At 54.1% G+C, this 57,671-nt stretch carries 63 protein-coding genes and 1 tRNA gene (1 of these 64 running past the window's edge); 10 read left to right on the forward strand and 54 right to left on the reverse strand.

The window, feature by feature from the left end; all coding sequences use genetic code 11:
• Positions 1-2 precede the first annotated feature (2 nt).
• Entirely contained in the window at positions 3-1,730 is a 1,728-nt protein-coding gene (locus C4318_04990) for a hypothetical protein (GenBank protein ID MER3454498.1), read from the reverse strand.
• A 280-nt stretch (positions 1,731-2,010) separates the two neighbouring features.
• On the opposite strand from C4318_04990, the gene C4318_04995 reads away from it, so the two are divergent.
• Positions 2,011-3,009, forward strand: a complete 999-nt coding sequence (locus tag C4318_04995; protein MER3454499.1) for a hypothetical protein — start codon at positions 2,011-2,013, stop codon at positions 3,007-3,009.
• A gap of 98 nt (positions 3,010-3,107) precedes the next feature.
• On the opposite strand, the gene C4318_05000 is transcribed toward C4318_04995, so the two are convergent.
• Positions 3,108-4,589 carry a betaine-aldehyde dehydrogenase gene (locus C4318_05000; GenBank protein MER3454500.1) on the reverse strand — a complete coding sequence of 494 codons (1,482 nt, stop codon included), beginning with the start codon at positions 4,587-4,589 and terminating at the stop codon, positions 3,108-3,110.
• Positions 4,590-4,709: 120 nt separating this feature from the next.
• Complete coding sequence (gene phoU, locus C4318_05005) at positions 4,710-5,420, reverse strand: phosphate transport system regulatory protein PhoU (GenBank protein MER3454501.1); 711 nt, start codon at positions 5,418-5,420, stop codon at positions 4,710-4,712.
• 221 nt (positions 5,421-5,641) lie between these two features.
• Between phoU and C4318_05010 the strand changes: the two genes are divergently transcribed.
• A complete protein-coding gene (locus tag C4318_05010; protein ID MER3454502.1) occupies positions 5,642-6,652 on the forward strand; it encodes a hypothetical protein in 1,011 nt (336 codons plus the stop codon).
• Here C4318_05010 and glmM read toward each other — a convergent pair.
• The 3 genes from glmM to C4318_05025 form a co-directional block, all read right to left on the reverse strand.
• Positions 6,618-8,009, reverse strand: a complete 1,392-nt coding sequence (gene glmM / locus C4318_05015; protein MER3454503.1) for a phosphoglucosamine mutase — start codon at positions 8,007-8,009, stop codon at positions 6,618-6,620. The two genes, C4318_05010 and glmM, sit on opposite strands and share 35 nt — an antisense overlap.
• 100 nt (positions 8,010-8,109) lie before the next feature.
• Positions 8,110-8,598, reverse strand: a complete 489-nt coding sequence (locus tag C4318_05020) for a 30S ribosomal protein S9 (protein MER3454504.1) — start codon at positions 8,596-8,598, stop codon at positions 8,110-8,112.
• Between the two features lie 130 nt (positions 8,599-8,728).
• Complete coding sequence (locus C4318_05025) at positions 8,729-9,163, reverse strand: 50S ribosomal protein L13 (GenBank protein ID MER3454505.1); 435 nt, start codon at positions 9,161-9,163, stop codon at positions 8,729-8,731.
• 199 nt (positions 9,164-9,362) lie between these two features.
• On the opposite strand from C4318_05025, the gene C4318_05030 reads away from it, so the two are divergent.
• The gene (locus C4318_05030; protein ID MER3454506.1) at positions 9,363-11,102 is read left to right on the forward strand and encodes a hypothetical protein; all 1,740 of its coding nucleotides are present in this window, start codon (positions 9,363-9,365) and stop codon (positions 11,100-11,102) included.
• A gap of 152 nt (positions 11,103-11,254) precedes the next feature.
• On the opposite strand, the gene msrB is transcribed toward C4318_05030, so the two are convergent.
• The 41 genes from msrB to C4318_05235 form a co-directional block, all read right to left on the reverse strand.
• On the reverse strand, positions 11,255-11,683 hold the full coding sequence (msrB, locus tag C4318_05035) for a peptide-methionine (R)-S-oxide reductase (protein ID MER3454507.1): 429 nt from the start codon (positions 11,681-11,683) through the stop codon (positions 11,255-11,257).
• A gap of 72 nt (positions 11,684-11,755) precedes the next feature.
• Complete coding sequence (locus C4318_05040) at positions 11,756-12,637, reverse strand: hypothetical protein (GenBank protein ID MER3454508.1); 882 nt, start codon at positions 12,635-12,637, stop codon at positions 11,756-11,758.
• Positions 12,638-12,644: 7 nt separating this feature from the next.
• The gene (locus C4318_05045) at positions 12,645-13,022 is read right to left on the reverse strand and encodes a 50S ribosomal protein L17 (protein MER3454509.1); all 378 of its coding nucleotides are present in this window, start codon (positions 13,020-13,022) and stop codon (positions 12,645-12,647) included.
• Positions 13,015-14,124, reverse strand: a complete 1,110-nt coding sequence (locus C4318_05050; GenBank protein MER3454510.1) for a DNA-directed RNA polymerase subunit alpha — start codon at positions 14,122-14,124, stop codon at positions 13,015-13,017. The genes C4318_05045 and C4318_05050 overlap by 8 nt, the downstream gene beginning before the upstream one ends.
• Positions 14,125-14,331: 207 nt before the next feature.
• The gene (locus tag C4318_05055; GenBank protein MER3454511.1) at positions 14,332-14,958 is read right to left on the reverse strand and encodes a 30S ribosomal protein S4; all 627 of its coding nucleotides are present in this window, start codon (positions 14,956-14,958) and stop codon (positions 14,332-14,334) included.
• Between the two features lie 127 nt (positions 14,959-15,085).
• Positions 15,086-15,484: a 30S ribosomal protein S11 gene (locus C4318_05060; protein MER3454512.1), complete on the reverse strand. Its 399-nt coding sequence runs from the start codon at positions 15,482-15,484 to the stop codon at positions 15,086-15,088.
• Positions 15,484-15,867, reverse strand: a complete 384-nt coding sequence (locus C4318_05065; protein MER3454513.1) for a 30S ribosomal protein S13 — start codon at positions 15,865-15,867, stop codon at positions 15,484-15,486. Before C4318_05065 ends, C4318_05060 begins: the two co-directional genes overlap by 1 nt.
• On the reverse strand, positions 15,867-15,980 hold the full coding sequence (locus tag C4318_05070; GenBank protein ID MER3454514.1) for a 50S ribosomal protein L36: 114 nt from the start codon (positions 15,978-15,980) through the stop codon (positions 15,867-15,869). Before C4318_05070 ends, C4318_05065 begins: the two co-directional genes overlap by 1 nt.
• Positions 15,981-16,136: 156 nt before the next feature.
• Entirely contained in the window at positions 16,137-16,358 is a 222-nt protein-coding gene (locus tag C4318_05075) for a translation initiation factor IF-1 (protein ID MER3454515.1), read from the reverse strand.
• Between the two features lie 75 nt (positions 16,359-16,433).
• A complete protein-coding gene (gene map, locus C4318_05080) occupies positions 16,434-17,195 on the reverse strand; it encodes a type I methionyl aminopeptidase (GenBank protein ID MER3454516.1) in 762 nt (253 codons plus the stop codon).
• A 195-nt stretch (positions 17,196-17,390) separates the two neighbouring features.
• The gene (locus C4318_05085; GenBank protein MER3454517.1) at positions 17,391-18,074 is read right to left on the reverse strand and encodes an adenylate kinase; all 684 of its coding nucleotides are present in this window, start codon (positions 18,072-18,074) and stop codon (positions 17,391-17,393) included.
• Positions 18,075-18,079: 5 nt separating this feature from the next.
• Positions 18,080-19,381: a preprotein translocase subunit SecY gene (locus C4318_05090; protein ID MER3454518.1), complete on the reverse strand. Its 1,302-nt coding sequence runs from the start codon at positions 19,379-19,381 to the stop codon at positions 18,080-18,082.
• A gap of 72 nt (positions 19,382-19,453) precedes the next feature.
• A complete protein-coding gene (locus tag C4318_05095; GenBank protein MER3454519.1) occupies positions 19,454-19,927 on the reverse strand; it encodes a 50S ribosomal protein L15 in 474 nt (157 codons plus the stop codon).
• A complete protein-coding gene (rpmD, locus tag C4318_05100; protein ID MER3454520.1) occupies positions 19,894-20,085 on the reverse strand; it encodes a 50S ribosomal protein L30 in 192 nt (63 codons plus the stop codon). The genes C4318_05095 and rpmD overlap by 34 nt, the downstream gene beginning before the upstream one ends.
• A 16-nt stretch (positions 20,086-20,101) precedes the next feature.
• Positions 20,102-20,731: a 30S ribosomal protein S5 gene (gene rpsE, locus C4318_05105; GenBank protein MER3454521.1), complete on the reverse strand. Its 630-nt coding sequence runs from the start codon at positions 20,729-20,731 to the stop codon at positions 20,102-20,104.
• Between the two features lie 26 nt (positions 20,732-20,757).
• On the reverse strand, positions 20,758-21,123 hold the full coding sequence (locus C4318_05110; protein ID MER3454522.1) for a 50S ribosomal protein L18: 366 nt from the start codon (positions 21,121-21,123) through the stop codon (positions 20,758-20,760).
• A gap of 39 nt (positions 21,124-21,162) precedes the next feature.
• Positions 21,163-21,699, reverse strand: coding sequence for a 50S ribosomal protein L6 (locus C4318_05115; protein ID MER3454523.1), 537 nt, complete (start codon positions 21,697-21,699; stop codon positions 21,163-21,165).
• Positions 21,700-21,737: 38 nt separating this feature from the next.
• The gene (locus tag C4318_05120) at positions 21,738-22,136 is read right to left on the reverse strand and encodes a 30S ribosomal protein S8 (protein MER3454524.1); all 399 of its coding nucleotides are present in this window, start codon (positions 22,134-22,136) and stop codon (positions 21,738-21,740) included.
• 36 nt (positions 22,137-22,172) lie between these two features.
• Entirely contained in the window at positions 22,173-22,358 is a 186-nt protein-coding gene (locus C4318_05125) for a type Z 30S ribosomal protein S14 (protein MER3454525.1), read from the reverse strand.
• 1 nt (position 22,359) lies between these two features.
• The gene (locus C4318_05130) at positions 22,360-22,932 is read right to left on the reverse strand and encodes a 50S ribosomal protein L5 (protein ID MER3454526.1); all 573 of its coding nucleotides are present in this window, start codon (positions 22,930-22,932) and stop codon (positions 22,360-22,362) included.
• Positions 22,929-23,249 carry a 50S ribosomal protein L24 gene (locus C4318_05135; GenBank protein MER3454527.1) on the reverse strand — a complete coding sequence of 107 codons (321 nt, stop codon included), beginning with the start codon at positions 23,247-23,249 and terminating at the stop codon, positions 22,929-22,931. Before C4318_05135 ends, C4318_05130 begins: the two co-directional genes overlap by 4 nt.
• Positions 23,250-23,298: 49 nt before the next feature.
• On the reverse strand, positions 23,299-23,667 hold the full coding sequence (locus C4318_05140; protein MER3454528.1) for a 50S ribosomal protein L14: 369 nt from the start codon (positions 23,665-23,667) through the stop codon (positions 23,299-23,301).
• Between the two features lie 15 nt (positions 23,668-23,682).
• Entirely contained in the window at positions 23,683-23,961 is a 279-nt protein-coding gene (locus C4318_05145) for a 30S ribosomal protein S17 (protein MER3454529.1), read from the reverse strand.
• Positions 23,958-24,341, reverse strand: a complete 384-nt coding sequence (locus C4318_05150) for a 50S ribosomal protein L29 (GenBank protein MER3454530.1) — start codon at positions 24,339-24,341, stop codon at positions 23,958-23,960. Before C4318_05150 ends, C4318_05145 begins: the two co-directional genes overlap by 4 nt.
• A 6-nt stretch (positions 24,342-24,347) precedes the next feature.
• Positions 24,348-24,758 carry a 50S ribosomal protein L16 gene (locus C4318_05155; GenBank protein ID MER3454531.1) on the reverse strand — a complete coding sequence of 137 codons (411 nt, stop codon included), beginning with the start codon at positions 24,756-24,758 and terminating at the stop codon, positions 24,348-24,350.
• 151 nt (positions 24,759-24,909) lie between these two features.
• Entirely contained in the window at positions 24,910-25,941 is a 1,032-nt protein-coding gene (locus C4318_05160) for a 30S ribosomal protein S3 (protein ID MER3454532.1), read from the reverse strand.
• A 5-nt stretch (positions 25,942-25,946) separates the two neighbouring features.
• Positions 25,947-26,318: a 50S ribosomal protein L22 gene (locus tag C4318_05165; protein MER3454533.1), complete on the reverse strand. Its 372-nt coding sequence runs from the start codon at positions 26,316-26,318 to the stop codon at positions 25,947-25,949.
• Between the two features lie 93 nt (positions 26,319-26,411).
• A complete protein-coding gene (locus C4318_05170; protein ID MER3454534.1) occupies positions 26,412-26,690 on the reverse strand; it encodes a 30S ribosomal protein S19 in 279 nt (92 codons plus the stop codon).
• Between the two features lie 87 nt (positions 26,691-26,777).
• Entirely contained in the window at positions 26,778-27,614 is an 837-nt protein-coding gene (locus tag C4318_05175; protein ID MER3454535.1) for a 50S ribosomal protein L2, read from the reverse strand.
• Between the two features lie 10 nt (positions 27,615-27,624).
• Complete coding sequence (locus C4318_05180; protein ID MER3454536.1) at positions 27,625-27,927, reverse strand: 50S ribosomal protein L23; 303 nt, start codon at positions 27,925-27,927, stop codon at positions 27,625-27,627.
• A complete protein-coding gene (locus C4318_05185) occupies positions 27,908-28,627 on the reverse strand; it encodes a 50S ribosomal protein L4 (protein ID MER3454537.1) in 720 nt (239 codons plus the stop codon). Before C4318_05185 ends, C4318_05180 begins: the two co-directional genes overlap by 20 nt.
• Positions 28,628-28,652: 25 nt before the next feature.
• On the reverse strand, positions 28,653-29,315 hold the full coding sequence (locus C4318_05190) for a 50S ribosomal protein L3 (GenBank protein ID MER3454538.1): 663 nt from the start codon (positions 29,313-29,315) through the stop codon (positions 28,653-28,655).
• Between the two features lie 16 nt (positions 29,316-29,331).
• The gene (locus tag C4318_05195) at positions 29,332-29,622 is read right to left on the reverse strand and encodes a 30S ribosomal protein S10 (protein ID MER3454539.1); all 291 of its coding nucleotides are present in this window, start codon (positions 29,620-29,622) and stop codon (positions 29,332-29,334) included.
• 172 nt (positions 29,623-29,794) lie between these two features.
• Positions 29,795-30,982: an elongation factor Tu gene (tuf, locus tag C4318_05200; protein MER3454540.1), complete on the reverse strand. Its 1,188-nt coding sequence runs from the start codon at positions 30,980-30,982 to the stop codon at positions 29,795-29,797.
• Between the two features lie 66 nt (positions 30,983-31,048).
• Positions 31,049-33,223 carry an elongation factor G gene (gene fusA / locus C4318_05205; protein ID MER3454541.1) on the reverse strand — a complete coding sequence of 725 codons (2,175 nt, stop codon included), beginning with the start codon at positions 33,221-33,223 and terminating at the stop codon, positions 31,049-31,051.
• A gap of 274 nt (positions 33,224-33,497) precedes the next feature.
• Positions 33,498-33,968: a 30S ribosomal protein S7 gene (locus tag C4318_05210; GenBank protein ID MER3454542.1), complete on the reverse strand. Its 471-nt coding sequence runs from the start codon at positions 33,966-33,968 to the stop codon at positions 33,498-33,500.
• Positions 33,969-34,017: 49 nt separating this feature from the next.
• The gene (locus C4318_05215) at positions 34,018-34,392 is read right to left on the reverse strand and encodes a 30S ribosomal protein S12 (protein ID MER3454543.1); all 375 of its coding nucleotides are present in this window, start codon (positions 34,390-34,392) and stop codon (positions 34,018-34,020) included.
• Positions 34,393-34,573: 181 nt separating this feature from the next.
• Positions 34,574-38,512: a DNA-directed RNA polymerase subunit beta' gene (locus tag C4318_05220; GenBank protein MER3454544.1), complete on the reverse strand. Its 3,939-nt coding sequence runs from the start codon at positions 38,510-38,512 to the stop codon at positions 34,574-34,576.
• Complete coding sequence (locus tag C4318_05225; GenBank protein ID MER3454545.1) at positions 38,509-41,952, reverse strand: DNA-directed RNA polymerase subunit beta; 3,444 nt, start codon at positions 41,950-41,952, stop codon at positions 38,509-38,511. The genes C4318_05220 and C4318_05225 overlap by 4 nt, the downstream gene beginning before the upstream one ends.
• A 176-nt stretch (positions 41,953-42,128) precedes the next feature.
• The gene (locus C4318_05230; protein MER3454546.1) at positions 42,129-42,524 is read right to left on the reverse strand and encodes a 50S ribosomal protein L7/L12; all 396 of its coding nucleotides are present in this window, start codon (positions 42,522-42,524) and stop codon (positions 42,129-42,131) included.
• Positions 42,525-42,633: 109 nt separating this feature from the next.
• Entirely contained in the window at positions 42,634-43,167 is a 534-nt protein-coding gene (locus tag C4318_05235) for a 50S ribosomal protein L10 (GenBank protein MER3454547.1), read from the reverse strand.
• A 529-nt stretch (positions 43,168-43,696) separates the two neighbouring features.
• Here C4318_05235 and acs point away from each other — a divergent pair.
• Together acs and C4318_05245 are read left to right on the forward strand one after the other, a co-directional pair.
• A complete protein-coding gene (gene acs / locus C4318_05240) occupies positions 43,697-45,679 on the forward strand; it encodes an acetate--CoA ligase (protein ID MER3454548.1) in 1,983 nt (660 codons plus the stop codon).
• Positions 45,676-47,475 (forward strand): hypothetical protein, encoded by a 1,800-nt coding sequence (locus C4318_05245; protein MER3454549.1) that lies wholly within the window; start codon positions 45,676-45,678, stop codon positions 47,473-47,475. The genes acs and C4318_05245 overlap by 4 nt, the downstream gene beginning before the upstream one ends.
• 119 nt (positions 47,476-47,594) lie before the next feature.
• Here C4318_05245 and C4318_05250 read toward each other — a convergent pair whose 3' ends face one another.
• The 5 genes from C4318_05250 to C4318_05270 form a co-directional block, all read right to left on the reverse strand.
• Positions 47,595-48,290, reverse strand: a complete 696-nt coding sequence (locus C4318_05250; protein MER3454550.1) for a 50S ribosomal protein L1 — start codon at positions 48,288-48,290, stop codon at positions 47,595-47,597.
• A 60-nt stretch (positions 48,291-48,350) separates the two neighbouring features.
• Entirely contained in the window at positions 48,351-48,782 is a 432-nt protein-coding gene (gene rplK / locus C4318_05255) for a 50S ribosomal protein L11 (GenBank protein MER3454551.1), read from the reverse strand.
• 73 nt (positions 48,783-48,855) lie between these two features.
• Complete coding sequence (locus tag C4318_05260; protein MER3454552.1) at positions 48,856-49,662, reverse strand: transcription termination/antitermination protein NusG; 807 nt, start codon at positions 49,660-49,662, stop codon at positions 48,856-48,858.
• A gap of 144 nt (positions 49,663-49,806) precedes the next feature.
• Entirely contained in the window at positions 49,807-50,124 is a 318-nt protein-coding gene (gene secE, locus C4318_05265; protein MER3454553.1) for a preprotein translocase subunit SecE, read from the reverse strand.
• A gap of 71 nt (positions 50,125-50,195) precedes the next feature.
• Positions 50,196-50,272: transfer RNA gene (locus tag C4318_05270), tRNA-Trp, on the reverse strand.
• Between the two features lie 207 nt (positions 50,273-50,479).
• Between C4318_05270 and C4318_05275 the strand changes: the two genes are divergently transcribed.
• Genes C4318_05275 through C4318_05290 form a run of 4 tightly spaced genes read left to right on the forward strand, consistent with a single transcriptional unit; the run spans position 50,480 to position 54,848 of the window.
• Entirely contained in the window at positions 50,480-51,568 is a 1,089-nt protein-coding gene (locus C4318_05275; protein ID MER3454554.1) for a glucosyl-3-phosphoglycerate synthase, read from the forward strand.
• Entirely contained in the window at positions 51,565-52,443 is an 879-nt protein-coding gene (locus tag C4318_05280; protein MER3454555.1) for a hypothetical protein, read from the forward strand. The genes C4318_05275 and C4318_05280 overlap by 4 nt, the downstream gene beginning before the upstream one ends.
• Positions 52,444-52,500: 57 nt before the next feature.
• A complete protein-coding gene (locus C4318_05285; GenBank protein ID MER3454556.1) occupies positions 52,501-53,418 on the forward strand; it encodes a diacylglycerol kinase in 918 nt (305 codons plus the stop codon).
• A 41-nt stretch (positions 53,419-53,459) separates the two neighbouring features.
• On the forward strand, positions 53,460-54,848 hold the full coding sequence (locus C4318_05290; GenBank protein ID MER3454557.1) for a hypothetical protein: 1,389 nt from the start codon (positions 53,460-53,462) through the stop codon (positions 54,846-54,848).
• Between the two features lie 54 nt (positions 54,849-54,902).
• Here the strand turns inward: C4318_05290 and C4318_05295 are convergent, their stop codons facing one another.
• On the reverse strand, positions 54,903-55,721 hold the full coding sequence (locus C4318_05295; GenBank protein ID MER3454558.1) for a hypothetical protein: 819 nt from the start codon (positions 55,719-55,721) through the stop codon (positions 54,903-54,905).
• Between the two features lie 375 nt (positions 55,722-56,096).
• On the opposite strand from C4318_05295, the gene C4318_05300 reads away from it, so the two are divergent.
• Positions 56,097-56,414, forward strand: coding sequence for a WhiB family transcriptional regulator (locus tag C4318_05300; GenBank protein MER3454559.1), 318 nt, complete (start codon positions 56,097-56,099; stop codon positions 56,412-56,414).
• A gap of 74 nt (positions 56,415-56,488) precedes the next feature.
• On the opposite strand, the gene C4318_05305 is transcribed toward C4318_05300, so the two are convergent.
• On the reverse strand, positions 56,489-57,671 hold the 3' portion of the coding sequence (locus C4318_05305) for an ATPase (protein ID MER3454560.1). It continues 332 nt past the right edge of the window; the window shows 1,183 of its 1,515 coding nt (coding positions 333-1,515); its start codon lies beyond the right edge, outside the window; it ends in the stop codon at positions 56,489-56,491.

Raw genomic sequence — 57,671 nt, forward strand, 5'->3', positions numbered from 1 at the left:
AGCTATGAACGGCTCAATTCTAAAGGCGGAAAAATCCATCGACGGACCCAGCCAAGCCTCAAAAACGCCTCAAGTTCCAAATAAGAAAGCGCCACGCGCACAAGATTTACACCTTCTTCGTAAAAAATTGCCCGGGGTTGCCAAATTGGAAAGAACTTTTTATTAAAGCAATACAAAGACTCAATTTGAAAATAAGGATTTAGCAGCTTTACAATTGCCCGCTGTATGTTCTGCCAAAATGTAAGCGGGACCTCTCCCGAGAGTAACCTAGAAAATACAGCGAAGTTTAGACTCAAATACTTAAGTCCCCTAGCCTGAAGTGCAATACATGTTTGGGCAACGAGAAACTCACTCAAGCCATTGGGAGTATTAGGATCACGGCTTATTTGATCTAGCGAGTATCCAGACTCCTTGCCATAAAATGGGACGAGCTTCATAAAACCTTTTAGTGCGCCAGATGAATCGCGAGACATCGCTACTAAGCAATCACTGTCGTTTTCATCAAAATGCCGATTCAAACACATAGAAAACCCGCGATTCGGAGCTTTTCCTCTCCAGCGGTTAGCAACGGAATCCATTTCGGCTTTTAGGTTTTCTGTGATATAAGGAGCGTCGAGCAGTTCGAAAGTGTATCCCCGCTTTTGAAGCCGGTGACACGACTGACGTACTTTACGAATTGGCCTTCCCTCGAGTGTAAAGGCTTCCAAATCGATCAATGCTTCGTCTCCTAGATAGAATGACTTGAGGCCTAAGGACGAGTACAGAGCCTCGTTAGACTCTCTTCCGGCAAGAACAGCGATTTTCCATCCCATCCGGTGGGCTCGCTCCATAAACTGCCGTAGCAGAGATTCAAGCTCCCTCGGGTCTCCGATTGGATCTCCTGATATGCACGCGACCCCGTTTATATACCGGTAGGCAACAAAGGATTCACCCGACTCAGAAAAGAAGTAGCTTTTGTCGGATCGAAGTGAAAAGTATGAGAGAGAATCACTTCCCCATCGTTCAACGATCTGGCGAGCAATTTCTCCCTCTCGATCACCCCAGTTCACTCCCTCCACCACCGGACGGAACACAAGATACGCTAAGACGGCAAAGCCAACCAGTCCCAGTCCGCTTAAGGAGAAGTAGAAAAACTCGTTCGCACTTGTACGCCCGATTACCAACGGACCCCGCGATCCAACTAAGCCTTCTGCGGTCGACAAAAGCATATTGCCCACCGTGAGCCTGCCCTCTAATGAGTGACGATAGCCGAATAGCGCACTCATCGAATATGCAGTGACTCCTGTCAGATACGTGGAAAGAAACCGTGCTGCTTGCCGCAGGGAGGGAGGGTCTGGTAGAGCAAAAAACTCATGCCGGTACGCCAAAAGCATCCCTATGAGGACCAGCTTCGCAAAAACCGATGTGAGTTCAAATCCTCGCACGGTGCTAGCTACCAGTCCTGCACTTGCCACGCCCAGAGTCAACTGCCACGCCCGGTGCTTCCTGAGCTGGAGTTGCCGAGCTAACACAAGCAACGCAATCCCCGCTTGAAGGGAAAGTAGTCGGGCAGGAAGTTCAACACTCAGGGGAACCACCCACTCAATCAGTTGCATCCGAGGAACTAGGGAGGGCTTTACGGCCATTAGGATACTGACGAGACCTGAAAGCCTACAGAGTACTGCAGCCAACCGAGGGATATTCAGAGCTCGTGAAGGCCTGTTTGAGTAATGGATGCGAGCTTCAGTCATTGCGATCAGAATTCATAGTAATGGATCAAAAACCCCCCTAACGCGACCGCCCGTCCAGGCGGACTGTTTTGGCCTTTTAGCTTAGGCGCTTCCCTAGGGTAAACTATGGGCCCCCATCGCTTGCACAACCTAACAGTCACAACCCGGCGAGACGTTTGTGGCGGGCCCAAAACACGTTGTGCTGGCCCGCTACAGGCATCGGTTGAGTTTGTCTGGAGAAAACAGCGGCTGGATAATCCCGGGTGTGCTCGAATGTATCCACATGTTCGGGGAGGCGTAAGTGAAGAATTTTTCGGTAACCTTCAAACCAAGCATTGTCTGTAGGCTCGTCGCGGCAGCGACGACGATCGTGTTGCTTGTAGCACCTCAATCCTACGCGCAACAGCGTCCTTTCGAGCCAATGTTCGAAGTGTCGTCAGCTCTCCGAACGGCCAATGAGCCAACCCAGGTACAAGTTTATTTTGAGCTAAAAGAGGGAGACGCTTTCCCGACCAGAGCAGTATTCGAAATTCCTGGCGCTTATCAAATCCCTAAAGGCTCCGAGATCCCCAACGGCGACATAGTTGGCGACGGAGTGATAACCATTAAAACTGCAGCTATCGGAACGGTAACGGTGAATACGTGTCTTTCTAACCGAAACCCTCCTCGGTCCGGGGATTGGGCAACCATCAATGTTGCCGTACAGCTCGGCAACACTAACCCCTCGGGCTGCAGTGGCCTTCTAAACCTGGCCCTAAGTCTCAAGCGAGAGGGAGAAGGCGCCCCGTACACAGCTGTTTTGGAGCTTCCCTCGACTGGAGGACTAGGTCTCGACACTCCAATCAAATTGACCGTCAATTTGTTTGGCATATCTCGACCCGACCCACAATCGGTGCCCCCAGCTCCAGGAAACACCGAGATATTAAAGAACCCCGCGACGCCAGGAATTTATGAGTGGAAGCTTACGGTTCAAGACGCTTCCGGGCGCGTCAAGGTCCTTACCCAACCCCAGCGCATCGATCAACCACCGCCCAAACCGAACGAGGCAGGAAAAAAGGTGATTAGATGGGCAGCGATTGCGGGTGGAGCGATCATAGCGCTACTGCTCATCGCTCTCATCGTCTTTATGGCCAGAAGAAAAGCCCGCAAAATCTTTGAAGAGGTCGCATCCGAACAAGCCGAGCTAGAAAGCTTGGATTATTTCGAAGGAACGCCCACCGCGGAAGAGGATCGGGCCGAAGTAGCCATAAAAGGGAGATACTCATCCCAAAGTGAGGAAGCGCGCTTCGACCACCGCTAAGAAAGCACATAGGTAAGCAGACTCGGCCATGTGCAGGACGAGTGTTTCCCTAGTGATCTAGAGCTGAATGGGATCTTGAGGCATACTTTGGCTTCGACTCACAGCTGAACAAAGACCGATTTCACCTGAGTGTACAGATCAATTGAGTACTTTCCGAGCTCTCGGCCAAATCCAGACTGTTTGTATCCTCCGAAACTAACAGCTAAATCGGTCACGTTGTAGGTATTGATCCATACAGTGCCTGCACGTATGGCCCGAGCCAGACGGTGGGCTTTTTTAATGTCGTTCGTCCAAACTGCCGCCGCTAATCCGTAGATCACGTCGTTAGCGAGTCGGATTGCATCTTCGCTCCCCTTGAACGGTATGACAGACAGAACAGGACCAAAAATCTCCTCCTGGGCAATGGTCATTCTGTTGTCGACCTCATCAAAGATTGTCGGTTCGACAAAGTAACCTGGAGGAATCGAGGGATCTTTGGGCTTGCCGCCACCTCGCACTAGTCGTGCGCCTTCCTCCTTCCCTTTTTCAATAAATCCGGTCACCCGCTCATACTGCTCTTTGGAGACCACTGGTCCCATGGTCGTCCCCGGATCTAGACCATGTCCCAGCTTGAACTGGGAGACAGCGTTTTCAAGCCTTTCGAGTAAGGCATCGTGGATGGATTCTTGTACCAGAAGGCGAGAGCCCGCTGTGCATATCTGGCCAGCATTGGCGAATATCCCCCACAGACATGCCTGCGCCGCGGCGTCCAAGTCAGAGTCGGCGAGAACGATGTTAGGAGACTTCCCACCCAACTCGAGACTCACCCTCTTGAGAGTCTGGGCTGCGCTACACATAATCTGCCGCCCTACCTCCGTAGATCCCGTGAAGGCGATCTTGTCAACTTCGGGATGCTCGACTATCGCCGCACCAGTAGACCCGGGTCCGGTTACCACATTTACTACACCCTTTGGCAGTCCAGCCTCGCTACAAAGCTCGGCCAGACGAAGTGCGGTCAACGGGGTTTGCTCTGCGGGCTTGAGAACTACTGTGTTACCGAACGCTATAGCGGGGGCAATTTTCCAAGCAGCCATTACAGCTGGAAAGTTCCATGGGATGATCTGACCGCACACACCTACAGGCTCGCGGAGCGTGTAACTAAACATGTTCGCTGCAGTGGGATTTGTGTCCCCGTAAATCTTGTTTGCCCAGCCAGCGTAGTATCGAAATGTTTCCGCAACTGCTACCATCTCGCCCGTTGCTTGTGCCAAGGGCTTTCCGTTGTCCAGTGTCTCCAGCTCGGCAAGCTCCTGGCGATGCTCGTCGATCAGGGTGGCGATCTTTAGCAGTACACGCGCACGCTTGTGCGGACTCAAATCGGACCAACGCCCATCGTCAAAAGAGCGGCGCGCGGCTTTGACAGCTCGATCGACATCTTCGGCACCTGCCTCAGAAACTTCGCACAAAACCTCTCCTGTTGCCGGATCGATTGTGGAGAAAGTCTTCCCCGAGATAGAGTCGACCCATTCGCCGTCTATAAAGAGCCGCTTTTTAGTCGAGATGAACTCTCTTGCAGGACCAGAAATTCGCTCTTTCACCATTGACGTGGCCATAAGTACTCCTTCGGCTTCTAGCAAATTGAAATCGTAGGCACTAGTCGCTTGGAGCCCCCAAACAAAAAATCGCCTTCTTATCTCTTGCCCGATCAGGAACTGATCCCACTACGAGCTTCCTAGAGGCGCATCTTTGGACCCATGGCGCTGGCCCGGAAGCTCTCCCGTTACCATGTAGCGAACGCGCTCACCAATATTCACGGCATGGTCGGCGATTCTCTCAAAAAACCTCCCAATTAGAGCAACCCTAATGGCTACTTCGGTTTCCTCATCCGGGGTCTTTACGATATCCCTCAACAGATCTCGTTGGAAGTCGTCTATCACATCGTCCATCTGTTCCAAAGCTGAAGCCTTCCCCACATTCATCCCCTCGAACGCCTCTATTGCTTGGTCGAACATAGTTTTTGACTGCTTTCCCATAGCTAGAATCGTTCCGCGGAGCCGCTCCGAGATGCGGTGAGGATACACCTGCTTTCCTGCTTTGGCTATGTTTACAATTAGGTCTCCAGTGCGCTCCACCTCGTGATTGATTCGAAGCAATGACACTAAAAAACGAAGATCCGAGGCCATCGGTTGCTGGGTTGCCAATATCTGATAGACGCGATTCTCGATAGCAGCACTGCGTCGATCAATGTCGGAGTCTGCCTCGATCAGCTCGTCATATACCTCAAGCTGTCCCTCTACCAATGCCTCTGTACATCTCGCTAACCCGCCGGAGACGCGCCTGGCTATCTCCGACAGCTCTTCTCGTAGCAAGTCAAGCTCTTGATGATAGCTGGGTCTCGTGTCTTTTTTGTTCGTGACCAACTTCGTGACCATTCAGATCGGCTTTGGCAAGCAAGATAGCACGGAAGCGAAGATAGTTAGCTGGGAATGCGTTTTATTTATAGCGGTGACCGAGCGGCGGTGAACCCGTCTAAAATTGATTCTGGTCGATCTGCTTCGTTTTGCTCCATAAGAAAACTTTGTCCCGGTCACCATCTAGGGGAGTAAACACGAACTATTTAGCTGGCTGGAAATAAAAAGGCGACTAGGAATTAATGTCTACGGCCGTTTTAGCTGCGGCGGCCGGGGGGCTGTTGGGCGGACTGGTCGTCCTACTAACAAGCAGTATTAGACAGAGAGCTGACCGAACCCGCCTACTCAGGCGGCTAGAGTCCGCCTTTGCTCGTATTTCTGGTCCCCAGGCATCCTCCCTTTTTGAGACCGGACTCCCTACAGAATTGGCCCTCGAACGCATGGAAGATGCAATAGAGCACGTTGTATCGTCCAGTGCCACAGCGCTCGAGTCGTTCTCCATCTTGTGCCGGGCTTTCGACGAGATCGGTGTGGCAGCAGCTGTATATACGGTCTCTGGGGAGGAGGTGTACCAGAACCGTCCGGCCAAGCTTCTGTTGGAAAATCATGCTAAAGCAGGTCTTTCTTCGGCGTTAGAAACCCTGGTTTCTAAGTCGCTATGGAACGGTGAACCCATAACAGAAGAGTTCCACCCAGCCGAGGTCGACTCGCCATCGGTCTCGGTACGGGTGATTCCTCTGGACGGACGCAAAAAGCGCCTCGGAGTAATAGCGATCCTCGCTCAACAGACACCGCTTCGAGCCATCGACCCTGAACAGTTGTGTCGCCACGTCGCCGAAAAACTCAGGGAATCAGCAATACGAAAATCCGTATCGCTTCTCGTATACGAACCGCCTCCAACAGCGCGTCCGGGTTCAGTAGTAACCTCAGCCGAAGTAATAGAAGACGTCTTGGAAGAGCTTGCAACGAAGGCGGTTTCTCTTTCCCGGCCAGGCTCTAGTGTTGAGATTGGCTCGGCCCGAGTGAGAGACGAAGTGTGGCTATGGGTGGCAGACGAGGTGGACCAGGTTCCCTCAATAGAAGGTCCCGAGCCGCGCAGCCGCTCCACGGGCGCGCGCTTCGAGAAGATACTCCAAGATTCTAGTAGCCTGCGCTACCTGGCAGAAAGTGTCGGGACTCAACTAGATTGCACCTACATTGAAGGAAAAGGAAGGCGATTCACGCTCCGGTTTTCGCGTCGATCTGTTGGATGACGGATGCGACGTCGGTCGCTACCAATCTAGCAAGTCCTTCATCGGCACTTTCGACCATGACTCTGATTAGAGGCTCGGTTCCCGACGGCCTTACCAATAGGCGCCCATGACTACCCAGACGGCGCTTCGCCTCTGCGACACATAAAGCGAGCTCCTCGGAGGCGATCACCTCTCTTTTGTCCTTCACCTCTATGTTCAAAAGGACCTGGGGAACACGCTCAACGGCGCCAGCGGCCTCCGCCAGGGACTGCCCCGTCTCGGCGACTAGCTGAAGCAAAAAAGCTGCGGTCAGGATCCCGTCGCCTGTAGTGCCACAATCCGCAAACACGATGTGACCCGACTGTTCTCCCCCTAGCTTGGCCCCCCTAGCGCGCATTGCCTCGACTACCTCACGATCGCCTACACCGCACTCTACTAGCTCGACTCCGAGCCTCTCGAGTGCAAGGCGCAAACCCAAATTGGACATAACTGTCGCCACAACGATTGGCGGGTCAAGGCGTCCTTTCCCAAGCAACCATGCGCCAAACGCGGCCATGAGATTGTCGCCGTCGTACACAGTTCCCTCCGCGTCGACAGCGATCAGACGATCAGCATCTCCATCGAGCGCGAGCCCAATCGAGAACCCTGAAGTTTTGGTCGCCGAAAGGATCAGCGAGGTGTCGGTTGCGCCGCACCCTACATTGATCTTGGTTCCGTCTCCTTCCGCTGCAACGGCTACAACTTCAGCGCCAGAGGCGGCGAGTACCCGTGGAGCTATTTCAGATGCCGCACCGTTGGCGCAATCCACGACAGCTCTAATGCCTGACAGCTTTGCAACCCCAACGGAGTCAATGACGTGTCGCTCGTAGCGCTGGATGATCTCTGGAACGAGCTCGTCGCTTACCGCTCGCCGGATTTGTTGGCGCTCGTTGTCTAATATCTGGCCCTCGAAAATCGCCTCGATCGAAGCTTCGTCGGCCGGCCCCAGCTTGTACCCGCCTGCTCCGAAAAATTTGATGCCGTTGTCCTCGGGGGGATTGTGTGAGGCCGAGATTACGCATCCACCGGCGAGACCGAGCTCGGTAACGGCAAAAGCCACTACTGCAGTCGGAACGGTTCCCAAGTAGATCACGTCCGCACCCGACGAAGCGAGTCCCTCCGCGCACGCCTCGGCAAGGGAGGGCGAGGAGACACGGGTGTCATGTCCCACTGCTATTGCCGGTCTTTTAAGTCCTGCGACGACCTCGCGTGCTGACAACAGATGCGTGCCTGCTGCCCGCCCCAGCTTCCAGGCAAAATCTCTGGTAAGCTCTACCTCGGCCTTCCCTCGCACGCCGTCAGTACCGAAATACCTGAGAGACCGTTCGCTCGTTGCCACAGCTCTTCTCAGCTTCTTTGGTTGTTGAGAGCAATGAACGTCTTTATGCCCTCGGGGCCCATGAGATGCGGAGGCTTTCTTGAACGATACTCGTAGCGCGTTAGCGCTTGGAGTACTGCGGAGCCTTCCTGGCCTTCTTTAGGCCATACTTTCGGCGCTCTTTTTCTCTTGCATCCCGAGCCAGGAACCCTTCCCGTCGAAGCCTTGCTGAGATTGACTCGTCAAGCTCACAAAGCGCCTTTGCTATACCCAGCCGCGTTGCTCCCGCCTGTGCGCTCTTGCCCCCTCCCTTAGCATTGACAAAAACATCGACTTTATCAGCTACTCCGGCCGCACGCAGAGGTTCAAACACAAGCCACTCCTGTAGGGCAGAGGTGAAGTAGTCACCTGCTAGCGTACCGTTTACAAAAATTCTGCCTGACCCAGGAAATATCCTCACCCGAGCCACAGAGGTCTTGCGGCGCCCGCAATGGACTTTCGATGAGGGACGAATCTCTAGTTCTGCAGGGGGGGAGAACTGATCTCGGTACGACCCCCGTTGCGACCGACCCTCAGAATGTTTGGAATGTTTGCTTTGAAATGTGCCCATGTCTTCTCATAACCTGCTCAGTCTGACCCAAACCTGTATTTCGACGTGCATCGCTTATTATCGGAAATGCCACTCGTGAAGCCAGCATCCGCTGGCCTCATAAGGACAACGCTGCCCAGCTTTACCGTCGTCACACTTGTAGACGCTGCGGCTTCTGCGCTGTGTGCGGATGATCAGGACCTGCGTAAACGTGTAGCTTTCCCGCCAGCTTCCTGCCGAGTCTGTTCTTCGGCAGCATTCCCCTAACTGCTATCTCAACCACTTTGGCAGGATCCTTTGCCATCAACTCCCCTGCCCCAGTCTCTCTCAGCCCTCCCGAATATCCCGAGTGTCTGTAGTACTTTTTTGAAGATAGCTTGTCCCCGGTAAGCACAACCTTGGAAGCGTTGATGACCACGACGTGATCTCCGGTGTCAAGGTGGGGAGCAAACTGCGGCTTATGCTTGCCCCTTATTACCTTTGCTAATTCGGAAGCAAGCCGACCCAGCACCTTGCCTTCAGCGTCTACTACGAACCACTGAGGTTGAATGTCTTCTTTTTTCGGCGTATATGTCTTCTGTCGCATCATAGAAAATCTGTCACGAAAGCCTCTGCGACCGAGTTCGCCAAAGCCGTAAAAGCCAGGCTCTATAGGCTAAAGCCGAGCGGAGTTCACGTCAAAGCAATACAGAACATTTCGTACAACCCTTGAAATAGCTTTTCGCTCTCACCCGCAGAGCACAATAAGATGCCGTGCTAATCTAGGTGTCTGAGCGACAGAAGCGGTGATCGAGGGCGAGACGAGCAGTCGGTGCCAAGCATTGTACAAGCCTGCTCTGTCAACGCCAACTCCTCGGCTACGGCGTGGGTTCGATCTCGCAAGGTCGCAGCACCGAGCGACAGGGCTCATTGGTGCGGCTTCCTCAAAGATGTCTGGTAAAGCTCGATGCCCGGTAGAAGACACAGAGCAAAGGAGAAAGAGGGAAGTGTTGCAATCTCGAGATTTCGAAGCTCAAAAACGAGCCGCTATTGAAATTCTGACATCACCCGAATTACAGAGCATTTGCGAGATGGCGCTTTGGAAGGAGAGAGATGGCTCGGATGAAATCTTTGTGGCAGCCAACTCTTTGGGAACGGTGCGCTTCAAAAGAACTCCAGAAGGAGACAGATACAGTTACGAAATTGTTGACGTCAAGGGCGACAACATTCTAGAGAGGCAGGACCCCTCCGCGTTTTCGCCATTAAAAGAAGAACTTGAGAACTTGTATCCAGATCCATCCAAAAATCACTACCCGAACGCGTTCGAGACGATCTCACAGATTTTCGAAGATGAAAACTCCCCGGACATCGCGGCGGTTCACACTGCGGCGCACAACTGGGAAGACGAGGGGGGACACAGAGGGGAGCACGGCTCATTGGACGTAGTTCAGGCGCGAGCTCCATTCATAGCCGGCGGAAAAGGGATCGCCAAACTCGGAGTAATTCCAAAATCGGCGCGCCTCGTCGACATAGCTCCCACAATTTTGAAACTGCTCGGAGCCGAAACCATCAAAGGGCGAACAGAGACCGGGGATTTGTTTAACGGAGTCTACCTACGCGTCCAAGATGGTCGTCCAATCGACGAAATCATCGAACCGGATGCGCCTCCCAAACACGTGGTGACTTTTCTGTTGGACGGATGCAATCCAAACGTATTGTGGGACATGATCGAAAAGGGAGAAGCTAACAACATTGCCCGAATAGCCGAATCGGGGACAACTTTTGCTTATGGAGCGATCGCCGGCTTTCCTACGGTTACATTGGCCAACCACACCGCGATCGTGACAGGCACTTACCCCGGGCGACACAGCGTTCTCCACAACTCTTTCTGGCACCGAACGGAAAGAAAAAGGATCGATACAAACCATCCATCCACTTGGCACCTGTGGTCTAATTGGGTGTCTAATGAGGTGGAGACCATTCATCAAGCCCTTCATCGCTGTTTTCCCGATGCGTTCACCGCTGCCATCAACGAGCCCGCCGACGGGGGGGCAGACTTTTCTACATTTGGGCTAATGCGCAAAGGGGACTTTCGAGGTCTCCCGGAGTTCCCAAAAGAACTTCCCCATGCTTCGCAGCAATTCGTCCGACCCTACAAGGACTACGAGTGGGCAACACTAGCCGATCACCTAGGAGTTGAGCTTGCCACGAGCGTTTGGAAGGGAAACTTCCAAGGCACCGATTACCCCAAGCCATCGTTTATGTGGTGCAATTTTGCACTCACCGATGCTGCGATGCACAGAGGCGGTCCTCACTCCGATGTAGCGCGGGCCGGCGTACGGGACACAGACGGCCGTATTGGCGAGATTCTCGCCGCTATCGAGGAAGCCGGGGAAATTGATGAGACAGCCTTCTTCATCTTCGCAGACCACGGCATGGAAGAGACCAACCCCGAGGTAACTGGGAACTGGTCAACTGCGCTAGAGAAAGCCGGGATCAACTTCCGAGACGAAGGATACAGTTTTATCTATATAGGCGTGAGCTAGAGACCTGTTGCGTGGCTAAAAGACCCTTGCTCGATCGCCCATGTTGAGGGCGTCACAGGTGGCCAACCTCGGGGCACGCTTTACCTCATAGATCAGCCATAACAAGATCCCTAGCTAGAAGCGTTCGCATTTGTCTTTAGCGAGTTAGGGATTTACCCAAGAGATGAGCCTTCTCCGCTCACGGGGCTGAACGAGAGAGCCACCGAGTTAATACAGTACCTCAAGCCCGTAGGAGGAGGACCATCTTCAAAGACGTGGCCCAAGTGCGAACCGCATCTTGCGCAAGTCACCTCCGTGCGAATCATGTTGTAGGAGTAATCCGGTTTTTCCTGTACCACATCGGGAGAGATCGGTTCCCAAAAGCTCGGCCACCCTGTTCCTGAGTCGAACTTGGCAGCGGAGCGGAACAGCTCAGCCCCGCAAGCTGCACACGAGTAGATTCCGTTCTCTTTGTTGTACAAGAGGCTCCCAGAGAAAGGAGGCTCGGTCGCTCCTTCTCTGCACACCGCGTATTGCTCAGGTGTGAGCCTCTGGCGCCACTCTTCTTCTGTTTGGGGTAAATCAACGTTCTCAGATCCCATCCTGACCCATTCTCCCGTGTTGGCTCCCGCCGCTCGCATTATCGACAAGAAACTTGAAAACTTACAACGGCGCTATTCGACACCTGTCCCCGGTGGATATCGTACCCCTATCAAATACAGGCCATGTGGAGGTGCGGGCTTCCACCGGTATTCTGACACTGCTTCGGGCCGCCGCGGCGACTCCTCCGCCCGCGCCCAATGCACCATAGCACCGACGATCCTTCGCACCATCTGGTGACAAAATGCATTTGCTTCGATCTCGAACCACAATTCGTCTGCACAGCATGGGTCATCGCTACAACGTGGCCTTGACCACTGGGCAAAAATCACCTTCCTCATTGTTCCTGTACGTTCTCTCGTCCCGTGATCTTCGTCTCCAACGCCTGCTGCATCGCCGTGTTCGCCTCCCGAATTAGAATTGTCACTCCTGGTTTTGGTAGCTCCTTTGCAAAATGCACTGAAGTCATGCGTGCCGACTACGAGGCTCGCGGCTCTGTGGAGAATCGTCTCCGCACCCTCGGAAAGTGTTCCGACCCACCACGTTCTCGTTCTCCTTAGAGGATCTGGCCGCGGCGACGTGAGCAACTTATATCGGTACCGTCGAGACAACGCCGATCTGCGAGCATCGAAACCCAACGGTGCCTCAGAGACGCTCACCGCAATATCGGGTGGAAGCAGTTTGGATAGCGACCGCTCTGCAACCTCTGGATCAATGCCGGAGTTGGTCGTGACCGATACAAACTGGGCAGTCGCGTGGACGCCGGCGTCCGTTCGGCCCGCCACAGAGAGGCGAAAAAACTTCGGCGGTCTAATTACAGCCCTGAGAGCGTCTTCGAGGGTTCCCTCTACAGTACGCAGATTAGGTTGCTTTGCGTATCCGCTGAACTCGGTGCCGTCATACGCTAGCTTGACGGCCAAAACTCGGTGACCGTGTGAAAAAAACTCCTCCGCCAAGGGGGGACTAGACCAGCTCTATGTAGGCCATCTCAGCCCCATCGCCCTTACGGGGCGGAAGCTTAGTGATTCGAGAGTATCCTCCGTCTCTATCCTCGTAACGAGCGGCAACGTTAGTAAACAGCCAATAAGTAAGGTCTTTGTCTCGTAATACAGCCATGACTTGACGGCGATCATGCAGAGTCCCGCGCTTGGCCTTCGTTATCAACCTCTCAACCAGAGGCTTCACAGCCTTTGCCTTCGCGGCAGTGGTCTTGACTCTTCCAGGCATCCCCCCGGCTCTGCGTGCGTCATCAAGAATGAGAGATCGACACAGGTTGGCTAGCATCAGCTTTTGATGGTCCGGACCGCTTCCGAGCCTAGGTCCTTTCCTCGGCTTAGGCATCTCGATCCTCCTGTTCAGGCGACACCTCGGTGCTCACTGCTTCGGCCACTCTTGCAAGATCGTCCGCGTCTCCGCCCTTCGCTTGGTGGCCCACTACAGCCGTGTTCTCCTCTTTTCTTTCGTTCGATATCGCCCACGCCGCCGATCCAGCAGAACTTTCACCTGCCGGCATACTGCCGGCGAGGGACAGGCCCATCTCGTCCAGTTTTTGCTTTACCTCGTCAAGGGACTTCTGCCCGAAGTTCTGAATAGCCATCAACTCTTGCTCTGTTTTCTGCACTAGCTCGGCAATCGTATGAATCTGCGCGCGCTTCAAGCAGTTTCGCGGTCTCTCGGACAAATCCAGCGCCTCTATCGGCCGATCCAGGTCGGGACTTATGGGTTTCTCAGCAACAGCCTCTCCGACTTCGAGAGCCGGCGCTTCTACAGCCTCCGCTACGACCTCCAAAAGATTTACCAGCGTCCGAGCGGCGGAACTCACCGCTTCAGCAGCTGCGATCGCTCCATTGGTCTCTACATCCATTATCAAGACGTCACGTTCGGCAGTCTGATCTACTTTGTAGACGACTCGCCTAACCGGAGAGTAGAGAGAATCTACCGGGATTACCCCAATTGGAGTCCCCTCTAATTTGTTCTTGTCAGCGGTCACGTATCCGTAGCCGCGCTGAACCGTAGCCGTGAGCTCGAGTCTCCCGGACTTTGATACGTTGGCTATGACATGGTCCTTATTGACGACCTCGACTTCGGGAGGGCATTGGAAGTCGCCAGCGACGATCGTGGTTGGGCCCCGCTTCTCTAAACGAATCTCAACTGGCTCTTCTGAATACGACTTGAGAACGACTTCTTTGAGGTTCAACAAAAGAGTAACGACGTCTTCCTTGACACCTGGAACGGTACTAAACTCGTGGTTCACTCCGTGTATCTGTACCCGAGTAATTGCCGCACCCGGCACAGAAGAGAGCAGCGTCCTTCTTAGCGAATTCCCAATCGTGTAACCGAACCCCGAGGGCAGGTCGTCGACTTTGAACTTGCGTCTGTTGGGTGGAAGTTCCCGGTTCAGATCTTCAGGAACAGTAAGCTTGGGGCGTCTTATTGTGAGCACTTTTCACCTCCCGCCTCGCAGACTCGAGCTCGCGGAGCCGGTTTCCGCACGCTCATCTCCACGTGCCGGTCACTATTTTTCTTGGTACCTATAATCCGGGAACCGGCCCCGGAATCCACTCCTCGCACGCCAGATAGCGTGTTGATATATCGCACAGTGCCGTGCTGCTGGGGACTCAATAGGCGCTGTGCAAATTGAAGTCATTCCTCACTTAGAGTAGAGCTCGACAATAAGCTGTTCGTTGACAGGAATGTCGATTTCTGATCTCTCCGGTTCTCTGGTGACGGTAGCCCGCAGCGCGCCATGGTCGACGTCTAACCATCCTGGGATAGCCCGATTTCCGAGGGTGTCTATAGAGTGTCTGACGACTATCAAGTTCCGGCTCTTTTCTCTTATAGCCACCGTGTCTCCGGGCTTCAGCTCGTAGCTAGGTATATCGACCTTGTTTCCATTTACCGTTACATGCCCGTGGCGGACTAGCTGCCGGGCTTGAGGCCTGCTCTCAGCGAACCCAGCCCTAAATACTGCGTTATCCAGTCGGAGCTCGAGCATTTTCAACAGGTTCTCGCCGGTCACGCCCTTTTTGCGTGTCGCTTCTCGGTAATACTTCCGGAACTGCTTTTCGAGAACCCCGTAGATTCTGCGAGCCTTTTGCTTTTCCCTAAGCTGCAGCATGTACTCGGTAGTACGGGGCCTGATTCGACCATGCTCGCCTGGTGGGTAGGGCCTGCGGTCGACGGGACAAGATGGCGAGATGCATTTAGCTCCCTTCAAAAAGAGCTTTATCTTCTCTCGCCTACATAGCTTACATACTGGTCCTGTGTAACGAGCCATCTAGCCGATATCTATCTCCTGCGCCTCAGTATCCTTCCATTCTTCTTTATGGTTACTTATCCAGCCTCGGACTCACAGCAGCTATTCCGCTGGCAATACTTATTCACTAAATAACTTTTGGGGGATATCAAACCCTGCGTCGTTTTCGCGGCCTGCAGCCGTTATGTGGCACGGGTGTAACGTCCTTTACTGCCCCGATCTCTAAGCCCGCGGCCATCAAGGCTCTGTAAGCAGTCTCTCGACCGGCGCCGGGACCCTTGATCAAAACATCGACCTTCTGAACTCCGTGCTCCTGAGCCTTTTTGGCTACTGCCGTTGCCGCTTGCTGTGCAGCATACGGTGTTGACTTTCTACTTCCTTTGAAGCCGACATTTCCGGATGAGGCCCATGCTATGGTGTTTCCGGCCGCATCGGTAATAGTGATGATCGTGTTATTGAACGAGGATTTGATGTGAGCCACGCCGTAGGAGATGTTTTTCTTCTCTTTTTTCCGCCCTCGCGTGCGGCCGCGCTTTTTGACTGTCATCAGTGCTTCTTCGCTGCTTTCTTCTTACCCGGCACGGTCTTGCGAGGACCTTTTCTAGTGCGGGCATTGGTATGTGTTCGCTGACCCCTAACAGGGAGTCCTCTCCTGTGCCGTAGACCTTGGTAGCTTCCTATCTCCATTTTGCGTTTTATATCCTGAGAAATTTCTCTTCTCAGGTCCCCCTCAACCTTAAAGTTCTCGTCTATGTAGCGTCGGATAGCGACTACTTCCTCGTCGGTAAGATCGCGAATCCGGGTGTCTGGGTTTATACCAGTGTCCCTAAGAATCTGCCTGGCACGGCTGAGACCTATCCCGAATATGTAGGTAAGGCCGATCTCCACTCTCTTGTCTCTTGGTAGATCGACACCCGCTATTCGAGCCATCAGCCTTGCCTCTGCTTGTGGCGAGGGTTAGAGCAGATCACCCGGACACGGCCGTGGCGTCTTATGATCCGGCACTTATCGCAAATTTTCTTCACAGAAGGACGAACTTTCAATCCTCTTCCCTGCTTTGAATCGACAGCACGATGCATGCGCTGCCGGAGCTGGCTGACCATAAAGGCATTCGAGACACGGCGCACTACGTTAGCAAAAAAAGACCGATCTCGCTAACGGATTGTCACCGCCACTTGACAGCTGAAGCCCTCAGCACCCTATTTATGTCGGTAGACGATTCGCCCTCTGGACAGGTCGTACGGCGACAACTCCACTACTACCCGATCTCCTGGAAGAATCCGAATGTAGTGCATTCTCATCTTCCCAGAGATATGAGCCAAGACCTTGTGGCCATTGTCGAGCTCGACTCTGAAAGTGGCATTAGGAAGCGGCTCTATCACCGTTCCCTCCACTTCGATTGCCTCTTCTTTTTTCGGCACGATTTCTTTAGCCCTCTCGATATCCAGACCCACTTACAAAATCAGTGTAGCAGCAGGCCTTGGCATGACCTCGGCCTAGATCCGGGTAAGGACCTCCGGCCCATTTTCCAGCACAGCGACCGTGTGCTCGAAGTGTGCAGACAGGGACCCATCCGCGGTAACCACAGTCCAACCATCCTCGAGAACTTTTGTCTGGTGAGTCCCGATGTTCACCATCGGCTCGATTGCAAAAACATGACCTACCTTGATCTTCTTTCCCTCTCCAGGAACTCCATAATTGGGAATTTGTGGGGGCTCGTGCATCTGCTCCCCGATCCCGTGACCAACGTAGTCTCTTACCACTGAGAATCCTTCGGCCTCGACGATGGACTCCACTGCATGCCCTATGTCACCCAAAGTGTTTCCAGGAACACACACCTCGATCCCAGCTTCAAGCGCCCGCTTCGTAGTCTCGATTAGGCGAACCGCTTCAAGCGAGATTTCACCCACCCCTACAGTCACAGCAGCATCCCCATGCATTCCCTCGTAGATGGCGCCACAGTCGATTCCAATAATGTCGCCCTCCACCAGACGGTAATCACCCGGAATTCCGTGAACTACTACATCGTTCGGGGAGGTGCAAATCGAGGCGGGGAAGCCCCTGTACCCTTTGAAGCTGGGAATAGCCTCTCTGGATCGGATGAACTCCTCTGCGAGTTTGTCCAAGTACGCCGTCGTGACACCCGGGCGAATTGCTTCGGTTAGTAGTGCTAGGGTCTCCGCAACGATCTTCCCCGCTTTTCTCATGCTAGCTAGCTGGTCCGGGCTCTTGCGTGTTACGCGTGCGACGACTTCCATGGAATATCACCTTCAGTACTAACTACCACACACCTAATGCAACAGGCCGCTGTTGATCAAAAATTACGTGACACGTTACCAAAACAGCGGAAACCCATCCCGCGACCGAGATATCAAGCAGATACCTGGGGACCGATCACTCGATCTGGCAATGAGTAACCAAGAAGCGAACAATCTTTGCCTAGCAGCAAGAATTCACGCTGCTAGGCTGCGACAAATTGCGCTCTCTAATCGGGTTGCGACCTCGTCTATGCTGCCACACCCGTCGACGCGAACCACGAGACCCCTTCGTAGATAGTAGTCGACGACAGGAGTTGTCTTCTGGTGGTACTGTGCCAGCCTCTCGCGAATTGCTTCAGGCCGGTCGTCATTTCTCACAACGAGCGCCGACCCGCACACGTCGCATACACCCTCGGTCTTGGGAGGATTTGCAGCCGCACTGTAGACCCTTCCGCAAGAAGGGTTTGAACACGTTTCTCTACTCGACAAACGCTTGACGACTTCGTCATCGTCTACCTCCAAAACAGCCACAACGTTTGGAGACTCATCCGGATCGAGCATCAGATCGAGTATTTCGGCTTGCTCCAAGGTCCGAGGAAACCCATCGAGACAGTACCCAACCGAGGCCTCTTCAGAAGCTAGGCGCTTTTTTACTATTTCGACGACTAGATGGTCCGGCACGAGATCGCCTGCATCCATGAACCCCTTGGCCTTCTTGCCCATATCAGAACCGGCGGCTACCTCCGCTCTAAGAATGTCTCCCGTAGCGAAGTGCGGTACCTGAAACCGCGCAGCAATCATTTTTGCCTGGGTCCCTTTTCCCGCTCCTGGAGGCCCCAAAAGGATTCCTCGAAGAGGTCCGCACGCCGCAACGTCCATATAACTCACTTGAGGAACCCCTCATAGTTTCTCATTGTCAACTGGCTATCGATCTGCTTCATAGTCTCTAGAGCCACACCGACAACTATCAGAATCGATGCCCCACCAAAAGGCACCCTGCTTCCCAAGTGCCAGACCGCGAACAATACGGTAGGCACGACAGCCACTAATGCAAGGTATAAAGAGCCAGGAAGAGTTATGCGAGTGAGTATACGATCCAAATACTCGGCGGTAGGTCGGCCTGGACGTATCCCGGGAACAAAACCCCCCTGCTTTTTAACCGACTCAGCCTGACGTACTGGATCAAACTGTATAGCGGTATAAAAGTAAGAGAAAAAAATAATCATCACAAAGTAAAGACTTAGGTACCAAAAAGACGTTTGACTCGCCAAATGAGTGTTGACAAAGTTTCTGAATCCTTCGAAAGGCAGAGTCGTCGCTACCAGGCTAGGTAAGTACAACACCGAGCTTGCAAATATGATCGGTATAACTCCTGCATTGTTAACTCTGACGGGCAGATATGTAGTGGTACCTCCATAAACTCGCCGTCCTACGAGCCTCTTGGAGAAGTGAATGGGGATCTTCTCTTTTCCTTGATCAACAAATACAATAGCGACAAGTATCGCTAAAAATACCGCCATTACAACAGAGAACTTAACAACCCCTGCGGTCTTATACACTGCTGTCCCCTGAAAGGGGAGGCGGGAAATCACGCTCACGAAGATCAGGAGCGACATGCCGTTACCGATGCCTCGCTGAGTGATTAGCTCTCCCAGCCACATAATGAGGGCAGTCCCTGCGGTAAGAGTCAGCACCATAACGATAACCCGCCCTACGTTCCACACCGGGATGATGTCAATGTCCAACTGTGGACCGCCGATTGCAAACAGCTGCCGGTTATGGGCAAGAAAGAGAATGCCGGTAGACTGCATCGTTGCTAGAGCGACAGTCACGTATCGTGTCCACTGTGTAATCTTCCGCTGCCCAATTTCTCCTTGTTCTCTCCATTGCTCAAGCTTCGGAATGACCACGCCCATGAGCTGCATGATGATGCTGGCGGTTATATAGGGCATGATCCCGAGGGAGAATATCGACAAGTTCGTTAACGCACCTCCCGAGAACAAATCGAGAAATGCGACGATACCCTGATTCTCGCTCTGCTCGCGCACTTGCTGGAGCGCCCTCACACTAACTCCCGGCACCGGAATGTGAGCACCAACGCGGTATATTGCGATGATCGCCAGGGTGAAAAGGATCTTGTTCCGCAAATCTGCAATACGGAACATGTTCTTGAAACTGGAGAGCATTTGACCCTCCGTCAGTCTCGGTCTATTAAGAATTCTCGACGATCCATAGCTTCGGGGACCTCCGTCCTTCAGCTATGAACCTGTCTCTACGCTTCCTCCAGCAGCCTCTATTTTTTGGCGCGCCTTTGTGGAACAGGCATCCACTCTCACAACCAAGGCTTTGCCAATCTCTCCACCGGCAAGAATTTTGACTGGCAGCTTTTTCTTAGCCACGAGACCCTTCGAGCGTATCGCTTCGACATCTACGGTTTCCCCGGCTTCGAACACTTCTCCCAATCGCCCTACGTTAACCACTGCAAACTCCTTTTTGAAAGGGTTCTTGAACCCCCTCCGTTTCGGCAGGCGCAATTTGAGGGGGGTCTGTCCCCCTTCGAAGCCGACTTTGGTAGTGTCTCTCGCTTTCTGGCCCTTGGTTCCTCTCCCCGCAGTCTTGCCCCTTCGCCCAGACTCTCCCCTTCCTACACGAATTGCACGCTTTTTAGCTCCTTTGGGGGGACGGAGATGATGCAGTCTCACTGAGTCTCCTCTACTCTCACCAAATGTGATACAGCCCGAACCATTCCCCGAATCTCCGGGCGATTTTCCTTTATAACGGTTTGGCCGATTCTTCTGAGACCCAGCGCTTTGAGAGTACGTCGTTGAGCTGGCTTGCGCCCGATCGCGCTACGTACCTGAGTAATCGCGAGCTTTCCTTTGGATCCCATCGTTGTCGGACTCCTACTACTCTGCCGTACTCGCAGTGGATTTGCCTTCTGGCATGGGGAGCTCTGTGCTCTCGCCGACTTTCGAGTAGCGAGTAGAGCTCGTTCGCTTATAGGCCTCCACTAGGGGACGAGGCATTATTTCTTCGGCTGGGAGACCCCTCAGCCTCGACACCTCCTCTGGGTTGCAAAGCTTGGTCAAAGCATCGATAGTCGCCCGCACAACGTTGATCGCGTTGTTACTACCCAGAGATTTTCCCAACACATCGCGGACTCCCGCGCACTCAAGTATGGCCCTAACTCCACCCCCTGCGATGACTCCCGTACCGGGCGCTGCAGGACGAAGTAAGACCTTCGCTCCCCCCCACTCACCAGTGACCGCATGGGTTATGGTCGACCCTGCCATTGGGATTCTTAAAAAGTTCTTCTTCGCTTCGTCTATGCCCTTTTGTATAGCCATCGGCACTTCACGCGCTTTGCCGTATCCAACGCCAACGCGCCCTGCTCGGTCGCCGACCACCATCAGCGCGGTGAAGCTGAACCGGCGTCCGCCTTTGACTACCTTGGCAACTCGATTTACTTCGACCACACGCTCTTCGAACTCGTGGGTCTCGTCTAAAGAGAAGGAATCTGTGCGAGAATCCGCCATTTACGCTCTCGTTTCGCTCGTTTCACCTAGAACTTTAAGCCCGCTTGGCGAGCACCATCCGCCAGCGCGGCTACGCGCCCATGGAACTTGTAGCCCCCCCTGTCGAAAACCGCACTCGATATCCCCTTTTCCAGAGCTCGCTGCCCAATGCGCTCTCCTACACCTTTTGCTATATCGACCTTACGGTGCGAAGAGGAGCCCGTTACAACATTGATCTTTTCAAGGCTTGACGCAGCTGCAAGAACCCGACCGGAGTTGTCGTCCACGAGCTGGGCGTAGATGTGCTTGGATGATCTAAACACTACAAGGCGAGGTCGGTCAGCGGTACCCGATACCCGCTTTCTCACTCGCTTGTGGCGTCTTCTACGTCGTTCGGTCCGCTCAAGCTTCAAAATAGCTCCTCCACTGCACTAATACCCTGCAGCACCGGCTCACACCCCAGTCTTGCCGGCCTTTCTCCGGATTGCCTCTCCCTCGTACCGCACACCTTTGCCCTTGTAAGGTTCTGGCGGTCGCAAAGCTCGTAGCTGAGCCGCCACCTGACCCACCTTTTGTTTGTCTACGCCACTAATGACGATCTTGTTCGGTTGCGGAACATCTATCGTGACGTCTTCCGACGGCTCGAAGTGCACTGGATGAGAGAAGCCGAGACTGAGATCAACCCCCCGTCCTTTTGAGCTAGCCCTGTATCCCACACCTACGATCTCGAGTGTTTTAGTAAACCCCCTCGAGACTCCCTCTACCATGTTGGACACGAGCGCACCCGCAAGACCGTGCATAGCACGAGTCGTTCTAGACTCGTTCGTTCTCTCTAGCCTGACCAATCCGTCTTCAACGTGAGCTACGATCCCCTCCGGTAGGGTCCACTCCAATGAACCCTTCGGACCACTTACGCGCACAGCTCTGCCGTCAATAGCAATTTCTACGCCATTTGGGAGTACAATAGGCTTTCTCCCGATCCTAGACACTCGTACTCACCTCGCCACCCAAATCGCCGGCCAACTGACTACCACACCTCGCACACGACCTCGCCACCAAGCCGTTGGCTGCGAGCTTTCCGATCCGACATTAGACCTTTAGGAGTGGAGATTACAGCGACTCCCATTCCTCCCAACACTCTTGGTAGTTTGCTTGCTTTGGCATACACCCGACGTCCAGGCTTGGACACCCGTCTTATTCCATGGATCACTCGCTCCTTGTTATCGCCGTACTTCAAACGTATAACTAATAGAGGAACAGGTGATGCTTCTCTAATTTCATACCCCTCTATATAGCCTTCTTTGTAAAGCAGAGCCGCTAGAGCCAACTTTATTTTTGACACAGGAGTTGCCACCTCTGTCTTGTAGACGAGGTTTGCATTCCTGATACTCGTTAGCATGTCAGCAATAGGATCGGTTTGGCTCATCTGCTTTCCTACCCGAAGGAACCCGTAACGTACTTACTACCAGCTCGCCTTTCTGAGGCCTGAAATCTCACCCTTGTGGGCCAACTCTCTCAAGCACAACCTACACAAGCCAAACTTGCGATAGACCGATCTCGGCCTCCCACACCTCTCGCAACGAGAGTACTTTCGCACTTTAAACTTGGGCTCTTTTTTAGCCTTCTCGATAAGAGCCTTGCGGGCCATATCAGCGCTCCTTCTGTTTGAAGGGAAACCCAAGTGACGACAACAGCTCGTACGCGTGATCGTCGTTGTCTGCTGTGGTGACAATCGTCACGTCCATCCCGCGTACCGCGTCGATCTTGTCGTAGTCAATTTCTGGATACACGAGTTGTTCTGTAAAGCCAAAACTATAATTTCCTCTTCCATCGAATGAACTAAGCGGCATTCCCCGAAAGTCACGCACCCTGGGGATGGCTAGTGTCACTGTACGGTCGAAAAACTCCCACATGCGATCACCTCGGAGAGTTACCGAAACACCTACTGGCATTCCCTTCCGCAGTTTGAAACCTGCTATCGATTTCTTAGCTCTGTTCAACTTAGGTTTCTGTCCGGTTATGACAGCCAGATCCTGCATAGCCCCGTCGATTTTTTTTGGGTCTGTAACGCCTTCTCCCACGCCAATGTTTACCACGATCTTTTCGAGACGGGGCACTTGCATAATATTGGTGAGATTCAACTTTTTCTGAAGCGAAGGCCGAACTTCTTCAAGATATTTCTTCTTCAACCTCGGAATTGGACGCTGACCATTGCCGCTCATAACTCGTCCCCGCACTTCTTACACACCCTGACCTTGCCGACCTCGGTGAACTCAAATCCTGCGCGGGTAGGACCACAGCTCTTACAGACCAGCATCACATTGGAGATGTGAACAGGCATTTCCCTGTCTATCCTGCCACCCTGCAATACGTTTCCAGAAGGTTTCTGATGCTTTTTTGCAATGTTGAGTCCTTCCACGACAACTAAATTCTTCTCGGGAATCACGCGCACCACGCGTCCCTCAGCGTTTCTCGCAGTGCGATCTTTTCCAGCCACAATGCGGACTGTGTCTCCACGCCGAATTTTTAGTTTTTTCACTCGAAATGCCACCTCTGCCGCCTTTAGGGCACAATCCTGCAAATCGCGCTCAGATTACTTCTGGAGCGAGCGAGACAATTCGCATGAACTTCTTTTCCCTTAGCTCCCGTCCCACAGGACCGAAAATTCTCGTTCCCCGGGGCTGTTTTTGATCGTTGACAAGAACGCATGCGTTGTCGTCGAAGCGGATGTAACTTCCGTCTGGTCTACGAACTTCTTTGCGAGTGCGTACAACGACACAGCGGACTACGTCTCCCTTTTTCACAGAGGAAGCCGGAGTCGCTTCCTTAACCGTTGCGATTAGCTCATCGCCGATAGACGCGTAGCGCCGACCCGAGCCTCCGAGGACTCTAATACACAAAACTTCTTTGGCGCCTGTGTTGTCGGCTACCTTGAGCCGGGACTCCTGTTGAATCACTTCTTGCGCTCCGGCCTACTTTGCCCTCTCTACAATCTCCGCTATCCGCCACCTCTTCAGCTTTGACAACGGGCGGGTTTCGACGATGACCACGCGGTCGCCTTCTCGAACCTCGTTTTCCTCATCGTGTGCGTAATACTTCTTGGTCGTCTTTACAATCCGTCCGTACTTCGGGTGTCGAAGAGTGCGCTCTACAGCGACGACGGCTGTTTTGCTCATTTTTGCGCTAGTCACCACGCCAATCCGCCTCTTGCGTATTGCCCTCTTCGCGCCGTTCTGAGTGCCCTCACTCATTTATCCACAGCCCTGTTATCGTTGCTGCCCAAACTTTCTTCAGGCATATCTTCGTTGTCGGCCTCCGCTTCATCTGTCCCTTCTCGCTCTTCTTCTGGCTCCTCCGTTTCCACCACCGGTCTGCGACGAAACAGCCTCCGCCTTCGCTTTTGTGCCGTCTCCTCAACCGAAGGTCTCAGGGTGATTCCAAGCTCTCGCTCTCTAATTACCGTAAGTACGCGAGCTAACTCTCTCTTGATCTCTCTCAATCTCTTGTAGTTGTCGAGGCGTCCAGTCGCCTTCTGGAACCGGAGATTAAACAGTTCTGAGCGAAGCTCCTCTGCTCGCTCGTGGAGCTCGTCAGTGCTTGCTTCTCTTAGCTGCTTCGCCTTAGTGGTCACGGAGGCTCACGCCTCCCTCGTGACAAAACGGGTTTTCACCGGCAGTTTGTGAGCCGCCAGGCGCATCGCTTCCCTCGCCACCGGCTCAGCCACGCCTGCGAGCTCGAACATTACCCGTCCAGGTTTCACTACAGCCACCCACTTCTCTGGATTTCCTTTTCCCGATCCCATGCGAGACTCAAGTGGCTTGGATGTAACAGGCTTGTCCGGAAAAATCGTGATCCAGACCTTTCCACCCCGCCTTATATGGCGGGTAATCGCAATCCTTGCTGCTTCTATCTGGCGGTTAGTAATCCAGCCTGGCTCTAGAGCCTGTAGCCCAAAGTCACCCCAGGTAACTTTCGTTCCACCCTTGGCCGCACCTTTCATCCGGCCACGTTGTTGCTTTCTGTGCTTGTATTTGCGCGGCATCAACATCGCAATTACTCTCCGCGTACTAGCAACACAGCCAAATCCAAGACTTTACCCAAAAGCAGCTCGACCAGGTGTCCCAATTTGGGACGATCCCATATGCCATGACGAATGCCGCCTGCGCTATCGCCAGGTGCATAGCCCCGGGGCAGCTAAATCAGTGCTGCTCGCTGCCCCCTCCCGTGGAATCGTCTTCGCCCAAGTCGTGGATACCTTCGGAACCTTGAGGCTCTTCGGTTTGCTCCTCAGAGGAAACCTCCCCTTTTTGTGCACTCGCATCGGGGATAGCAGCGTGCCTTTCATTTGTGAACTCTTGATTTACGGGCTCGCTACCTCCGACACTCTTTTTCTGCTCGGCTAGTGAGCGGGTCCTTGCCACGATTAGGCGCTTTCCCCCTGAAACCTCCTCTAGAGGCTCAACGTCGTCCCCCACGTCGGAAACAACTCGGCCCTTGGTCGCCACTTCGACACGGGCCTTCGGTGAGGTCAAATGGGTGGAGACCCCAGCCGCCATGGCTGCCTCCACAACGATCTTTTCCTCCTCCTCTCGATGCCTCAACTCGACGACATCGCCTTTGTAAATCCACACCTTGACACCGATCTGGCCGGCTTTAGTTTTGGCCTCTGCAAACCCATAATCAATGTCAGCCCTAATGGTCTGCAAAGGCACTCGTCCCTCTCGATACCACTCCCGGCGAGACATCTCAGCTCCACCTAATCTTCCCGAGCATTGAACGCGTATCCCTTGTACGTGAGGCGACTTCAGCGCAGCCTGAACGGCGCGCTTCATCGCTCTCCTGAAATTCACCCTCCCAGCCAGCTGGTCGGCTATGGATTGGGCAAGGAGAGTGGCATCCTGCTCTGGGTTTTTAACCTCGACGATGGAAACTTGAGTTTTCCTGCCAGTGATCTTCTGAATTCCCTGCCTGAGCCGGTCGACCTCCGTTCCGCCTCGGCCAATTACTATTCCAGGACGAGCAGTGTGAATGTCTACGACGATAGAGTCGTGGCCTTTGCGCTCAATCTCGATACGAGATATGCCAGCCCTGTGGAGCGTCTTATGAATGTACTCACGGATCCGGATGTCTTCGATTAGATACGTCTTGTATTCTTTCTCCGCGAACCACCGGGACTTCCACTGAGTGAGCGTCCCCAACCTAAACCCGTATGGATTCACCTTCTGGCCCATCGCTACTACTCCTCAGGCTCTTGCCGTGCCAACGCGATGGTCATATGACAGGTACGCTTGCGGATGCGCGTAGCGCGTCCTCTGGCCCTGGGACGCCATCGCCGCAGGGTCGGACCTTCGTCGACAAAAATTCTCGAGACGTACAGCTCATCTCGGTCAAAGCGATACTTCTGCGCCGCGTTAGCTACCGCAGATTCGAGAAGTTTCTTGAGCGGCCTAGCAGCATCCCTCTTCGAAAACTCTAAAACTCGCAAGGCCTCCTCAACGTCGAGTCCCCTTATGAGATCGGCGACCGCCCTAGCCTTATATGGCGAGACCCTCACGTATCGAGCCACAGCTGTCGCCTCTTTCGCTTCGCCTACAACACCTTCAGCCACTGTTGCCTCTGCGTACCTTTTACCCACCTACTGGCCAGACCCGAGTGTTTGCGCATCGCGCTCAAATCCGGATAAACAGTCTCACCTTTGGGACTATCTCCTAGTGGATTTCTCTGACTTGACATGCGATCGGAATGTCCTCGTAGGCACAAATTCGCCAAGTTTGTGCCCGACCATCGCTTCCGTAACATACACAGGAACATGTCTACGTCCGTCATAGACGGCAATCGTGTGTCCGACCATCTCCGGCGTAATCGTCGATCTTCTCGACCATGTCCTTATGAGCCTTTTTTCGTTTTTGGAGTTGAGCTCGGCAATTTTCCGCGCCAGATGGTCGTCGACAAACGGTCCCTTCCTTAAACTCCTCGGCACTGTTCCCCCTTAGTCCTACAAAGCATTTGGCGGCGCGAAATCATGAGATCCCGCCGCCAGGCCTCAAAGAACGCCACACCGCCGGCTTCAGCGTCGCCTCTTCCCTGTCCGCCTTCGCCTTACAATCAATCGATCAGACGCCTTGCCCTTCTTTCGGGTTCTCCCCTCTTTCTTCCCCCAAGGCGAGACTGGATGTCGGCCTCCTGAACTCTTTCCCTCACCCCCTCCGAGGGGATGGTCGACGGGGTTCATCGCCACCCCGCGAGTGTGAGGACGCCTTCCTAGCCAGCGTGCCCTCCCAGCTTTTCCAATACTCACGAGCTCGGCCTCGGAGTTCCCAACCGAGCCCACAGTGGCCTTACACTCAAGCAACACCAATCGGTGCTCGGACGAAGGCAGCCGCAGTTGGGCATAGCGCCCCTCTTTGGCCATTAGTTGTGCCCCCCCTCCCGCAGAACGCACGAGCTTTCCGCCCGCCCCTGGCCTTAGTTCAATATTGTGCACGACCGTTCCCACAGGGATATTTCTCAGAGGAAGGGAATTGCCTGGCTTTATGTCAGCAGAGGGTCCGGATTCCACGGTGTCGCCGACTGCCAGGCCCTCTGGGGCAATAATGTATCGCTTCTCACCGTCCAAGTAATGCAGTAGAGCTATACGCGCGTTCCTGTTCGGGTCGTACTCAATCGCCGCTACCTTAGCGGGAACACCTTCTTTATCTCGCCTGAAATCTACGATCCTGTAGCGGCGTTTGTGTCGGCCACCCCGATGTCGAGCAGTTACACGCCCATACACGTTCCGCCCTGATTTCTTGGGCAGCGGGGCTAGAAGAGACCGCTCAGGCTCTTTTTTGGTAATGTCCGCAAAGTCAGAGTACGTCTGAAATCGCGTCGTAGAGGTATAGGGCTTTAGTCGCTTGAGTCCCACCTTGTCCCTCTCAGCCCTCGAATATGTCGATCTTTTCGCCAGCCGCTAGGGTCACGATCGCATACTTTCGCGCCGCAGTCTTTCCGTACTTCCAAGTCCTCGGGGATCGCCTACGCTTAGCCGGACGTTTGACTATGTTGACGCCGACTACTGAAACTCCAAAGATTTGTTCGACTGCCTGACGGATTGCAGTCTTGGAAGCGTCGGGGTGGACTACGAACGTGTACTTCCCCGCCTCGATCTGCCCATAGGACTTCTCGGTGACTACCGGCTCTATGAGAATATCCCTCGGATTACGAGTCGTCTTCGGCATCGCTAGTTTCTTCAACTTCCTCGGTGGTATCGCTGGGCAAAATCTCGGCGCTCTCTGAATTTCTACTTGCGTCAAGCTTTTTGCCCGCAATCTTCCCCAATGACTCAAGATCAGCGACAAGATACTCCGCGTCGACAACGTCATACGTGGTCAGTTGATCCACCCGTATAGCCTTCACCCACGGCAAATTTCTCACTGAAAGGGCCTCCCGAGAGCCCAGGTCTAGCACCACTGCGAGCACCTTTGTACCCGACACTCCCATGGACCCGAAGAGAGTTGCCGCTCGCTTGGTCGACGGGGTGTCATCGAAGGGCCACTCTTCGACAGCTAGAACGGCATCGTGTTGAGCTAGATCAGATAGGGCAGAGCGCAAAGCTAGCTTCTTCATCTTCTTCGGAACCCGCTGGGAATAATTTCGAGGCTTAGGCCCATGAGCTACTCCTCCACCCACCCAAAGTGGTGATCGGATCGATCCAGCCCGGGCACGTCCCGTTCCCTTCTGCCTCCATGGCTTTGCTCCGCCACCACTCACCTCGGAGCGCCGCTTCGTCGAGTGCGTGCCAGCACGAGCCGCAGCTCTTTGAGCCACGACAACCTGGTGCACAACTGCAATATTGGGCTCCAAGCCAAAGACATCGTCGGGAAGATAGACTCGCCCGACTAGCTTTCCCTCTACGGAATAAAGCTTCGCTTCTGCCACCTCTACCTTGCCTCAATCTCTAGCGCTAGGCACTCTTTCGAGATGCTTTAGATGCCTTATAAGCGGTCTTAACTGTGACGACCGACCCGGTTGAACCGGGAACAGCACCCTTGAGCAGTAAAATGCCGCGTTCGGCATCCGCTTGTATAACAGTAAGACCACTCACCGTAACCGTCGAGTTGCCATGACGGCCTGCCATGCGCTTGCCTTTGAAAACTCTTGCGGGAGTAGCCGCCATGCCGATAGATCCCGGAGCTCTATGAACCCTGTGTGCACCATGACTTCCAGGTAAGCCGGCGAAACCGTGACGCTTCATGACGCCCTGGAAACCACGCCCTTTGCTTGTTCCAGTGACATCGACAAGATCACCGGCCTCGAAGACATCAGCTTTTACTTCGTCACCAGCGCTGTAGTCGGAGGCGTTGTCTACCCTCACTTCTTTGAGAACCAGATAGGACTCTATTCCAGCCTTTTTTATGTGTCCCTTCTCTGGTTTGTTATGGCGCGAGGGCTTGCGTTCACCAAAAGCCAATTGGAGAGCTTCGTAACCGTCTCGATCCACAGTCTTGACTTGGACCACTCTGCACGGAGAGACCTTTATAACGGTAACTGGAATCACCTCACCGCTGTCCGGTTCAAATATTTGGGTCATGCCGAGCTTTTGGCCAAGGATTGCTTTTGTTGACATCTGTGCCGTACGTCCTCTACATCCGCTCTATCTTGATATTGACATCGACTCCTGCAGCTAGGTCCAGTCGCTGAAGCGAATCCATGGTCTTTGGAGTAGCCTCGTAGATGTCGAGAAGCCGCTTGTGCACCTGAATCTCAAAGTGTTCTCGGCTGTCCTTGTCTTTGTGCGGAGATCTAATTACGCAGAAGCGATGCCGCTCGGTAGGAAGAGGAACAGGTCCTACTACTTTTGCATGGGTACGCACCACCGTCTCCACTATCTTCTTGGCCTCTTGGTCCAAGATGCCGTGGTCGTACGCTTTCATCCGTATTCGAATTCGTTGTTTGTTAGATGACTCGGCCAACTCCGCTTCTTTCGTAGCTCTCGTCTTTATTGAGTCCCTAGAGCACCCCCGACATTACAAGGCCGGGCCTCCATCAAGACCCGGCCTCTCCCAACAGCGCTTCGTAGCTTACGAAGCCCTGGGCGTCTAGGCACTACTTGATAACTTTGACGACCCTTCCTGCACCTACTGTACGGCCGCCTTCACGGATTGCAAATCGCAGCCCCTCTTCCATGGCGATTGGCTGAATCAGCTCAACTCGCATCTCGATGTGGTCGCCTGGCATGACCATCTCCGTCCCTTCTGGCAGATGTACTGTGCCAGTAACATCAGTCGTTCGGAAGTAAAACTGAGGACGATAGCCATCGAAGAACGCCGTGTGTCGCCCCCCTTCTTCCTTGGTTAGAACGTAGACTTGGGCATTGAACTCGGTGTGAGGGGTAATAGAACCCGGCTGCGCTAAGACCATGCCGCGCTCGACTTCTTCTTTTTTGATACCGCGCAACAGCACACCCGCATTGTCGCCGGCTTGGATGAAATCGAGCGACTTTCTAAACATTTCGAGATCCGTCGCAACTGTCTTGCGTGTTTCTCTCAACCCCACTATCTCAACTTCGGACATCTTCTCGAGCTTGCCACGCTCCACACGCCCCGTGACCACTGTTCCTCGTCCCTGGATCGAGAACACATCCTCAATAGGCATCAGGAAAGGTTTGTCGATCTCGCGGACGGGCTCGGGGATGAAGTTATCGCACGCCTCCATAAGCTCGAGGATGCTCTTCTTCGCCTCCTCGTCACCTTCGAGCGCCTTCAATGCCGAGCCCTTTATTACGGGAACATCGTCACCTGGAAACTCGTACTTGTTTAGAAGGTCTCGCACTTCAAGCTCGACTAGGTCGAGAATCTCTTGATCGTCGACCATATCTACTTTGTTTAGAAACACGACTATATAAGGAACTCCAACCTGTCGGGCTAGAAGGACATGCTCGTGGGTCTGGGGCATCGGACCGTCAGCAGCCGACACCACCAGGATCGCGCCATCCATCTGAGCGGCCCCAGTGATCATATTCTTTATGTAGTCGGCGTGCCCCGGACAGTCGACGTGTGCATAGTGGCGGTTGGCCGTCTCGTACTCGACGTGAGCGATGGCTATAGTAATGCCTCTTTCTTTTTCCTCTGGCGCCTTGTCAATCTCCTCGAAGGGGGTGTAGTGAACGGCAGGGTTCTGCTCGGCCAGAACCTTTGTTATCGCTGCTGTCAATGTCGTTTTGCCGTGATCAATATGGCCTATTGTTCCTATGTTGAGGTGAGGCTTGCTCCTCTCGAACTTTTGCTTCCCCATCTCTTATTCGCTCCTCTCGCCTAAGAGTCTTTCACCGCCAAACTAGAAACTAGCGTCAAATAGCCCTCACTCGCCCCGAACTCGGGCGACAATCTCGGACGCGACGTTCTCGGGTACTTCTTGATAAGAATCGAACTGCATGGTGTAGGTCGCCCTACCCTGAGTTCGCGAGCGAAGATCTGTAGCATACCCGAACATCTCTGCCAGAGGCACTTTGGCCCGTACAACCTTAGAGTTTCCTCGGGCCTCTGTCCCCTCAATTCTCGCTCGCCTAGAGGAGAGATCGGATATCACGTCGCCAAGATAGTCCTCTGGCGTCACAACTTCAACTGACATTATCGGTTCCAATAGTTTGGGAATCGCTTTCCTCGACGCTTCCTTGAAGGCCTGCGACGCCGCTATCTTATATGCCATCTCCGAGGAATCGACTTCATGGTAGGAGCCGTCGGTAAGCGTGACTCTAACGTCAACCACCGGATATCCAGCCAAGACTCCCGATTCCATCGCCTCTTGGACACCCTGATCTACAGCGGGCACAAACTCTTTGGGGATCTTGCCTCCGACAATCTTGTCCACGAACTCGAATCCCCCTCCTCTAGATAGAGGCTCCACATCGATAACTACATGTCCATACTGGCCTCTACCTCCTGTCTGACGTATATAGCGTCCTTCGACCCCTTTTACTGGCTGCGAGATCGTTTCTCGGTAAGCTACTTGAGGCTTGCCGATGTTAGCGTCGACACCAAACTCTCGTACAAGGCGATCGACGATAACTTCTAGGTGTAGCTCGCCCATTCCGGCAATGATTGTCTGCCCCGTTTCTTCGTCAGTCTTGACTACGAATGTCGGATCCTCGGCCGCAAGTGCCTGTAGCGACTTCGAAAGTTTGTCTTGGTCCGCCTTCGTTTTAGGCTCTATGGCGACCGAGATTACAGGAGCAGCAAACTCTATGGGCTCGAGACGAATGGGATTTTGGAGATCGCACAAAGTGTCCCCGGTTGTCACATCCTTAAGGCCGACGACGGCCACAATATCTCCGGTAAACGCTGCGTCTTTGTCCTCCCGGTGATTTGCGTGCATCTGAAGAATTCGTCCAACTCTTTCTGTCTTTCGAGTGTTGGAGTTCAAGACCTTGTCTCCCTTTTTTAGGACGCCCGAGTAAATGCGGATGTAAGTGAGTTTTCCTACGTGAGGATCGGACATGATCTTGAAAGCCAAAGCGCAAAATGGCTCGTCATCAGAAGGATTTCTCACAACTATCTCGTCCCCATCGAGGTTGCTACCCTCAATAGCGGGGATGTCCAATGGGCTCGGCAAATAGTCGATGATTGCATCGAGAAGTGGCTGGATTCCCTTATTCCTAAAGGCGCTGCCGCACAGGACAGGAGTAAGCTCGTTGCTAATCGTCGCGCGTCTCAAAGCTGCTTTTAGATCTGACGCAGAAACATCAGTATTTTCTACGTACTTCTCGAGAAGCTCTTCATCGTGCTCGGCAACCAGCTCCACTAGCCGCGCCCTAGCCTCTTCGGCAACTTTTGCCTCTTCTGGTTCAAGTTCACGGTCAATCCAGGTGTCGCCTTTCTCATCAGTCCAAATGTGAGCCTTGAGAGTTAGAAGGTCTATTACGCCTTCGAAGTGAGCCTCGGACCCTACAGGGAGCTGGACGACTGCAGGGTTGGCCTCGAGCTTGGTAGCTATGCTTTCAACCGCTGCGCTAAAGTCAGCCCCGATCCGATCCATCTTGTTGATGAAGCAAATTCTGGGTACGCCGTATCGGTCGCCCTGGCGCCAAACCGTTTCGGTCTGGGGTTCTACGCCGGCAACGGCATCGAATACAGCTACTGCCCCGTCGAGTACTCTAAGGCTGCGTTCGACCTCCACGGTGAAATCGACGTGGCCGGGGGTGTCGATAATGTTAATCCAGTGGTCTTTCCACTTGCACGTGGTGGCAGCAGAGGTAATCGTGATCCCCCGCTCCTGCTCCTGGCGCATCCAGTCCATTACTGCCGAGCCCTCGTGGACCTCGCCCATCTTGTATGTCTTCCCCGTGTAGTAAAGGATCCGCTCGGTGGTAGTTGTCTTCCCGGCGTCGATATGAGCCATGATGCCGATATTGCGCGTGCGGGCCAAAGGAAACTCACGTATCGAAAAACTAGTTCCCCGTTTGCGAAGAGGTTTTCCTGAAGCAACACTATGGCCCGAGCCCTCACTCTCTATTTCCGTCCTTACTGCTTCAGTCATCGATACCTCGCAATCCAACGTCCGCAAGCACCACGCACACCTTGCAACTACAACCATCCAACGCGCTTCGTCGATTTCTAACCTATGGTCGAAACTCGTTTAACTGTTCCGTGCATCCGCCGTTCAAGCAGAACCCTCTGTCGGATCGAACCCCTAATCGCTCATTCGTTGCTCAGGTCGTGCATGTTTTCTCGAACCAGAGCACTATCGAATGCGCGGTGTCGAGGATTTAGCGTGACGGACCCCGCACTACCGTGATGCCGAAGAGCGTCAGTCACCACCGATAGTGAGCAAACGCCCTGTTGGCCTCCGCCATCTTGTGCAGGTCGTCCCTGCGTTTGACCGAGGGGCCTACTCCCTTAGAAGCGTCCAAAATCTCTGCTGCCAGTTTCTCGAACATCGGCTTTGCCTTGCGCTGGCGTGCATTTGCCACTATCCACCGAACAGCTAGCGTCTGGGCTCTTCTCGGAGGAACCTCGACGGGAACTTGGTAGGTAGCGCCACCCACCCTTCTGCTGCGAACCTCTAGAACCGGCTTGACGTTGTCTACTGCCCGCCTAAGTACAGCAACAGGATCTTCCCGCTCTGCCTGGGCAACTAGCTCCAACGACTTATAAACGATTCTTTCGGCAAGTGCTTTCTTTCCGTCCCGCATTACTTTGTTGATGAATTGAGTCACGAGTGGCGACCTGTAGAGCGGGTCGGGTACTATCTCCCGTTTAGGAATTGGGCCTCTGCGTGGCATCGCGTCTTACCGAGTCTTACCGAGTCTTCCAGACGAGTTAGGGCAGGAACTAGCCCGCTTCTCGTTTAGTTCCGTACCGGGAGCGGGCCTTCTTTCTACCCGATACTCCCGCCGCATCCAATGCACCGCGAACAACCTTGTACCGATAACCGGGAAGGTCTTTCACTCTTCCCCCACGAACCAGTACTATCGAGTGTTCTTGGAGGTTGTGACCCTCCCCTGGGATGTACGCTCCGACTTCTATTCCTGAGGTGAGGCGGACTCTTGCAACTTTTCTGATAGCAGAATTGGGTTTCTTTGGAGTCTGAGTTGCCACACGCACGCACACGCCCCGTCTTTGCGGAGATCCCTTGAGCGCGGGTGTTTTCGTCTTATCTTTTTTGGGCTTGCGTGGATTTCTTATTAGTTGACTTACAGTAGGCAACGAATCAAACGCCTCCACTCAGCGTCACTATCCCGACGAACACGGTACATTTACAAGGTCAGCGATCGAGTAGCGAGATTCGAAGGTTACCTGCAAGAGCACGAGCCGTCCAACGGAAATCCACCCATGGGCCGTGTTACCGATGACTCTCTCTAAAGCTTCGGTTGTATGCTCGCTTGCCCTACGACTGCTCTTCGATCTCGCTTGCCATTTCCGCAAGCACCTCTGCGAGATCTTCGGACGCGGCCTCGCTGCCGTCTTCATCTCCGACTGCCCACGGCTGAAGCGAGACCAAATCCGGCACCTGCGGTGCCACTACCTTAACAGCTCTATATCGCTTCATCCCAGTGCCAGCCGGAATGAGCTTGCCGATGATCACATTCTCTTTGAGTCCAGAGAGCGTATCGACTTTGCCCGCTACTGAAGCCTCGGTGAGAACGCGGGTCGTCTCCTGAAAGCTTGCTGCAGACAGCCAAGAGTCGGTGGCCAGGCTCGCCTTGGTAATTCCCATTAGCTCAGGTCGCCCTTCGGCCGGCCGCTTTCCAGCCTCCACAAGCTCGCGGTTGACTCTACGAAACTCCCGCTGATCGACCCTGTCTCCAGGCAGGAATTCAGAGTCCCCCGGGTCTTGGATCAATACCTTCCTCAGCATCTGACGAACGATAATCTCTATGTGCTTGTCGTGGATGGCTACACCCTGATTCCTATAAACTGCCTGTACCTCATCCACGAGATAGTTCTGGGCAGCTCGTATCCCCTCGATCTCGAGGATTTCTCTCGGATCTTTGGGACCCTCCGTAAGCGCTGTGCCTGCTGCGACCTCTTGGCCATTTCTTACAAGCAACAAATCCCTACGCCTGCAGACATACTCTCTCTCTTCGTCCCCGCTCTTGACCTTCACGAGAACAGTACCGTCCTCCTGGTCAGAAATGGATACTTTCCCTGAAATCTCCGAGATGATCGCCTTTCCCTTCGGCTCTCTCGCCTCGAAAAGCTCTACGACTCTGGGAAGACCATGGGTGATGTCCTCCGCCGCCACACCTCCGGTGTGGAAGGTTCGCATGGTGAGCTGAGTCCCGGGTTCTCCAATGGACTGGGCCGCTATTATGCCCACTGCTTCCCCAATTGGGACTGGCTCTCGAGTAGCAAGCGACAGCCCGTAACAGGCTTGACAGACCCCTTGGGCGGTCTCACATGTGAGTACTGACCTGACGGAGACGCTATCGACGCCCTCGGCGACCCTCTGCCGACCCTTTTCCTTTATCCGCGCTGCGGCGAGTATAGTGTCCAGCTCTCGCTTACCGATTATGGTGCCTTTCTTGAACAAAGTTTTATTGCTGGAAGGATCTTTTACATCTTCTGCAAGCACTCGCCCGTAAAGGCGCATCTCTGGCCGCTCGCTCGTGGTTGGAATCTTTATGCCCCTGTCAGAACCGCAATCCTCCTCGAGGACTATCACTTCTTGAGCCACGTCGACTAAGCGGCGTGTGAGGTAACCAGAGTCAGCTGTCCTCAATGCGGTGTCGGCCAAGCCCTTCCTAGCGCCGTGAGTAGAAATGAAGTATTCGAGAACAGAGAGCCCCTCGGCGAAGTTGGACTTGATGGGCCGGACAATGATTTCGCCTTTGGGATTCGCCACCAGACCCCTCATACCGGCAAGCTGCCGAACCTGCATGATATTTCCTCGGGCTCCCGAGCCGACCATCATGTGAAGTGGAGAGAACTTGGTAGACTCTAGCTCCCGCTCGGTCGCCTCGGACACCCGCGTGGTAGCCTCTGTCCAGATCTCAATCAGCTCTTCTCTCCGCTCCGACTCCGATATAAGGCCAGCTTGGTAGTCTTGCTCTACTTGCTCTGCCCGGCGCTCAAATTCCTCCAAAATCTCAGATTTGGCGCTCGGTGTACGAACGTCGCTCATGGAGATGGTCAGACCAACCTTGGTCGCGTATTCAAAGCCTAGGTGTTTCAGCGAATCAAGGGATTTGGCCACTTCTGCTTTAGGGTAGCGATCGGTCAGCTCATCAACTATCGAGGCTATCTGCCGCTTCCGGACAGTCTCATTAATGAAGGGAAAATCAGGAGGAAGAGCTTCGTTGAAAATGACTCGCCCGACAGTGGTTTCTACAACCGGACCGCTGCCATTTTCTTCAGCTACCAGCCCCCCGGCGGATCGGGACTCCGCCCTTGCCAAATCGGATGTACTTCCACGCACATCCCCCCGCGCCTTCAGAGCGGGAAGCCTTAAGCGGATCTTGTCATGAAGGCGGATTTCGCCTAGCTCGAATGCGAAGAGCACTTCATTTGGAGAAGCAAAAGTCGTAGCGAATATTTCGTCCGACTCTCCAGCCTCCTCGGTGAGGTAGTACAAGCCTATGACCATGTCCTGGGTAGGGGTGACTATAGGTTGGGCACTGGCCGGGGACAAAATGTTGTGGGTTGACAGCATCAAGATTCTGGCTTCGGCTTGAGCCTCCGGGGAAATAGGCACATGCACAGCCATTTGATCCCCGTCAAAGTCCGCGTTGAATGCCGTGCACACTAGAGGATGGATCTGTATAGCCTTCCCATCGACTAAAACAGGCTCGAATGCTTGAATCCCCAGCCGGTGAAGAGTTGGGGCCCGGTTCAAAAGCACGGGATGCTCTTTTACGACCTCCTCTAGTATTGGCCAGACTTGGGGTCGCGCTCTCTCAACCATCCGCTTTGCAGACTTTATGTTCTGGGCGATTTCCAACTCCACGAGCCGCTTCATTACAAAAGGCTTGAATAGCTCTAGTGCCATAACACGCGGCAATCCGCACTGATGCAGCTCGAGCTGGGGTCCTACCACTATGACCGATCTCCCGGAATAGTCGACGCGCTTGCCCAGGAGATTCTGACGGAACCTCCCCTGTTTGCCCTTCAGCATGTCGGACAGGGACTTCAGCGGCCTGTTTCCCGACCCAAGAACAGGGCGCCCTCTCCGTCCGTTGTCGAAGAGAGCATCCACTGCCTCCTGAAGCATCCGCTTTTCGTTGTTGACGATGATCTCCGGAGATTTCAGATCTAGCAGCCGCTTCAGCCTGTTGTTTCGGTTGATAACCCTTCGGTAAAGATCGTTTAGATCGGACGTGGCGAAGCGGCCCCCATCCAGCTGTACCATAGGTCTTAGATCTGGGGGGATAACCGGAATGCAGGTGAGCACCATCGCTCTCGGGTCGTTGCCCGAGCTCAAGAAAGCGTTCACCACTTTCAGTCGCTTGATAGCCCGAGCCCTCTTTTGCCCCTTTGAATTTTCGATAATTTCTTGCAGATTCAGAGCCTCTTCCTCGAGGTCGATCGTTTCTATAAGATCGCGGATCGCCTTGGCGCCCATCCCTCCGTGGAAGTAGTCGGAGTACCTGTACTGAAGCTCCTTCCAAATGTTTTCCTTTTCGATGAGCTGTTTAGCGCGAAGTGATTTGAAGACGTCGAAGACCTCCTTTAGCTCTTCTTTTTGGTGCTCCGCTTTTTGACGATGCTCTTGGATCGCTCGCTCCGCCCTCTTTCTACGAGCTTCTATTTCTGATTCCTTGGCTCCCTCTTCCTCGAGCTCTTCGATGTCGTCTTCAAGCCTTTCGATTTCCCGCTCGATCCTCTCGTCCCGATCTTCATCAATAGCGGCTAGCTCGATTCGAAGGTCGTCTTCCAGGCGAGGCAAGTCTTTCTTGCGCTTTTCCTCGTCGACGCTGACGATCAAAAACGCCCCGAAGTAAATGATCTTTTCTAGCTCCCGGGCAGTCATATCGAGGAGATAACCCAGGCGAGAGGGAACTCCTTTTACATACCAAATATGAGTGACCGGTGCAGCGAGCTCAATGTGGCCCATTCGCTCTCGTCGCACCTTCGAGCGGGTAACTTCCACGCCGCATCGCTCGCAAATAATCCCTTTAAAGCGAATCCTTTTGTATTTTCCACAGGCGCACTCCCAGTCCTTTGTAGGACCGAAAATCTTCTCGCAAAACAGACCGTCTTTTTCGGGCTTGAGTGTGCGGTAGTTGATCGTCTCTGGCTTCTTGACCTCTCCGTTAGACCACTTCTGGATCTGGTCCGGAGTGGCTAGCCCGATTTTTACAGTGTCGAAGTCGTTGACGTCTATCACAGACCCTCCCCACGGGCGCCAGACACATCTCCCTCTTCGTCGACAGAGCCCGACCGCTCAGGGCGAGAAATATTGATTCCGAGTTCTTCAGCCGACCTGAAGACTTCTTCTTCGGGTTCCCGCATCTCCAAGCGCTCGCCTTGGCTTGAGTACACCTCGACGTTGAGACACAGCGATTGCATTTCTTTGAGAAGAACCTTGAATGACTCTGGAATGCCCGGCTCGGGCACGTTTTGCCCCTTGACGAGTGCCTCGTAAACCTTTACCCGACCCACAGTGTCATCGGATTTAGAGGTGAGTAGCTCTTGGAGCGCATGAGCGGCGCCATAAGCCTCTAGAGCCCATACTTCCATCTCTCCGAATCTCTGGCCACCGAACTGAGCTTTTCCGCCCAAGGGTTGCTGCGTGATCATCGAGTAGGGCCCGGTAGAACGTGCGTGAATCTTGTCGTCGACCAAGTGCAATAGCTTCATGATGTAGACGTACCCTACGGTTACCTCGTGGTCGTAAGGCTCACCGGTGCGCCCGTCATACAGGACAGCTTTGCCCTCGTTGTTGATAAGCTTCATACCATCGATGCCGGGGTGCGACTTCGCCAGGATGTCGAATATCTCTTTTTCTCTGGCTCCGTCGAACACAGGGCTTTTTATCCAAGCGGCAGGCCGTTGATGACCAGGGAGTGGATCCGTCCCGTTACTGGCTGGACCACCTTCCCAGCCGAAGTGTGCTCCCCAGCCCAACTGTGCCTCGAGTACCTGGCCCAAGTTCATCCTGGAGGGTACCCCTAAGGGATTGAGAATTATGTCTACCGGCGTTCCATCCTCCAAAAAAGGCATGTCCTCAATAGGAAGGATCTTCGCAATGACGCCCTTGTTCCCGTGGCGACCCGCCAGCTTGTCACCCACCGAAATCTTCCGCTTCTGGGCGACAAAGACTCTAACGATTTGATTGACGCCTGGTGGAAGGGAAGGATCTTCCTCCCGCGTAAAGGTCTGAACCGCAATCACTGTCCCGGACTCGCCATGAGGAACCCTGAGAGAGGTATCCCTCACTTCCTTGGCCTTTTCACCAAAGATTGCCTGGAGGAGACGTTCTTCGGGGGTGAGCTCGGTTTCTCCCTTTGGTGTGACTTTGCCAACTAGATAATCCCCGGGACGAACTTCCGCTCCGACCCTAATGATCCCCTGGTCGTCCAAGTCGGCTAATAGCTCGGGCGCTACGTTGGGAATATCGGCAGTGATCTCCTCTGCGCCCAGCTTGGTATCTCTCGCTTCAACCTCGTAGGACTCAATATGAATGCTCGTGAGAATGTCTTCTAAAACAAGGCGCTCAGAAATGATTATGGCGTCTTCAAAGTTGTGTCCTTCCCATGGCATAAATGCCACCAAAAGATTGCGCCCAAGTGCCAATTCGCCGCCGTCGGTGCTTGGACCATCAGCTATGACCTGGCCTGGTTTGACTTTGTCGCCCTCTTTGACAATGGGGATTTGGTGGATGCACGTCCCCTGATTGGATCGGCGGAACTTCACTAGGGGGTACTCTCGAACCTCACCACCTTCGTCGACCCTTATATAGTCAGCCGTTACTTCTTGTACCACCCCGGCTGCTTGAGCCGTTACAACGCTCCCCCCGTCGATCGCAGCACGTGCCTCAACACCGGTTCCCACATAGGGGGCTTCGGGCCGGATGAGGGGCACCGCTTGGCGTTGCATGTTCGCACCCATGAGAGCTCGGTTCGGGTCGTCGTGCTCCAGGAAGGGAATGAGAGCAGCGGCGACCGAAACGATCTGACTAGGTGAGACGTCCTGATAATCGACCTCCTCAGGGGTGACGTAGTGTACATCCCCGCGGCGCTTTCTCACGAGAACGCGGTCGCCCAAGAAACGGCCGCGAGAGTCTGTTTCCGCATTGGCCTGGGCAATTACGAATCGGTCTTCCTCATCCGCTGTGAGGTAGTGAATCTCATTTGTGACTCGCCCGCGTGTCACTTTCCGATACGGCGTCTCGATAAAGCCATATTCGTTTATACGCGCATAAGTCGATAAAGATCCAATGAGGCCGATGCTCGGTCCCTCGGGCGTCTCGATTGGACACATGCGACCGTAGTGACTGGGGTGCACATCCCGAACCTCGAAGCCGGCCCTCTCTCGTGACAGGCCGCCCGGCCCCAAGGCAGAAAGCCGCCTTTTGTGCGTGATTCCGGCCAGCGGGTTGGTCTGATCCATAAACTGGGAGAGCTGACTCTGGCCGAAAAACTCCTTCAGGGCAGCGACTACTGGCCTGGGGTTGACTAGCGAGCGAGGTGTGAGTGCCTCGATGTTCTGAGTCGACATGCGCTCCTTGACAACCCGCTCCATGCGCCCTAGCCCTGCGCGAAACTGGTTTTGGATAAGCTCTCCCACCGGGCGGACACGACGGTTTCCGAAATGATCAATGTCGTCGATGTCATATCCGTCTTCACCAACTTCCAGGGCGAGAAGGTAAGAAACCGTTGCGATGATGTCTTGCTTTGTCAGTACGACGCAGTCCTCGGGTGGAAGACCCAGGTCCCTCTTCAAAAGCGGCTTAGCCAACTTCTTGTACTCGTTGGCGAGCTTTTTATTGATCTTGTACCGACCAACCTTGGCGAGGTCGTACCGCTTGGGAGAGAACATCATCTGCTCGATGTGACTTCTGGCCTGTTCGGGGTTGGGGGGATCCCCAGGCCTAATACGCCTGTAAATCTCGATAAGAGCTTCTTCTTCGGATCCGACCGAGTCTTTTTCCAGCGTTTCTTCAAGGATTTTGAGGGCTCTATCCGAGGCTGCTGAAAGGCGGAAGAAATCTTGAAGGTCTCCGTCTCCGAAACCTAGGGCCCTCAAGAATGTCGTAGCGTAAGCACGGCGTTTCCGATCAACCCTTACCCCGAGAGTTCCACGCCGATCAACGTCGAACTCAAGCCAGGCACCTCGGGCGGGTATGATCTTGCAACCCACGAGCTCTCTTCCCGTCAGCTTGTCAACCTCGTAGTTGTAATACACACCCGGAGACCGGACGAGCTGTGAGACGACTACTCGTTCGGTACCGTGGACTATAAAAGTCCCCTCTCGGGTCATCATCGGTATCTCGCCCAGGTTGACCGTTTCTTCTTTGATCTCACCTGTGTCGCGGTTTATGAGGCGGGACGTAACCTCGAGTGGAACTCCGTATGTGATCCCCTTCGCCTTGCACTCTTCTATCGAGTACTTAGGCTCTCCGAACTCGTACTCCCCGAATTCCAGGGAAAGATTGCCCGAGTACTCTTCGATAGGTGAGATCTCGTCGAGCGTCTCTTTGATGCCCTTACGTAAAAAGCGATCGTACGATTCGCGTTGAGCCGCTATGAGGTCTGGTAGAGGAAGAACTTCCTCTAGCTTAGAAAAGGAGATGCGGTCGCGCGTACTCAGTCGCGTGGCAGTCACGGATACCACCCCTATCGGTCAGCTTGGAGAGAGAAAGTAAACGATGGCGGAAGTAGGCACAGCAAATTTAGATGATACTCCGTCCACTTCCCACGGTCAAGAATCATTTATTGCAATAAACACAGAGGCCATTGGGCACTTTGGAATGTACTCCCTTTTACCCTGCATTCTGCTCTTTACTTGAGCTCCACAGTTGCCCCGGCAGCCTCCAGCTGTTGTTTGGCCTTTTCGGCCTCCTCTTTGGAGACTTTCTCCAAAACCGGTTTGGGTGCGGAGTCGACCAAATCCTTGGCTTCTTTAAGACCCAGATTGGTCAGCGCTCTAACTTCCTTGATAACTTGAATTTTCTTCTCCCCGGCGCTGGTTAGAACTACGTCAAATTCGTCCTTTTCCTCTTCTGCGGGTCCCGCCTCATCAGCCGGCGCGGCCGTAGCTGCGGCCACTGCTACCGGAGCAGCTGCAGAAACACCGAATTCTTCCTCGAATGCCTTTACAAACTCTGACAGTTCCAGCACCGTCATGTTCTTGAAGTGCTCGATCAGCTCTTCAGTTGTCAGCTTGGTATTGGCCATTACTCCTCCCTTCGCTCTATTTCCGGGTCCTCGACCATTACCATAAAAAATCTTGCGGGACTGCAAGCCCCTCTAACACCGATTGGTAGGCGTTCATTGTCACAAACTCCTACTCCGTGCTTGAAGCAGCCTCTGCCTGCCTCAACCGCGCTCCTAGAGCACAGGCAGCTCTGCGCAATAATCCAGACGTGGCAGCTGCTACCCCGAAGAGAGGTGCCTTCATAGCGCCCGCGGCTTTGGAAAGCAATACGTCCCTAGGCTCAATCTTTGCAAGGCGTTCAACGTCTTCTGCGACAAGGACTCGGGAGGCCAGCGTGCCTCCCTTGATTACAAGAGATGGATGATCTTGTGCGAAATCGCGCAGGGCTTTTGCAACTGGCACCGCATCACCCTTGTAAAATGCGAGTGCGGATGGACCTTCGAAAAAGTGGGAAAGGCTCTGCTTGCCTGTGCGCTCAAGAGCGATCTTAGTGAGCGTGTTCCGCACAACCTTGAACTCCGCAGAGTTCTGTCGCAAAGCGTTTCTGAGCTGCGCTAGCTCGGCCACAGTGAGTCCTCTGTACTCGGTTATGAACACTCCTTGGGACTCGTTTAAACTCTTTTCTAGTTCAGCGACTACAGCTTCCTTCTCTGGCCTGGGCACTCCGGCTCCTCTAGGAATCCTCTAATAGAAAGCTCGCAATAGAAAGCTCGCTTTACGGCAACTAACTTGTGCGTCATGGCAAGCCTTGTTGCACAGGGAGATCCGGAGAAAGGCGAGGCAAAGAGACTTGGCTTCGGGTGGCTTCGCTGAATGCGATCGCCTCGGCAGGCGGGGTGCAGCCTCTATCCGCGCCCCCATTACGCTCCTACGCTCCGGACGCACCTGCTGTCTTTGGCCGAGGGGGCACTATACCACGGCACCGACAGGTGACAATCAAAATATCTCACTCCCCAGAGTGGGCACGGTCCTGGTGAAGAAGGTTTAAGACTCCACGAACAGTGCATTCTTAGCGCTTCTTAGAATCGTGTAAAAGACTTCGATGCATCGCCGCATGTGCGGGTGTAAAAATGGTGAGAAGTCAGAAGGGGTGGCTACCGTCCCAAAGTGATAGGGTCTGATAGAGAATCCGTAATTGCGAGACAGCGTGGCCGCTACCAATTAGCAATCGAGTGAGTCGAGAGGAGCTCGAATGAGCCTTGGCAGTTCGCAGTCTGGTGGGGACGCAATCGAGGTTCTTCTCTCCGAGCAGAGGACTTTTCCTCCACCAAAGGAGTTTGCTGCTCGAGCCAACATCTCGGACCCCGACATTTACGAAAAAGCAGCATCTGATGCAGAAAGGTTCTGGGCACAGCAAGCCGATAGGCTGTCGTGGTTCAAAAAATGGGATCGAGTCCTCGAGTGGGATCCCCCTTTTGCGAAGTGGTTCCTCGGCGGCAAACTCAATGTCTCGTACAACTGCATAGACCGCCATCTCCCTGCAAAAGCGGCGAAAATAGCGTTTTTTTGGGAAGGCGAACCTGGTGAAAAACGAGTCGTCACTTACGGCGAGCTTATGGTCCAGGTCGCAAAGTGCGCGAACGCTCTTAGGTCTTTGGGAGTACGCCGCGGTGATCGCGTTGCCATCTACATGGGCATGGTTCCCGAGCTTGCTATCGCCATGCTGGCGTGCACAAGGATCGGGGCTGTGCACTCCGTAGTTTTCGGGGGCTTTTCCTCCGAAGCCCTGGCGGACAGAGTAAACGACGCACAAGCGAAGGTCCTCATCACTCAAGACGCGGGGTGGCGCCGGGGTAACGTTGTGCCTCTGAAGGCCAACGCCGACAAGGCATTGGAGTCGACCCCCTCGGTCGAAAAGGTCCTAGTGTTCAAAAGAATGGACTCGTACGAGATTTCGATGAAAGACGGGCGCGACTTTTTCTGGCATGAAGTTGTCGAAGCCCAGTCTGAGAAGTGCGATCCTGAAGCAATGGATGCAGAGGACATGCTTTACATCCTCTACACCTCCGGAACCACGGCAAAACCCAAGGGTATCGTGCATAGCACCGGAGGGTACCTGACACAGGTTAGCTTCACGCACTGGGCTGTTTTCGATATCAAAGAAGACGATATCTACTGGTGTGCGGCAGACATCGGATGGGTTACAGGCCATTCCTACATAGTGTACGGACCACTATCGAACGGCGTAACGGGCATCCTCTACGAAGGCACACCTGACTTTCCCGAAAAAGACCGCTGGTGGCGAATAGTAGAGGAGTATAAGGCGACAATCCTGTACACAGCGCCGACGGCCATCCGAACCTTTATGAGATGGGGACCGCAATACCCTGGTAAGCACGACCTTTCTTCGCTGCGACTGTTGGGGAGCGTTGGAGAACCGATAAACCCCGAGGCATGGATGTGGTATCACTCGATCATCGGCGGAGAGAGATGTCCGATCGTGGATACCTGGTGGCAAACGGAAACGGGCTCTATACTCATTAGCCCTCTGCCTGGTCTTACAACTACGAAACCGGGCTCAGCTACTCGTCCACTTCCAGGGATAAAAGCCAACGTCTACGACGACGATGGGAATCCTGTAGACCCCGGCCACGGAGGATACTTGGTGATCGAGGAGCCATGGCCTTCGATGCTGCGCACGATCTACGGTGATCCCGAGCGATACCGCAATACCTACTGGTCCCGCTTCGACGGCGTGTATTTCACCGGAGACGGATGTCGCCTTGACGAAGACCGCTACTTCTGGCTAATGGGCAGAGTTGACGACGTGATGAACGTTGCGGGCCATCGAATTTCTACGGCCGAAGTCGAGTCTGCCCTTGTGGCACACCCTGCTGTGGCAGAGGCAGCTGTAGTCGGCCGCAGCGATCCCGACAGTGGCCAGGCAATAGCAGCTTTCGTAACTCTCGCAGGGGGGAGCTACGACGGAGACGAAGAAGCTCTCATATCTGAATTACGGGAATGGGTAGCTGAGAAAATCGGAAAGATTGCTCGTCCTAAGAGCATAGTAATCACCGATGACCTTCCAAAGACGCGTTCAGGAAAGATCATGCGGCGTTTGCTAAGAGACATCTCGGAACAGCGCCAGCTTGGAGACGTAACGACTCTTGCGAACGCTGATGTAGTCGAAGAGATCAGGCGTCTGGCCGAAGCGCGCCGCTCCGAAGAAGATTGATTGCCTCTCTCGCGGGAGCGGTCGGCGGAGCATTCATCGCACTCGCCGTCTGCCTTTTCGGACCGTCAGATCGACAGCGGAAATGGATCCCCTGCTCTTGTGCAACCATCGTTTCATTCGCCACTATCTATGCTTTGCAGGCAATCTCGATGCGAAGCTTTTACGACGGTGGTCAAGGGGATAACAGGTATCAGCTAGCAATTGTTGGCCAAGTACAGGCCGGAAATCTTTTGGGAGACTACTTTTACAGAGGGGTGCGAGCTCACTATCCCCCGCTGTACTTTTGGATAGCCGGAGGAGCCGGTCGCCTACTTGGTATGGACGCCCAGACCACTGTCCGATGGGCTCCGATCGTAGCACTTCTGATCTCCGCTGCCGGTTTGGCGTGGATCGCACGACAAATAGGAGCTCACCCGTCCTACACCTTGATCATCGTCTTTGCCCTGGGCAGCTTTGCAGCATACTACCTGTTTTCCTACCCCCCTGACAGAGGTCTGTGGATGGTACTAGCCGCAAAACCCCAACAGCTCCTGGGTGGTGTCGCCTGCTTGGCACTCCCAGTCGCATCAACCCGCCTCCTCCAGAGGCGCGGAGCAGCCATCGCCTCAATAGCACTGCTCGCTTCGGCTCTTGTCCTTACCATGCCTATCTATGCCCCTATTGGATTTTTAGCAGCCATAGGGACCGCCGTTTTTTTGAAAAGCAGCGAAAAACGGGCGGTCTCAGCTGCGACCGTCGCAGCCGGGCTGGGATTGGGTGTGCTTATTTCGTCGTTCTACCTAGTGCCTGTAGTAAAGGGCTTGCTGAGAACAAACAGTTCTTCGGGTTACATCTACTGGCAGTCCTTGGCGAGCCTTGACATATCCCATTGGACCGTAGGATTCGGTTTTGGAATTCCGATAACACTGGCTGCTTTTTCGGTAAAACGACTACTGAATCGCAGTTACGACGACCCCCCACGGGCATTAATAGTGCTTCTGCTAACTACTTTTTTGGCATGGCTGGTTTTTTTGTCGGCATATCTCACTTATCCGTTGTTTGGATGGAGTCTTTTTACGTGGTGGGTGACAGTGCCGAGTCTGCTCGGTACTTGTCTCCTAGCAAGCTGGCAAGTGGGTTTGTGCATAGATCACTACATGTCCAAGCCGCGCCAAGGACACCACTATAAAACAGAGGCGTTGGTACGAACTGGAACTGCAGCCGTCGTGGCCATCTTCTCCCTCTCATGGTTCGCAGCCACCGACGACTTACTCGCATACGCGCACAGCCCGATCGACCCTGACTTTGCGGCGGCAGCTAAGGTGCTTGAGTTGTCGACGAGTAAGAAAAGCTCTTTTGTGGGTGGGCAGGAGGAATTGATCGTCTCGGCTCTGTCGGGACGGGGGCTTGTCTTCGTAGCCCATAGTTTTTACGCCAGCCCACTCGTTGATTCAGATGTGCGGCGAGAGGACGTGCTGAATTTGCTTCATCGTCCCTCCTGCCAAAAGGTCTTTGAGTTGAAAGAGAAATACGGAATGGAGGCGATAGCACTCAACCCTGCAACTAGATGGATAAAGCTGTTGGAGACCGTGAGTTCGGTCTCGGTCGAGGACGGCACTCCACCTCTTGTCGATAACGACCTAGTCTTCTCCGAGCTCGTAGCGGTAAAACGCGGAGATCCAAAGAGAGTATCCAAAACCGTCATTCACAGGGCCTCCCCAGAACTTGCCATGCTTCCATGTCTGAAGCAAAGGTTCAAGTCTCCTGCCTTGATCGTCTTCCTAGTTGAAGACCTACCTCAAATTCAACCGTCTTAGGCTGGAGAGTCGGCGTTGAAAAGTCCGCAGCGACAAAGGGATACGGAACAAGCGATCACGGCATCGGTTGTCCTTCAGTAATGACCTAGCAGGACTCCTTTGGTCGATTCCACGTCCTACTAGGGCCGTACTTTCAGGGGATCGATTTTGATGCCAGGTCCCATCGTACTGGAGACAGCTGCCTTTTTTATGTACCGACCCTTGGCTGTTGGCGGCTTAGCGCGTATGAGCTCCTCTGCTACAGCAGCGAAGTTCTCCACAAGCTTGTCGACATCGAAGCTGACCTTGCCGATCGGAACGTGAACATTACCGGTACGGTCATTCCGATACTCGATTTTTCCAGCCTTGAAATCCCGGACTGCATCAGCAACATCGAACGTCACAGTCCCCGACTTGGGATTGGGCATTAGCCCTCGCGGTCCCAAAATTTTTCCGACTTTTCCGACCTGGCTCATAATGTCGGGGGTTGCGATTGCTACATCAAAATCTAAAAACCCTTTCTCCACGCGAGCAACAAGGTCTTGTCCTCCAACGATGTCGGCACCTGCCTCTTCTGCCTCTCTTGCTTTCTCACCCTCCGCGAAAACGGCTACCTTTTTGGTCTTGCCGGTTCCATGAGGGAGTCTTATAGTTCCCCTCACATTCTGGTCCGCCTTCCGAGGATCTATACCCAGCCGGAAGACAGCCTCGACAGTCTCATCAAAGTTTGCGTATGCCAACTCTTTAGCAATACGGATGGCGTCCTGGGGCGGGTACGCCGCTTGGCGGTCGAATCGGGACGCCGCTTGTCGGTACTTCTTGGATCTAACTGCCATCAAATCCTCCGGCTCTCGAACCCCACTTCATCGAGGTGTATCGGATCGACTGAGTGCCTATCATCTGGCTACTTCAATCCCCATCGATCGCGCCGTCCCCTCGATGATTCGCATGGCGGCTTCCACATCGCCAGCGTTCAGATCTGGAAGCTTCGTTTCTGCGATCTGGCGCACCTGCTGAATCGTGACCCTTCCCACACTGCTTCGACCTGGATTCGACGCCCCTTTCTCTAGTCCTGCCGCCTGCTTTAGTAAGACTGAGGCCGGCGGCGTCTTGGTAACGAAGCTAAAGCTTCGGTCCTCGAAGACAGTGATCTCTACGGGAACGATTGTTCCGGTCTGCGCCTTCGTGGCGTCGTTATAGGCCTTGCAGAACTCCATTATGTTGACCCCGTGCTGGCCCAGAGCGGTCCCGACTGGCGGAGCTGGTGTCGCCTGGCCCGCAGGCAACTGAAGCTTGATAATTGCGGCTATCTTCTTTTTCTTTGCCATAGCAAACTGCCGTTCCCCTCTAACTCATAACTGTTCTGGGAAATGCTCGTCGAAACGCCCAGTCACGATGGGGTCAGATCTTAGTTACCTCGCCAAAGTTGAGCTCGACTGGAGTTTCTCGACCAAAGATATTAACCAGCACCTTGAGCTTCGACTGGTCGGGATTGATCTCTGCGATCTGACCCGCAAAGTCCGCGAACGGGCCAGTCACGACACGCACCGTCTCCCCGACCTCGAACTCTATTCGAGGCCTGGCTTTTCTCTGGTATTCGGGCCGCGCCTGCAGTATCTGCTCTACTTCTTGGCGGCTCAAAGGTGTCGGTTTCGGTCCCGAGCCAACGAATCCCGTGACCCCAGGCGTGTTGCGGACCACGTGCCAAGATGCATCATTTAAGTACATCCGCACTAGCAAGTAACCGGGGAACACCTTTTTTTCCGAGACCGTCTTTTTACCATCCTTCCACTCGATAACTTCCTCTGTAGGGATCACGACCTCGAAAATGTCGTTTTCCATGTTCATCGATTTGATTCTGGCTTCGAGGTTTTGCTTGACCTTGTTTTCGTATCCTGCATAGGTATGAACAACAAACCAGTCTCCGGGTTGGTCGAAGGGGGACTCGGGATAGTCTTCTTCTTCGTACTCTTCGTCCTCGTACTCTTCTCCCTCGTACGCGTCCTCGTACTCTTCCTCTACGTCCTCGCCCGAGAAATCTTGTTCGCCCCTCGTGACTAAGCCTCCTTCGGATTTGGCTTCCTCGGGCCGTTGTTCGAGAGAAGCGAGTACGTTCTCGGGGTGATCCTCCCCTGAGGCCTCTCCTTCCGCTTTGTCCTGCACCCTCGCCCGGCCCTCCAGTTCCTCTTGTTCTTTCGTTACGGCCATGTCAACCTCCTAGGCAAGTGAGGGGTGAGCGAAAGCAGAGCGGCTCTGTTGGTGTTCGCCGCTGTCTGCATCCGCTGCATACCGCTCTTTTTGGTGTTGTGTAGCGTCTTCGACTTGGGTCATGTAAATAGCTCCGCAAAAACTTCACCCCTTGAAGAAGGTAAACACTGCTCTAGCGAGCAACACGTCCGCCGCAAAGACATACAGCCCGAGTAAGACCAGCGTTATGAGAACTACAACCCCGTACGTAGATACCTCAGCGCGAGATGGCCACTCTACTTTTTTTAGCTCCGCGATGGACTCGCGAACGAACTTTCCTACTGAGGTTTTCTGCCGCCTCGGAGCACTCACAGGCTGGGCCGCACGGCGCTGCACTCTAGCTTGTCGCAGCTCCGCCGTCGACTTTGCGGCTTGCTGAGGGTTGGCTGTCCCTTGGCCCTGCTTCTGCGCGAGCCGCCGCATCTGTCTGTTCAATTCGATACATCCTCCGCAATCTAGCCGGTTTTCGCAACCGATCGGATAAGTGCATAACGGGGCAGGGCAGGAGGGATTCGAACCCCCAACCGCCGGTTTTGGAGACCGGTGCTCTACCTGCTTGAGCTACTGCCCTTCGATGTCGCGCGCCGCTCCGGTGAGATGAGGATCCACATTGATCCTAGCCCCGTAGCGCCGTTTGCCGGACGCGCCGACAAAACCGGGCCTTGCGCTATTGTTCCGCAGGGGTCGGTTCAGTATATGTGTGGTCGCCCTGCGCAATATATCCTTATCCTTATCTGTTTTTGTCGAGCTATCCATCCAGCTGTCGCACTCCAATTTATTGGCCGACTATTACCCGATACATATGCAACATGAAGCACGGCCGATTCAGCGCCAGGGACAGACATTGGTTCCCGATAGCTTCGGAGGGATTCCAATAAAGCGATTCTCCCACACTCAGTTTGACCTTGACGCCCTACTCAGACGCAAGGGATCGACAACAATCTCTGCGTGTGTTCCCACTTTAAACGAGGAAGCCACGATCGGGTTGGTAGTACAAAAACTGGCGGAACTACGTGAAGTCGGGCTGTTGGACGAGGTTTTCGTCATCGATTCCGGCTCGCTAGACCGAACTCGGGAAATCGCGGAAGGGGCAGGCGCCAACGTGCTACTGGATTACGAGATCCTGCCCGAGCTAGGGCGAGCAGTAGGTAAGGGAGAAGCTATCTTCAAGGGCATCGCCGCGTCTGCCGGAGATATCATCTGCTGGCTCGACGGCGACGTAGTCGACTTTTCCGAGCGCTTTGTCCTTGGCCTTGTGGGCCCACTACTCTGCGACCCTGACATCTCGTTCGTAAAGGCCTATTACAAAAGGCCATTGTCTGGCGCTGCTAAAGGCTTACACGCCCCAGAAGATAGGGGCCCTTTAGATGCGCGGATCGCCCAGCGCGCCGAGATTGGTGAGGGTGGAAGGGTTACCGAGCTGACCGCCCGCCCACTTCTTCTTCACTTTTTCCCCGCGCTGTCGGTGATCTCCCAGCCCCTATCCGGGGAGTACGCAGGAAGGAGATGGCTTCTCGAGCGAATCCCTCTGGATACCGGCTATGGAGTGGACGTCGGGATTTTGATAGACGTCTTTTCGCTAGCAGGTCCCGACAGAATCGCCGAGTGCGATCTGGAGATCAGGCACCACCGCAATCGGCCTCTTTCTGACCTAGCGCCCATGGCTGCCGAGGTTTCATACGCAATCCTAAGGAGGGTCCCCGAGGTGAGGCGAGCTCTTGCAGGATATGCGCAGCCGCTCAGCTATACCCCTGTCTACTCAAAGCAGCTACGGCTTTATCAGCGACCGCCCGTATATACAGTGAAGGTGAAGGGGGGCGGGGAGCCCGTTGATGAAAGCAGTGCCGAGCGAGTCAGTGACCATTGAAAAGTCTTAGTGATCACCGAGATTCAGTCTTGGCTGCCTGTTCCGAACTGAAGGTGATATTCACCGACTTGGACGGGACGCTTCTGGGGAGAGGGGGCAGCTTGTTTCGTTTGGGAGATGGGACCCCAACCGGTGCACCTGCCGCGGCGCTCGCCGAAGCTCACATGCGAGGTGTGGAAGTCATTCCGGTGTCAGGGCGCCAGATAGAGCATGTCGAGCCTGTTGCATGGGTGATAGGTGCACGTTCTTACATAGCGGAGGTGGGAGCTATCATCTCGCTACACACAAAAGAATCACCGCGTCCGCGTACGATCAAGCTATTCGGAGAGTGCCTGCCCAGCGAGAACCCGCCATATGAAACCATGATCTGCTCGGGAGCTGTAGATCTACTGCTAGAGCGTAATCGCGGAAAGCTCGAGTTTCACACCCCCTGGAACGAAGGAAGAATAGCCTCGCACCTTTTCCGGGGGAACGTGCATGTGGCAGAAGAGAACGAAGCCCTGAGAAAAGCTGGGATCGATTGGTGCCACCTAGTAGACAACGGAGTTATCCCGAGACAGTATGAGTCGCTCGAGGTCTCGAGGGTGCACGCCTACCACCTTCTTCCTTACGGCACTAGCAAAGCACGTGCCATAAGGGAGGTCATACGCAGACTTGGACTGAGGCGCCAAGAAGCGGTTTCGCTGGGAGATTCCAGAGCCGACATAGAAACCGCCGCAGAAGTGGGCGCTATGTTTTTACTTCGTCACGCAGTAGATTTAGACCCCTCCATCGTCAAGTTCGCAAAACAGTTCGATAATGTATTCGTGACGGAAAAGCCACACGGGCTTGGATGGGCGGAAGCCGTAGAGCTGTGCCTCAGAGAAAAGGGTTGAGTCCGTCGGAAGCAGACACTCTCAAGACCTAAGGGGCTATCAACGTAGAAAAGGGATATCGGAGTGGCCCGAGTATTTCTAATCGTCAACACAAACGCTACGCGCCACTCTCCTAGGCGTCAGCGATTGGTCCAGGAGATGCTTGCCTCTAGCCACAAGCTGGAAACAGCCGTTACAACTCACAAAGGTCACGCGACCGAGCTAGCGAGAGAGGCTGCTGAAGACGGCTTCGATATTGTGGTGACTCTGGGAGGGGATGGGACGGTAAACGAGGCCATCAACGGTGTAGCTCACTCTCATACTGCCTTGGGAATTCTGCCAGGCGGTCACACCAATGTCTTAGCTAGGACTGTGGGAATTCCCCGCCAGCTAGACAGGGCAGTTGTTCAGCTACTACGGGACATAGCACACGGGCGACGGAGGTCTCTAGGACTGGGCCGTCTCGATAACCGATACTTCTCGTTCGTGGCAGGATTCGGTTTTGATGCAGAGGTGGTCGAAGCAGTAGAGCGCCGCGTCTACCTGAAAAAAATGTACCGAGACTGGTTTTTCGTTTCCCAGGCATTGAAGATCTTCTTCTTCCACTTCGACCGAAAAAACCCTTCCATAACGATAGCCACGCCCGACCGGCGGGAGGACGGGATCTACTTCGCCCTCGTCCTAAACTCCCACGTCTATACCTATTTCCGATCTTTTCCAATCCGGCCGGCTCCTGAGGCGAGCTTCGACAGAGGACTTTGGGCCGTTGCACCCAAGTCATCGAAAATTTCCAAAATACTTTCCCTTCTGGTATCTGCTTTGGGCTACGGAAACCGTATCGTACCCAGTCCCGATCTAGCACTATTTGAGGACATCGAGGCGCTGACCATCGAGGCATCGCGCCCAGTCGCCGTCGAAGTCGACGGCGAGTTCGTCGGACGTATGTCGGGAGCAGCACTTGAGTGGGAGGCCGATGTGGTCGATGTGATCTGCTAGCTAGGACATCTCGGAGACAGACAGTTAGGGGGAAATAAACGATGGCAAGAGGCAGGCGAGCAAAAGAGGGCCGAAACAGTGTTGTAAACCGCTCTCTAGACCACAAAAGTGCCCTGGAGGTCCTTACTCAGTACATTCGTATCGACACCAGCAACCCGCCCGGAAACGAGGGGGCAGCTGCCGAATACCTTTCCTCTCTTCTAGAGACGCGCTCGATCGAGTACGAGATTCTTCAGGGACCTGGCGGAAGGCCTAATCTCGTGTCGAGACTTCGCTCAGGTAAAGATCCATCCAATGCCATCTGCCTCATGCATCACATGGACGTTGTGCCAGTCGACGAGTCGCGATGGTTGCACGACCCCTTCGGGGGGGAGGTCATAGCAGGCGAACTTTGGGGCCGCGGCGCCCTGGACACTAAGTCCCTCGGGATCATGCACCTGTGGGCATTTCTCTACGCCGCCGAGGCGGTGGCGGCGGGATCAGCAGACCTCCAACGCGATCTTTTATTCGTGGCCGTGGCCGATGAAGAAGAGGGAGGAGCTTGTGGAGCCGAATGGATTACCGCAGAACACTGGGAGCAAGTACAGTGCCACGAAATGCTCACAGAGGGTGGGTTCGGTGTCGCCTCTGTTCTCCCGGGATTAGACGGCTTTTTTTGTGCAGTCACTGAGAAGTCGGCAGTGTGGCTGGAACTCGAAGCACAGGCTGCATCGGGCCACGGAGGTATTCCACCCGATGAACAAGCTCTCGAAAACCTGCTCCTCTGCATCGGGAAAATCAAGTCCCGGAACCGCCGGTTCCGCGTAATAGATGAGATACGGCATTTGTACGCGGCACTGTCCGAGCAGGCTAGGGGCCCCCAACGAGCTGTTCTCAAAGCAATCGCGAACCCCGGCGGCTCGGCTATCCTTCCCCTCGTATCTCACAGGCTCTCGCGGCCACAGAAAGCTCTCCTCAAGGACCTCGTCTCGGTCACTATTCTCCAGGCAGGCTACAAGCCCAATGTAGTCCCCGGTACCGCCAAAGCAACCCTCGACTGTCGCCTCCTCCCCGACATCAATCCACGCGATTTCGTCGAAGACGTGCGGCGCATAGCAGAGAGGTACGGGGTGTCGGTGAGGGTCATCTTCGAGTCCACACCCCATGGCAGTTCCCCACGCGGTGAACTCTTTGATGCGCTCGAGGAATCCTCGAGGATCGCCGCACCTGACTCGATGTTCGCAGCCTCGATCGCCACCGGTTTCACCGATTCGCGGTTTTGGCGCAAGAAGGGAACAAAATGCTTTGGATTGACGCCTGCGATCGTCTCTATGGAGCTCATCGAGACGATTCACGGCGAAAACGAGAGGATACCGGTGGCCGAGTTCGAACGCGGTCTAGAGGTCGTCAGAGCAGCAGTCGAAAAACTGGCTCTTATGAAATCCGAGTGAGTAAAGGCTCGATGGGCAGTTCAGGGCTTGAGTCATCCCGGGTTCGGTGGGGACCTATTCCCGCAATGCAGCCGCAATACCCTCTGGATCGTCAGTTATTACGCCTGATGCTCCTGCTTCCCGCAGGCGGCGAGCGGCGTCAGGTTCGTCTACGGTCCAACATATGAGCTCGATACCGCTGTTTTGAGCTAGATCGACAACTTTTTCAAGACCTGCGACATCAGAGGGAATCCCTGAGGCATGGGGTAGTAGATAAGCCATACCTTCAGCAGCCGCAAGAGGGATTGAGTCGGATGCGGCAACCCCAGGAGGCAATAGCCATCCCCTTGGAACAAAAGGTTCTACCGATTCTGCTTTTTTCAGGTGAGGTATGTAAAAGCTTGAGAGCATCGCCCTATCTTGCGCGCCTCGTTCTTTTATCACCCGTGCAGCAACCTGACCAACCTTTGAATTAGCCAGCTTCGGATCGCCCAGCGGCAAATCTTTCAGCTCCACGTCGACAAGATGGCGGTCGAGTGCGTCGAGCACTTCCTCCAGCCTGCACAGCCTCCCAGTCGTCTCGCCGAGCACGACCTCAAGTCGCGAAAGCACCTTCCATGGCGCTAATCCCACGGTTACTTTCTCGCCGCTAGTGGTCAAAACCTGCGGATCATGACACACCACTGGAACTTCGTCCTGGGACAAATGCACGTCCAGCTCCACTCCGTCAGCCCCACAGGACACAGCATCCACAAACGACTCGAGAGTGTTTTCGGCCTTTCTCCTAGGGTTGCCTCTGTGGCCGAGCACCACGAACCGATCCCAGGAAATAACGTTCTCCAACCGCATCTCGCTCGCTCTCCACAACCTCAGCTCCGATTTAGACACCAGCAAAAAGAGCGCCCTCTCCACCTCGGGGCGAATTACCTGTGAACATACACGCTATTACACGACAAACCCCGAAAATCGCTCTAGTAAACCACAAGGTAAAAATTTCCAAGAGGACTCTTGAAAACATTGCGACTTACTCGTATCCTCTTGTGAAGAGACTCACGATGTTGCAATCCATAGCAAGCAGTTATTATTTTTTTGCAAGCGTATGTGAAAGTTTGCACAAGTGGCGGCGGGCGGCGCCAAGGGAGGCACTACTTATCCCCGAAGGATTCAGTGCTGGTGAGGCGCGGCCGTGCGGATCGCTACTCGACAACGGAACATAAAAAGTCTGAAAGTCTCTAAGCGAATCACAGCAGGCGGAAAGGGGCGAGCGTTATGTCGACTCTGGTAGCGAGGGTATTCGATCCGGCCAAAGAGGAATGGCGCAAGCAAGCGGCATGCAGAGAGATGGAACCCGACTTATTTTTTCCAGTCGGCACAACGGGCCCAGCGCTCGTTCAGATCGAAGAGTCTAAGCGCATCTGCGCGATATGCGAGGTAAGAGCAGAGTGTCTCGAATTTGCCCTTGTCACCAACCAGGAGTCTGGAGTCTGGGGTGGGACGAGCGAGGAAGAACGAAAAATACTCCGGAAGAAATGGCTCGCTGGACGTTTGGATCCCGTAAAGTTCGCAGCAGAAGCGTCCGTGTATTAGGTTTCAATTGCCTTAGGTGGCAATCTTGTACTTTTGAGTACTGCCTCTAGATTCTCCAGCTCTGCTTTCTAGATCTACCGAGGAATGTGCCCTCCCTGCAAGGGTACCCTTACAGTGACGACTGCTCCGTCGTTATTCGAGACGCTTAGTTCACCCCCCAGCTCCCCTGAAACCAGGGTCTCTACGATTTGCAGTCCAAGGCCTGAATCTCTTTGCACGTCAAATCCTTCAGGAAAACCCACCCCGTTGTCAGAAACTTCCATGACTACGTGCGAGTCGTCGCGATTCATCCGGATCCTCACGACCCCCTTTATGGTCTCGCCCTCTTCGCGTCTGGGAAATCCGTGCTGAACAGCGTTCTGCAATAGCTCCGTAGCGATCACCGCCATTGGAGTCGCAACCTCGACATTGAGATCGGGCACCGCTCCTTCGATTTCAATAGCTATTGTCGCGTCTTGGGGTACAAGTGCTTCTTCTACCATAGCCACGAGAGACCGCAGAATAGAGCGAAAGTGAACTTGGTCTCCTGGCTCTCGGCTGAGCACTTCGTGCACGAGAGCTATTGCACCGATCCTGCGTACCGACTCCTCCAATGCTTCTTTAGCCGCAGGCACCGCTAGTCGTCTCGCCTGCAACCTCAGAAGCGAGGCGATTGTTTGGAGGTTGTTCTTGACGCGGTGGTGGATTTCTCGAATGGCAGCGTCTTTAGAAAGGATCAGTCGGTCACGACTCCGTATTTCCGAGAGATCCCTGACCAGTACGAGAGCTCCCTCAACCTCTGCCTTCGACAACAACGGGATGACATAAAAAGCGACCGTGGCGTTGGGAACCTCGACCTCTTCGCTAGCCGGAACCTGCATTCTGAAAGCGGTCCTCACGGGAACCTGTTCGAGACCAACCTCGTGAAACGTCCTTCCCTTGCGACTTGACGTCACCCCGAGCTTACGCATTGCGGAAACCGCATTGGGAGAGGCAAAAACGATCCTCCCCTCCGCATCGACCTTTACAATGCCGTCCCCTACCCGGGGAACTCCCTCCACCTCCAACTCCTCGGATGGAAAGGGAAAAGTTCCCTCGTCGACCATCTGGAAAAGAATCTCGGCTACCTCGAGGTAAGTCTTCTCGAGATCCGACGGACGTCTCGCCACTTGGGCTAGGTACTCACGGACCAATACAGCTATCGCTGTACCTTGCATTCTCACAGGGACCGCTTCCACCTTGACGCGTTCTCCAATTTCGGGGCGAAAAGTCTCTGTA

The sequence above is a fragment of the Acidimicrobiia bacterium genome (assembly GCA_040289475.1).
Lineage (GTDB): Bacteria > Actinomycetota > Acidimicrobiia > ATN3 > PSLF01 > PSLF01.

Excerpts from the sequence above, each read along its gene's own strand:
- C4318_04990 (MER3454498.1), bottom strand. The coding sequence starts at position 1,730 with ATGACTGAAGCTCGCATCCATTACTCAAACAGGCCTTCACGAGCTCTG.
- C4318_05000 (MER3454500.1), bottom strand. The coding sequence starts at position 4,589 with ATGGTGAAAGAGCGAATTTCTGGTCCTGCAAGAGAGTTCATCTCGACT.
- phoU (MER3454501.1), bottom strand. The coding sequence starts at position 5,420 with ATGGTCACGAAGTTGGTCACGAACAAAAAAGACACGAGACCCAGCTAT.
- C4318_05010 (MER3454502.1), top strand. The coding sequence starts at position 5,642 with ATGTCTACGGCCGTTTTAGCTGCGGCGGCCGGGGGGCTGTTGGGCGGA.
- C4318_05020 (MER3454504.1), bottom strand. The coding sequence starts at position 8,598 with ATGGGCACATTTCAAAGCAAACATTCCAAACATTCTGAGGGTCGGTCG.
- C4318_05025 (MER3454505.1), bottom strand. The coding sequence starts at position 9,163 with ATGCGACAGAAGACATATACGCCGAAAAAAGAAGACATTCAACCTCAG.
- msrB (MER3454507.1), bottom strand. The coding sequence starts at position 11,683 with ATGGGATCTGAGAACGTTGATTTACCCCAAACAGAAGAAGAGTGGCGC.
- C4318_05045 (MER3454509.1), bottom strand. The coding sequence starts at position 13,022 with ATGCCTAAGCCGAGGAAAGGACCTAGGCTCGGAAGCGGTCCGGACCAT.
- C4318_05055 (MER3454511.1), bottom strand. The coding sequence starts at position 14,958 with ATGGCTCGTTACACAGGACCAGTATGTAAGCTATGTAGGCGAGAGAAG.
- C4318_05060 (MER3454512.1), bottom strand. The coding sequence starts at position 15,484 with ATGACAGTCAAAAAGCGCGGCCGCACGCGAGGGCGGAAAAAAGAGAAG.
- C4318_05065 (MER3454513.1), bottom strand. The coding sequence starts at position 15,867 with ATGGCTCGAATAGCGGGTGTCGATCTACCAAGAGACAAGAGAGTGGAG.
- map (MER3454516.1), bottom strand. The coding sequence starts at position 17,195 with ATGGAAGTCGTCGCACGCGTAACACGCAAGAGCCCGGACCAGCTAGCT.
- C4318_05085 (MER3454517.1), bottom strand. The coding sequence starts at position 18,074 with ATGGACGTTGCGGCGTGCGGACCTCTTCGAGGAATCCTTTTGGGGCCT.
- C4318_05090 (MER3454518.1), bottom strand. The coding sequence starts at position 19,381 with ATGCTCTCCAGTTTCAAGAACATGTTCCGTATTGCAGATTTGCGGAAC.
- rpmD (MER3454520.1), bottom strand. The coding sequence starts at position 20,085 with ATGGGATCCAAAGGAAAGCTCGCGATTACTCAGGTACGTAGCGCGATC.
- rpsE (MER3454521.1), bottom strand. The coding sequence starts at position 20,731 with ATGGCGGATTCTCGCACAGATTCCTTCTCTTTAGACGAGACCCACGAG.
- C4318_05120 (MER3454524.1), bottom strand. The coding sequence starts at position 22,136 with ATGAGCCAAACCGATCCTATTGCTGACATGCTAACGAGTATCAGGAAT.
- C4318_05125 (MER3454525.1), bottom strand. The coding sequence starts at position 22,358 with ATGGCCCGCAAGGCTCTTATCGAGAAGGCTAAAAAAGAGCCCAAGTTT.
- C4318_05130 (MER3454526.1), bottom strand. The coding sequence starts at position 22,932 with ATGAGCGGCAATGGTCAGCGTCCAATTCCGAGGTTGAAGAAGAAATAT.
- C4318_05145 (MER3454529.1), bottom strand. The coding sequence starts at position 23,961 with ATGAGTGAGGGCACTCAGAACGGCGCGAAGAGGGCAATACGCAAGAGG.
- C4318_05155 (MER3454531.1), bottom strand. The coding sequence starts at position 24,758 with ATGTTGATGCCGCGCAAATACAAGCACAGAAAGCAACAACGTGGCCGG.
- C4318_05160 (MER3454532.1), bottom strand. The coding sequence starts at position 25,941 with ATGGGCCAGAAGGTGAATCCATACGGGTTTAGGTTGGGGACGCTCACT.
- C4318_05180 (MER3454536.1), bottom strand. The coding sequence starts at position 27,927 with ATGCCGAAGACGACTCGTAATCCGAGGGATATTCTCATAGAGCCGGTA.
- C4318_05190 (MER3454538.1), bottom strand. The coding sequence starts at position 29,315 with ATGTCAACAAAAGCAATCCTTGGCCAAAAGCTCGGCATGACCCAAATA.
- C4318_05195 (MER3454539.1), bottom strand. The coding sequence starts at position 29,622 with ATGAAAGCGTACGACCACGGCATCTTGGACCAAGAGGCCAAGAAGATA.
- tuf (MER3454540.1), bottom strand. The coding sequence starts at position 30,982 with ATGGGGAAGCAAAAGTTCGAGAGGAGCAAGCCTCACCTCAACATAGGA.
- fusA (MER3454541.1), bottom strand. The coding sequence starts at position 33,223 with ATGACTGAAGCAGTAAGGACGGAAATAGAGAGTGAGGGCTCGGGCCAT.
- C4318_05210 (MER3454542.1), bottom strand. The coding sequence starts at position 33,968 with ATGCCACGCAGAGGCCCAATTCCTAAACGGGAGATAGTACCCGACCCG.
- C4318_05230 (MER3454546.1), bottom strand. The coding sequence starts at position 42,524 with ATGGCCAATACCAAGCTGACAACTGAAGAGCTGATCGAGCACTTCAAG.
- acs (MER3454548.1), top strand. The coding sequence starts at position 43,697 with ATGAGCCTTGGCAGTTCGCAGTCTGGTGGGGACGCAATCGAGGTTCTT.
- C4318_05250 (MER3454550.1), bottom strand. The coding sequence starts at position 48,290 with ATGGCAGTTAGATCCAAGAAGTACCGACAAGCGGCGTCCCGATTCGAC.
- rplK (MER3454551.1), bottom strand. The coding sequence starts at position 48,782 with ATGGCAAAGAAAAAGAAGATAGCCGCAATTATCAAGCTTCAGTTGCCT.
- C4318_05260 (MER3454552.1), bottom strand. The coding sequence starts at position 49,662 with ATGGCCGTAACGAAAGAACAAGAGGAACTGGAGGGCCGGGCGAGGGTG.
- secE (MER3454553.1), bottom strand. The coding sequence starts at position 50,124 with ATGCGGCGGCTCGCGCAGAAGCAGGGCCAAGGGACAGCCAACCCTCAG.
- C4318_05290 (MER3454557.1), top strand. The coding sequence starts at position 53,460 with ATGGCAAGAGGCAGGCGAGCAAAAGAGGGCCGAAACAGTGTTGTAAAC.
- C4318_05300 (MER3454559.1), top strand. The coding sequence starts at position 56,097 with ATGTCGACTCTGGTAGCGAGGGTATTCGATCCGGCCAAAGAGGAATGG.